The organism is Asticcacaulis sp. YBE204, from assembly GCF_000495855.1.
Lineage (GTDB): Bacteria > Pseudomonadota > Alphaproteobacteria > Caulobacterales > Caulobacteraceae > Asticcacaulis.
The window spans coordinates 337,676-394,421 of record NZ_AWGF01000002.1; the positions used below are offsets into that span (position 1 = coordinate 337,676).

A 56,746-nucleotide genomic window follows, 5' to 3' on the forward strand; every position below is an offset into this window, starting at 1 on the left:
CAGCAGCTGATCAATCGCGTCCAGCCCATCGAGCTGATCCGCTCGGTGATGCGGATGCTGCGCGACAACGGCCTGACTGCCATCGGGCTCGATCTGGTCTATGGATTGCCGGGTCAGAGCTTTGAGAGCCTGCAACGGACGCTGGCGCACGTCGCCGATCTCGATCCGGCACGCATTTCGGCCTTTTCCTACGCCCACGTGCCGTGGGTCAAGAAACACCAGAGCCTGATCGACACGGCTACCCTGCCGGACACAGACGACAAGGTGCAGATGTTCCTCGCCCTGACAGCGTTTTTCGAGGCGCACGGCTATCGCGCCATCGGCATCGACCACTTCGCCAAGCCCGACGATGAACTGTCCCGCGCCTATGAGGCCGGAACGATGCGCCGCAATTTCATGGGCTATTCGACCTTGGCTAACGACGACCTGCTGGGCTTCGGGGCGTCGTCGATCGGCGAGCTTGAGGGCGGGATTTTTCAGAACATTCCGCAATCGACCACCTATCAGAACCGTATCGCCGAAGGTCTTTTACCGATCGTGCGCGGCTGGGCCTATCAGACCGACGATAAATTGCGCAAGGCGGTGATCAACGACCTGATGTGCTATTTCCGCGCTGATATTCCGGCCATTCTGGCGCGGCACGGCTATGCCGCCGACTATCTCGACGCCGATATCGCGGGGCTGGCCGACTTCACTGAGGCCGGGATCGTCAGCGTGACCGATCGCGTCGTGAGTTTCCACTCGCCGCTGAAGATGCTGGTGCGCAATGTCGCCTGCGCGTTCGACGCCTATGCCCGGCAGTCGGACGCACAGAACCGCTATTCCAGGGTCGCTTGACGCCTCTTCAGAAGTACTGAGGGTGAGAAATTGACCACCAGCGCCGTGCCATACAGTATCAGCGCCCCGCCGATCAGGGTGGACCAGCCGACGCCTTCGTGCAGGAACAGATAGCCCCACAACGTCCCGAACACCGGCACCAGAAAGGTGACCGTCAGGGCCTGCGCCGCGCCGATATCGGCGACCAGCTTGAAATAAATCATGTAGGCGATGCCGCTGCACACGATGCCGAGCGCCAGCACCGCCGCGACCATGACCGGCGTCACGGTGGCCAGTTGCGCGGCCTGAGGCGCGAAGAACGGCATGAACGGTGCGATGAGCAGCACCGAGGCCCACATACCACCGTGCGCGTTCGATAGCGGATCGGGTGTACGCTTGGCCTGTCGTGCATAGACCGAGGCGATAGCGTAGCACAGGGCCGCCGTCATGCCAGCACCGATAGCGATCAGGCTTTGGGCATTCAGATGCGCGGCATCGAGGCCTACCAGCACCGCTACCCCACCGAGCCCTAACACCATGCCGATCATGGTCTTCACCGTCGGCAGGCTACGCGTCCACAGCGACGAGATCAGCACGCCGAACAGCGGGGCCATCGAGTTGAGGATCGACAGAAGCGACGCCGACAGGGTTTGCGCCGCAAAGGCGAACAGCAGGAATGGCACGGCGGAATTGAACAGGCCGAGGATCAGGAAATATTTGTAAAAACCTTTGATCTGCAAGGCCTTGCGAAGAACCAAGCCGACCCCCGTCAGGAACAGACCCGCCAGCAGTACGCGCAGGATAATCAGCCACACCGGTCCCAGCGCGGGGACGCTCAGCCGCATGAACAGGAACGACCCACCCCAAATGGCGGCAAGTGACAGAAGGCGAAACAGACTGGCGGCAGACATGGTTTGAATCCGTATTGAGCCACGCTTTTACCGTACGAGTGGGACAAGCGCTTGCCGTTTCTTGCGCCGATAGACCAGCGATGTCCAGCGGCGGAACAGCCATCGTGCGCATGAATCCTGCCAGCTTCCGTCAGCAGCATGAAACAAATTTTGCTTATCCAAAACCCAAGAACTATCTATTTTATTTATACGGACGCTGTCGCCATAGTCGTCTCACACCTGAGGAGAGATCAAGATGAGCGACGCCAGATGTCCTGCCATGCACGGCACCATGATGACCACCACCGCCGGAGCGCCGGTCGCAGATAATCAGAACAGCCTGTCGGCGGGACCGCGCGGCCCGCTGCTGATGCAGGACTGGCAGCTCATTGAAAAGCTGGCCCATCAGAACCGCGAGCGTATCCCCGAACGCGTCGTCCACGCCAAGGGCTGGGGCGCGTTCGGTACTCTGACCGTCACCCACGACATCTCGAAATTCACCCGCGCCAGGGTCTTCGAGCCGGGTTCGCAGACCCCGCTCCTGCTGCGGTTTTCGACCGTCGCCGGGGAGATGGGTGCTGCCGATGCCGAACGCGACGTGCGCGGTTTCGCGCTGAAATTCTATACGAGCGAGGGTAACTGGGATCTGGTCGGCAACAATACGCCGGTCTTCTTCATCCGTGACCCGCTGAAATTCCCGGACTTCATCCACACGCAGAAACGTCACCCGCGCACCAATCTGCGTTCCTCGACCGCCGCCTGGGATTTCTGGTCGCTGAGCCCCGAAGCCCTGCATCAGGTGACCATCCTTATGTCCGATCGCGGCATCCCGACCGATCCGATGCACATGAACGGCTACGGTTCGCATACCTACAGCTTCCTCAATGCCGACGGTGAGCGCTTCTGGGTCAAGTTCCACTTCAAGACCCAGCAGGGCCACAAACACCTGACCAATGCTGAGTCCTCAGCCGTGATCGGTCAAACGCGCGAATCCTATCAGGAAGCCCTGTTCGGCACGATCGAGACCGGAAACTTCCCGCGCTGGGACGTCAAGGTGCAGATTATGCCGGAAAGAGATGCCGACACGACATCCTATAATCCGTTCGACCTGACCAAGGTGTGGCCGCACGGCGATTATCCGCTGATCGACGTCGGGTTCATCGAACTGAACCGCAATGCGTCCAACTATTTCGCGGAGATCGAACAGGCCGCTTTTTCACCGTCGAACATCGTCCCCGGTATCGGTTTCTCGCCGGACAAGGTCTTGCAGGCGCGTTTGTTTGCCTATGCCGACGCCCACCGCTACCGTCTGGGGACGCATTACGAAGCCCTGCCGGTCAATGCGCCGAAATGCCCGGTGAACCACTATCACCGCGACGGATCGATGCGCTTCTTCGACAATTTCCAGTCGAACCCGGACGCCTATTACGAGCCCAACAGCTTCGGCGGGCCGACCGAAGCGCCGGAATACCGCGAACCACCGCTCCTGATTTCCGGCGACGCGGATCGCTACAATCACCGCGAGGGCAACGACGATTACGTCCAACCTCGCGCCCTCCATGCCCTGTTCACGGAAGAGCAAAAAGCGCGTCTCTACGGCAATATCGCCGCCTCGATGGCCGGGGTGCCGGACTTTATCGTCGAGCGGGCTTTGGGGCATTTCGACCGCATCGACACGGCCTATGGCAACGGCATCCGAGCGGCGCTGGAAGCGGCTAAGGGTTCAGCCGCCGAAGCCAATCGCTAAGGTTCTTTGCGGTTATAAGCCACCACTTGCCCCCTGCGCCGGAACCGCAGGGGGTCTTTTTTCAGGCACGGCGCTTTACGACGACCGTCATGACCAGCAGCAAGCCGATCCCGATAACCGCCGTAAACGCCATCAGCGGTTCGTTCTGCCGCGTGACATTGGCGGCGGCGATCCAGCCCAGCGCCCAGACCAGCGGTACGGCATAGATGGCACTGCGTGCCGTATAGACCAGAGTACCGCCCAAGGCGATCAGACCAAGCAGGAAGCCTGTCGACACCATCACCTCACGCGGATCAACGACGGCGTTGGCGGCGACCAGGGCGGAGGTGAAGTTGACGACCATCGCCGCCGTCACCCAGCCGGTGACCAGCGCCAGCGGCGCGACGATGAAGCCTTTTTCAGCTTTGGTCAGTGTCAGGCCGTTAAGCTTCACAAGGCCGGTTATGCCCGATATGACCGAGATGGCGATGATGACAAAACTGACCCAATCGATGCCACTTACGGGCACCCACACCGACCAGACCGCGTTCATCAGCCAGATCAGGGCCAGATGCCAGCCTGCGGCTTTCAGGGCGACGCTGCTGTAATGGCGCATCGCCCACACGCCGCTGACGATGCCGTAGAGGTAGATGACGCCCCAGATGGCGAAGGCCGGTCCCAGCGGCACCAGCGGATGAGAGGTCGCCGCCGATTGTTCGGCGACGTTGCGACCTATGCCGAACCATTCCGGTGCCTGAGAGGCGACGATCTGAGCGATAGACAGGAGCAGTAGTTCGGTCCCGGCAAAGGGCACGATACTGCGGGTTTCCGGGGATGAAGGATGTGCGGTCAGGGCCATAAGGGTGTCCTCTCTATCAGGACAAACCTACGCTCAGCTACCTGTAAAACGGATCGTGTTCACCGCTGGCTTTCATAAAGCGGCGGTGAAAATCAGGCTTTTTTCACGAACTCCGTCCGTAAAACCAGACCGCGCACCTTTTCATGATTGCACTCGATCTCGTCTTCGTCGTGGGTCAGGCGGATATTCTTGATCAGGGTGCCGCGCTTCAACGTCACGCCGCCCGATCCCTTGACCTTTAGATCCTTGATCAGAGTCACGCTGTCGCCGTCGGACAGGCGCGTGCCGTTTGAGTCCTTTACGATGATGTCGTCTTCGTCGGCCATGACAGCGCTCCTTGTAATCAGGAACGCTGCCTAACCGATCGGCTTAAAAACCACAATAGTCATATGGGTTTTATTCTGCGCGCATTTTATCCGAAACGGAGTTCGGCGCAGCCAATGCGCTTTAATCGCGGCAATAGCCTTCGCCGGTGGTCACGGTCACGCAGTCGCGCTTGTCGGCCAGCCACTTCATGCCGGTCTGAGCGCCATTGCTGTGCTGGATGAGGAACTTCTGCCCGTCGCGTTCGATCTGGATGCCGTTGCCGACCACGGTACCGGTAAATTCCTTCGGGCCATCGAGATTGGTGATCGACACAACATAGTCGTGTTCGCGCGCCGTGACCTCGAGCGAGGTGCCTTCCGGGCCCGTCCAGCGGCCTACATAATCGCTGGCCACATCGGCGGCCGAAGACGCGCTGGCCGATACCTCGCTCGACATCGAGGCCTCCGCCTTGGTCGGCGGTGCGGCCTCTTCTTTCGAGGAACAGGCCGCCACGGCGAGGATAGCCGCAAACGGTAGAACGGACAGGCAAGTGCGGATCATCAGACGTTCCCGGTTGATATGCAGACAAGGGTGCGTCATGCTCGACGCAGACGCCACATTAATACATATAAACTTTTAGCGTTATGCCGCTCTTATCGCCCATTTATAAAATCGCCATAGTCGGGGCCGGCACGACCGGGCTGGCTCTGGCGGGGTTTCTGAAGGCCGCCGGACACGCGGTCGATCTGTTCGAGCGCTTCGACGCGCCGCGTCCGCTGGGGGCCGGGCTCCTGCTGCAACCGACCGGGCTGGCGGTTCTGGCGCGACTGGGGCTCGACGAAAAGCTCATTGCCCTGAGCTCGCCCGTTCACCGGCTCTATGGCGAGACCCAGCGCGGCACGGTTATCTACAAACTTGATTACCGCTGGCTGGCACCGCACCTGTTCGGGCTCGGCACGCACCGCGCCAGCCTGTTTCAGGTGCTGTACAACCACGTTCAGGGTCTGAACGTGCCGATCCATACCGGCTGCGACGCCATAAAGACACGCACCCACGCCGACGGCAAGCTGTCGTTGCACATGGCAGATGGTCGGGACGCGGGCCCCTTCGACCTGATCGTCGACGCCAGTGGACGGCAGTCGAAACTGGCCCTGCGTCACGGGGCGGTGTCCCACGACACGCCCTACCCCTATGCGGCGCTGTGGGGTGTGGTCCACGACCTTGAGGGCTTCAGCACAGATCAGCTATTGCAACGCTACGACGCGGCGCGGGTCATGATCGGCACCCTGCCGCTGGGGCAGACCCCGACCGATCCGCGTCCGCACATGGCCTTTTTCTGGAGCCTGCCCGCGCGCGACCACGCCGTCGTGCGCGCCGCGGGTCTTTCCGCGTGGCAGGACGGCGTGGCGCGCTACTGGCCGCTAATGAGGCCCTTTGCCGAACAGTTTACAGCCTTTGACCAGCTGACGTTCGCCGAATACGGACACCGCGTCATGAAACGCTGGCACGCCGGACGGCTGATCTTTACCGGCGACGCCGCCCATCCGATCAGCCCGCAACTGGGGCAAGGCGCCAATCTCGGCCTGTGCGACGCCCTGATCCTCAGCGAGGCCCTGTCGCGTGAACCCGGCATCGACGAGGCCATCGCCACCTATAGTCGCGCCCGAAAGGCCCACCTCACCTTTTATCAGATCGCCAGCCGCTGGATGACGCCCTTCTTTCAGTCGGATCAAAAGCTTGCGCCGTGGGTACGCGACCGCAGCTTCGGTCTGATGTGCCGGATGCCGTGGATGCGCGAGGAGATGTTGCGGACGCTTGCCGGGGTCAAGACCGGCCTATTCCGCCACCTCGACCCCGGACACTGGCATCCGAGATACCGGCTTAAGCCGTGATGTGCTTGCGCGTTTTCATCAATGGCTGGATCTTCTGACCGAAATCGTCCATGCCCTTGAGGAAGTCGTCGAAGGTCAGCAGCACGCCGCCGGTGCCCTCGACCTCGGCCATTTCGTCGAGCATGGCGGCGATCTTGGCATAGGAGCCGACCAGCGTCCCCATGTTGATGTTCACCGCCGACACCGTGTCGGACAACTGCACGACATTGGTCGTCTTGTTGACGGCATTGGGCGCCGACTGGGCCTTGAGCCACTTGACCGCGTCTTCGTCCACGCCATCGCGATAGGACTGCCACTTGGCCTCGGCGGCGGCATCGGTCTCGTCGGCGATGACCATCATCAGGACGAAGGTCTTGACGTCGCGACCGGTCTTGTCGGTAGCGGCCTTGAGGCGGATATTGTTTTTCTCGAAGGCCTTGGGCGTGTTGACCCCGACGCCGAGACAGAAGGCGTAATCCGCATATTGCGCGGAGAAAGCCAGACCGTCGTCGGACGAGCCTGCGCAGATGATCTTGGGCGCGACCTGCGGCTTCGGGCTGACGCGGCAGTCGGTCATCTCGAAATACTGCCCCTTGAAATTCGACACGCCCGTATCGAACAGGTCGCGCAGGATCTGTGCATATTCGGTCAGCATGTCGTAGCGCTTGACGTAGTGCTCTTCGCCCGGCCACAGGCCCATCTGGTCGTATTCGGCCTTTTGCCAGCCGGTGACGAGGTTGATGCCGAAGCGCCCGTGCGAAATAGAATCGATGGTGGACGCCATGCGCGCCACGATCGCCGGGGGGATGGTCAGGGTCGCAGCCGTGGCGAAAATCTTGATCTTAGACGTCACCGCCGCCAGACCGGCCATCAGGGTGAAGCTTTCGAGATTGTGCTCCCAGAACTGCGTCTTGCCGCCGAAACCGCGCAGCTTGATCATGCTCAGGGCGAAGTCGAGGCCGTAGCCCTCGGCCTTGAGCACGATCTCCTTGTTGAGATCGAAGCTCGGCATGTATTGTGGCGAGTTCTCGGAAATCAGCCAGCCATTATTGCCGATAGGAATGAAGACGCCGATTTCCATTTTATATCCCCTTCAAAAAAGTCGTCAGTATGTCGTTGAATTCGTCCGGCACGGTGACATTGACCGCGTGGCCGCCCCAGCCGACGATCCGGCATTGCGCGTTCGGCAGACCTTCGGCGAGGAAGGCCGAGGAGCGCACCGGCACCAGCATATCGTCGAGCGTTCCGATAACCATGACCGGACAGGTGATGTCTTCCAGCCGGTCGCGGATATCGAAGTCGCGCAAGGCCTCGATGCGGGCGAGCAGATTGGCCTCACTCTGGAACCCCGGCGCGTGGTGCGCGGCCTGAGCATCCAGTTCCTCCAAATGGTCGTTGATCCATTCCGCCGGGAAGAGGAACAGCGGTTGCGCCTTCAGGTAGGCCTCCGCGCCACCGCTTTTGTAGATCGCCGTGCGGATTTCGAAGCAGCGTTTGAAATGCGGCTCAGCGACGGCCCAGCCGTTGACGCACGTCAGGCTCAGCACCTTCTGCGGGTGATCGAGCGCCAGTTGCAGGCCCGCCACCGCCCCTGCGGCATGGCCGACGATGTGCGCGGCTTCGTAGTCAAGGCCTTCGAGGATCAGCGCGATATCATCGGCCATGTGGCGCGCGTGATAGGACACCGACAGTTCGTCGCGATCACTGCCGCCCGTGCCGCGATGGTCGTAGAGGATGACGCGGAACTTCTCGCACAGGGCCTCGACCTGCGGCGACCAGTAGGCCCCGTGGCCGCCCAGCCCCGGCGACAGAATGACGGGGATACCCGCCTTGCGGCCATAGAGCTTGACGGCCAGACCGGAGATCGTGACCGTTTCGGCTTCGGGGAAAGGTTTTACCTCACTTGCCAACATGGGCAACGCTGGCAATTTCGACGACAAGACCCGGCTTGACCAGACCGCATTGGATGCAGAAACGCGCGGGCTTTTCGCCAGGGAAATATTCGGCGTAGACCGCGTTCATCGCCGCGTAATGCGCCCAGTCGGTCAGGAAGATGTGGTTGAAGGTGATGTCGTCCATCGTGCCGCCGCCGGTCTCGACGACTGTCTTGATCGTCTCAAGGATGTGCCGCGTCTGGGCCGTGGCGTCACCGGGGGCATGGATCGAACCGTCGGGATCGATGGCCAGGGTGCCCGATACATAGACCACGCCGGCGGCCTTGGTGCCCGACGAATAGGGTGCCAGCGGTTTCGGGAATCCGGGCGGGTTAATCGCTTCCTTGGGCATGGTGCTTGCCTCCTAAGCGCAATCCGAAAAGTGGGAACCGGTTTTCGGAATCAATTGCGCGACTATAAAGTTATGGATTTATGTCTTTGATCGCGTTGCAGAAATCGTCCACGCTGGCCACCCAGCCGAAGAAGGTTTCGACGTTATAGACCGTGGCCTTCTGGATAAAATCGGGGCCGAGCTGATGCGTCGCGTCCTCCAGCATCACGCCGAAATATTCGAGGTGAAAGCCGTCGCGCAGGGTCGATTCCACGCAGACATTGGTGGCGATCCCGACGAAGATCAGGTTGCGGATACCGCGCGCCCGCAGAATCGAATCGAGTTGCGAATTGAAAAAGGCCGAATAGCGCGGCTTATGCACCCGGATATCGCCGTCCTGCGGGGTCAGGGCCTCGACGATGTCGTAGTCCCACGTCCCGCGCGCCAGCAATTGCCCTTTCAGGTTAGGATTGCGGCGCATCGTCTTGAGCGCATTGGACTTATGATAGTTGGGCGACAGCGGCGTCCCGGCCTCGACATAGTCCGGGTCCCAGCCGTTTTGCAGATAGACGACCTGAATGCCGGACTGGCGCGCAGCGGTCAGGGTCTTCGCGATGTTTTCGATGGTGGACTGCGCGCCCGAAATATCGAACCCGGCCAGATCGACATAGCCGCCTAAGCTGGCATAGGCGTTCTGCATGTCGATGACGATCACCGCCGTCTCTTCAGCCTTGAAACGCATGGCCTCCGGCCGCGCGGGCAGTTCAAATTCGGTGCTGGATACGCTCATCGCCGACCCCCTCTTCCACACAAACAAGGCGGTTAAAACAAGAGGTAATCAGGCATTTATTGCATGTGCAACAAAAATATGACGACAGGTCTGAAACCTTTACCCGATCAACAATCCCGCAATTGCCGCGTTCATCAGATTGGCCAGAGTCGCTGCCGCCAGCGCCCTCGGACCGATCTTGACGATCATGTCGCGCTGATTGGGCGCCAGACCGCCGATGACGGCCAGTTGAATCGCAATCGACGACAGATTGGCAAATCCGCACAAAGCGAAGCTCATGATAGCGGTCGAACGCGGCGACAACTGCCCGCCCTCGTTCATCAGGTGGATATAGGCAACGAACTCGTTCATGATCAGCTTTTCACCGAACAGGCCGCCCGCCGTCACCGCTTCGTTCCACGGAATATTGATCAGGAACATGATCGGGGCCAGCACAAAACCCAGCATCCCTTGCAGGGTCAGGTCGGGATAGCCGAACAGGCCAGCTATGCCGCCGATGATGCCGTTGAGCAACGCGATCAGGGCGACGAAGGCCAGAATCATGCCGCCGACCGAGACGGCGATCTTCAGGCCGTCCTGCACCCCGTCGGAAATGGCCCCGAGCAGGCTTTTGGGGTGGTGATCGGCATCTTCCATGATCGGCACGGGCGAATGGACCGGAACACCCTTGGGGTCGGGGATGATCAGCTTGGCCATCAGCAAACCGCCGGGGGCCGACATGAAGCTGGCCGCCAGTAGATAGTCGATCTTGATTCCGATTTGAGCGTAGGCGGCGAGAATCGTCCCCGCCACACCGGCCATGCCTGAGGCCATGATGGCAAACAACTGCGCCTTGGTCAGCCCGGCCAGATAGGGCCGCACGACCAGCGGCGACTCCGATTGCCCGACCAGCACATTGGCCGCCGCCGCCAGCGCCTCGACGCGGCTGATGCCGATGATGAAGCCCAAGCCCCCGCCGATCACCTTGATGATCAACTGCATGATTTTAAGGTAATATAGCACCGAGGCCAGCGCCGCGAAGAAGACGATAACCGGCAACACATTGATCGCGAACCCGGCCCCGCCCGGCACATTGGTCAGCCCGCCGAACAACATGTCGATCGCGCCCTTGGAATAGCTCATCAGGGCTTCGACGCCATGAGCCATGCCCTGCACCCCGGCCTTGCCCCAGCTTGTGTGCAGGACCAGCACCCCGATCAACACCTGAAGCGCAAACGCACAGGCGACCATGCGCAGGCGGATCGATTTACGGTCGGTCGACAGCAGCAAGGCGATGGCCAGCAGGGCGACGATCCCGCCGATGCCGATGGCCCAGTTGGTGTTCATCATCGGAACAGACGACAGGGCGGGGATGACGGTAGCGGAAGCAGAAGCGGCCATAAAGGACTCGGAAACAACGGGCAAAGACGCAGCTAAACACCGATGCGCAAACCCGTCAATCGGTTGCACCTGTAACGGTGAAATGCGCTTCGACTTTGGTCGGGGATGCGTGCCGTACCGCGCGTCGATTAGTCTCAGTACCCATAAATACAACAGTGAGGACTATCATGAGCGAGACCGTCTATCCGGTACCGGCCAACTGGCGCGACACCGCCGTCATCAGCGCTGACGCCTATGAGACGATGTATGCGCGCTCAAAAACCGACTCCCACGCCTTCTGGCTTGAGCAGGCGCAGCGCCTCGACTGGATCAAGGCCCCGACGCAAACGGACAATTCGTCGTTTCACGAAGCCGATTTCGGCATCAACTGGTTCGAGGACGGCGTGCTCAACGTCGCCGCCAACTGCCTCGACCGGCATCTGGCGACGCGTGGCGATCAGCCGGCGATCCTGTGGGCCGGCGACGATCCGTCCGAACACCGCACCATCACCTACCACGAACTGCACGTCGAGGTGTGTAAATTCGCCAATGTTCTCAAAGATCAGGGCGTGCGCAAGGGCGACCGTGTCACCATCTATATGCCGATGATACCCGAAGCGGCGATGGCCCTGCTGGCCTGTGCACGCATCGGGGCGATCCACTCGGTCGTCTTCGGCGGCTTTTCACCCGAAGCGCTTGCGGGGCGTCTGACCGACTGCGATTCGAGCATCGTCATTACCGCCGATGAAGGCCTGCGTGGCGGCAAGGCCGTGCCGCTGAAAGCCAATGTCGATGCCGCGCTGGCGCTGAGCCACACGGTCACCCGCGTCATCGTCGTTCAACGCACCGGCAATACCGTCCCGATGACGGCGGGTCGGGATTTCTGGTATCACGCTCTGGCCGCCCAAGCTTCGACCGATTGCCCGGCGGAGCCGATGAGCGCCGAGGATCCGTTGTTCATCCTCTATACGTCCGGTTCGACCGGCAAGCCCAAAGGCGTGCTGCACACCTCCGGCGGCTATCTCCTGTGGGCCTCGATGACCCACGCCTATGTCTTCGATCATAAGCCCGGCGACGTCTATTGGTGTACCGCCGATGTCGGCTGGGTCACCGGCCACTCCTACGTCGTCTACGGGCCGCTAGCCAATGGCGCGACCTCGGTCATGTTCGAGGGCGTGCCGAACTATCCCGACCATTCGCGCTTCTGGCAGGTCGTCGATCAGTTCAAGGTGACCACCTTCTACACCGCGCCCACCGCCATTCGCGCCCTGATGCGCGAAGGCGAAGCGTGGGTCGATCGCTGCGACCTGTCGTCCCTGCGCCTGCTGGGCTCTGTCGGTGAACCGATCAATCCCGAAGCCTGGGAGTGGTACAACCGCGTGGTGGGTAAGGGGAAATGCCCCATCGTCGACACCTGGTGGCAGACCGAAACCGGCGGCCACCTGATCTCGCCCCTGCCCGGTGCGACGGCGCTCAAACCCGGTTCGGCCACCAAGCCCCTGTTCGGCGTATTCCCGGAAATCCTCGACAATGACGGGCGCGTTCTGACCGGTCAGGCCGAGGGGATTCTGGCCATCGCCAAAAGCTGGCCGGGGCAAATGCGCACGGTCTGGGGCGATCATGAGCGCTTCTTCCAGACCTATTTCGCCAGCTATCCGGGCAAGTATTTCACCGGCGACGGTGCCCGGCGCGACGCCGACGGCTATTACTGGATTACCGGTCGAGTCGATGACGTCATCAATGTCTCCGGTCACCGCATGGGTACCGCCGAGGTCGAAAGCGCGCTGGTCGCCCATGAGACCGTCGCCGAAGCCGCTGTGGTCGGGATGCCACACGACATCAAGGGTCAGGGCATCTACGCCTATGTGACGCTCAACGCCAACGAAGTGCCGTCCGAAGCTCTGCGCAAGGCCCTGATCCAGTGGGTGCGCCACGAAATCGGCCCTATCGCCACGCCGGACGTCATCCACTTCGCGCCGGGCCTGCCCAAGACGCGCTCAGGCAAGATCATGCGCCGCATCCTGCGCAAAATCGCCGAGGGCGAAATCCACAGTCTGGGCGACACCTCAACGCTTGCCGATCCGTCGGTGGTCGAGGCGCTGGTCCGGGATCGCGCCCTGCAACCGGCCTGACATCAGATAGTGCTTGCGAAGGGAGAGCGCTGACGGGTACAAACGCTCGTCAGCGCTTTCGTCAATAAAAAGGGCGCGACGGAGGTTTTTCTGTCCAGCCCCGCATCCATTCTGGTCGCCGACGACCACCCGCTGTTTCGTCAGGCCCTGACTCTGGCAACGCGCAAGGTGCGTCCGGACGCCGACATATTAGAAGCCGGAACGCTGGCGACAGCGCTTGAAGCGGTCAAATCGGCGTCAAATCTCGAACTGATCCTGCTCGACCTGAAAATGCCGGGTGCCGAAGGCTTTTCCGGCGTCGCCCTGATTCACGCCGAAGCCCCCGACGTGCCGATACTGGTCGTCTCCGCCGCCGAGGCCGAACAGGCGGCGCATCAGGCCCGGCGCTTCGGCGCGGTGGGCTTTATCGGCAAGGACCAGCCCCTGCCCTTCATGCAGACGGCGATCAACGACGCGCTGGAGGGCCGCCGGGTCGAGACCGCACCCGACGATCAGGAAGTCGATGCCGTTGCGGCCAAGGTCGCCGACCTGACACCGACGCAGTTGCGCGTTCTGCTGGGGGTGCTGGCCGGGCGATTGAACAAGCAGATCGCCTTCGACCTCAATATTTCCGAAGCCACCGTCAAGGCGCATATGACCGCCATCATGCGCAAGCTGGATGTGCAGAATCGAACCCAGGCCGTGCTGGCGGCGCGGGCGCTGGGTATCGGCGGGGCAATTTAAACGCCCAGCCAGTCTTTCAGCACCTTCGGATCGAGCGGCTTATAGAACAGCGGCACGCCCGCCGCGGCGCAGGCGCTTGCTGTTTCAGGCCCATGATCGGCGGTGACCAGCGCGACCCGCAGGTCCGGGCACGCGGCCCTCAACCGGGCGATCAGCGACAGGCCGTCGGCCCCTTCGCTCAGATTATAGTCGATCAGCGCCCCGTCTATACCCTGCGCCTCAGCTATCGCCGCATCGGGATCACCGGCCATACGGACAGCGCAACGCCAGCGCACCAACAATGCCGCCATAGCCTCACGCACCGCCGGTTCGTCATCGACGATCAGAATCGTCCGCGCCATTTCGGCCTTGCGCATCGTCTGTACAGGGACGGCGGGTTCAAATACAGCCATCGGCAAGGTCACTGCGAACCGGCTGCCCCGGCCCAGATGCGAGCGCACATCGACCGGCAAGTCGAGCACGCGCGCCGTGCGCTCGACGATGGCCAACCCCAGACCTATCCCCGCCTCGCCGCTGGTGCCCAGCCGCTCGAATTCGCGGAAAATGCGTTCGTAATCTTCGTCCGCAATGCCGCAACCTGTGTCGTAAACCTCGATCCGTACAGCATTCCCACGCGGTCGCACCGCCACCAGCACGCCGCCGCGCGCCGTATAGCGCACGGCGTTGGAGACGAAGTTTTGCAGGATCGAGCGCAGCAGGTTGCGGTCGGATTCCACCCACACCGCCGGGCCGGTCAGACGCAGGGCAATACCTTTTTCCGCCGCCAAAGGCCGAAAGATCACCTCAAGGTCCTGTAACAGCGTCGTTAGATCGAATCGTGTCGGTTTGGGCGTAATCCCACCGGCGTCCAGCTTCGATATATCGAGCAAAGACCGCAACAATGCATCCGCCGCATCGATGGCGCGCTCGACATTGCCAAGCAGAGCCAGCCCTTCGCCTTTGACGTCTTCCGACAAAGCTGCCGTAAACAGTCGCGCCGCGTGCAACGGTTGCAACAGGTCATGGCTGGCGGCGGCGAGAAAGCGCGTCTTTTCCTCGGTCGCTCGCGCCAGGGCGGCATTCACGGATCGAAGCTCCGCCGTGCGTTGTTCGACGCGGCTTTCCAGTTCCAGCCGCGCATTTTCGAGCCCCGTCAGTGCCGCCGCTTCGGTGGTAATGTCGGTGAAACACATGACATAGCCACCACCCGGCATGGGTCCGCCCACCGTCTTGATGACCTTGCCGTCGGCGCGGCGGCGCTCGAAACTGTGACGCGCGCCCCTTCGCATGTGTTCCAGACGTCGCGCCACGTGGTTTTCGACCTCGCCCGGTCCGCATTCGCCGCGCTCGGCATTGTAGCGGATCAAATCCGAGACCGGCGCGCCGACGCGGATCATCTGCGGCGGATATTGAAACAGATCCAGATAGCGGCTGTTCCACGCCACCAGCCGCAGGTTCTGATCGATCACACTGACGCCGGGGTCGATGTTTTCCAACGTCGCCGCCAGAAGTCCTTTTGAAAATTGCAGGCTCTGGCCGGACTGGTCGAGCAGACGCGCCACGTCCTCGACGCTGATCGTCGTCCCGGACAGGGCCGACGAGACGATGGCGTGCGCCGAGGGGGCGCCGACCACACCTGCAATCAGGCGTTCTGCCCGCCGTGCCGACGATCGGTCCACGCTTGCACTGGTATTGATCGCCCCGAAAGCTTCGCTTACCGCGTCCTGCCCGGCAAACCGCGCTGTCAGGGTGGTCAGTTGCCCCAGATTTTGCACCGTCCCTTCGCGTACCACGGGCATAAGACGGAACCCCGGCAACGGCCCCTTGCGCCCGATCGCCAGCGCGACGAACCACGCCAGCCCATTGGCCCCCAGCGACACGATCACGCCGTGGGTCAAGGGATCGATACCCTTGAAACCGAACAAACCCAAAGGATCCAAAGGACCGTTCCCCAGCGCCGATAGCCAGGGTTCCGGCGCAATGGTGGGGAAAAACAGGGTGTAGAACCAGACGACAAGACCGGCGAGCAAACCCGCCTGAATGGCGGTGGCGTCGCGCACCTTGCCGCGCACCGCCAGCAGCAAAGCGGGCGTGAACTGCGCGATGGCGGCAAAGGCGATCAGGCCTATAAAGGCCAGTTGTCGCGTCGGCGGCACCCACAGGGCGTAGGTCAGGGCCGCCCCCATCACCCCGCCGATGGAAATCCGCCTGACCCACAGCATCAGACGACCGAAGTCGGCGGCGCTCGACATGGTCCGGTGACGCAACAGAAACGGTGCGATCAGGTCGTTGGAAATCATGGTCGACAGGGCGATGGTTTCGACCAGCGCCATGCCGGTCGCCGCCGAAAACCCGCCGATGAACACCAGAAGCGTCAGCCAGTGGACCCCGGCGCCATAGGGCAGGTTCAGGACGAACAGATCATGCGACACCTGCGACGGCAAAAGCGTCAACCCGGCCAGCGTAATCGGCGGTATGACGAGCAGGGTCGCCAGCAAATAACCGACGAACGGACCCCGCGCCCGCTTCGCGTCTTCGGGACGATCGGCGCCGATGACGCCCGTATAGAACTGACGCGGCAGGCAGACGATGGCGGCCATCGACACCAGCGTGATGATGACGAAGTCGAGATCGATCTGAACGGGATCGAAGCGCGCCGAAAAACGCGCCAAACCCAGATTGCGCACCTCCGGCGGCGCGGCATTGAAGGCGAGGACGGCGAATCCGGCCACTGCGACCAGCGCCAGAATCTTAACCAGCGATTCCGCCGCGACGACATAGAGCACACCGGCGTTACGGCTCGACGCCACATAATGCCGCGTCCCAAACAATATGGCGAATAGCCCCAGCGCCCCGGCGGTAAGGGTCATGGGCCAGACCGTATCTCCACCCGCGACCTGTGCGAAACTGGTGCCGACCGACCTTAGTTGCAGCGCCAAGTAGGGGATGGTGCCGAACAGGGCCAGCAGCGTCACCAGCGCCGCCACGCCCCGGCTCTTGCCAAAACGCGCCCCAATAAAATCGGAAATGGACGTGGCGCCTTCGGCCTGAACCGCGGCGATCAGCTTCGACAGGAATTTCGAGGCAAACAGCCAGACCAGAATCGGCCCCAGATAGATGGGGGCGAAGCTCCAGCCCTGCCCGGCAGCCGAGCCCACCGCGCCGTAAAAGGTCCAACTGGTGCAATAGACGCCCAAGGCCAGCGCATAGGCGGGCAAGCGAAACGGCAAAGGCGTTCCGCGTGTGGTGCGGCGTTCGGCCCAGGTGCCGACGGCGAACAGGCTTGCGACATAGATCGCCGCCGCCAGCAACAGAATAAAGCCGTTCAAGCGCCCATTTTCCTTTTTATGCTTGCGCCCACCTTACAAGCAAAAACCCCCGGCTGAAAAGCCGGGGGTTTCCGTTCGAACTATCCGTGAGGATCGTTCGGGTAGCGATTACCAGGAGCGCGAAACGTTCAGGGTGAACGTACGGCCCAGGAAGTCGTACTGGCTGGTCAGAGCCGCGTTACCAACGCGCGTGGCGGTGCCCGACGTGATGGACGGAGCCGACTCGTTGGTGATGTTACGGATGGTACCCGTAACCGACCACTTGTCGAAGCGCTTACGCAGGCTGATCGTGTGGTTGGCGTAGAACTCGGTGTGCATATCGTAGCAGTAGTTCGCTGCGGTATAGCCGAGCAGAGCGCCCGTGTAGCAGTCCGTACCGTACCATTCACGCATCGAGGACGCGCCCACCATGCTGGTGTTCCAGTTGAGGGTGTAGTCCTTGTAGTCGAAGCGGATGTTGTTGTTCGACACGACTTCCGGCGAACCGACCCCGAAGGTCAGGTTGTCCTGAGGCGCGGCGCCCGGCAGAAGGATCTGCGTCCACTTGCGGATGAACGACGACTGGTTTTCGATACGCATCTTCACCGGACCGAAGGTGTGGTCGTAGTAGATCTTCAGATCGAAGCCACGCATGAACTGCTCGGCAATGTTGACGTAGTTGTTGTCAACTTGCTGGATCATGTAGATCGTCGAGCTGCCCGGCGTCAGGTCACGCTTGAACAGCGTACAGAACGGCGAAGACAGGTTCGGCGAGGTATAGCAGGCGTTCAGGATGTTGGCGACGCCGAACTGAGCGACCTGGTTGTTGATCTTCGTTTCGAAGAAGTCGACCGCGACCTGGACCTTGACCGACGACGGCGTGAAGATCAGGCCGACCGTACGGTTGTCCGAGGTTTCGGCTTGCAGGATGCCCGCACCACCGCCGGCGTAAACCGAGGCGGACGAGTAACCCGTACCGGTCGTCGGGTTGGACGAGGTGTAGGTGTCAGGGATGCCCTGAGCGGCGCAGTTGGCGCGCAGAGCCGCGTCGGTCTTCGTACCCCACTGGTAGCAGGGATCGATGGCCGTCTGAGCCGAGAAGCTGAGCAGGTCGCCGAGGAACAGTTCGTACAGGGCCGGAGCGCGGAACGAGTTGCCTTGCGAGGCGCGCAGACGCCAGGCGCTGTTGATGACCCAGTTGGCCGAGACCTTGTAGGTGTCGCTGGCGCCGTAGGAGTCGTAGTCCGAGTAACGGCCCGAAACACCGACGGTCAGGCTGTCGACGAACGGCAGACCCTTCAGGACCGGGATACCCAGTTCGTAGAAGGCTTCCTTGATCGTGTCTTCACCCTTGGTGATGACGGCGGTCGACAGACCCCAGTAGTTGCCGCGCTGAGCTTCGGTACCCGGGGTGTCGTTGATCGACTCCTTGCGGTACATGAAACCGACGGTCGCGCCGACGGTGCCGGCGGGCAGTTCGAACAGGTCACCCGAGAAGTCAGCTTCGACATACTGTTGACGGTAGGTCGTCTTGCCGTATTCGGTGAAGAACAGGAAGTCCTTCTGCGCCTGCGTGAAGTTGCCGGCCAGAACGTCCTTCGAGGTCCAGGCGATGCCGCCGGTCGGGCAGGACGTGGCCGAGATCAGAACGGCCGTGTTACAGGCCGTGGCATAGGCCGAGGTGGCCAGAACGCGGTCGTTATAGACCGTGTCGATGCCGTAGGTGCCGACCGAGTGCGACGATTGACCGTAGACGTCCCAGGTCCAGTTCTTCAGCGTACCGAAGTCCGGGAAGATACCCTTGATACCGACGACGGCGCGACGGTAGTTGATGTCCTGAGTCGAGTTGTACGGGATGATGATGACGGGCTGCACGGCCGAGGCCGGATAGCCGTTCGGGTTGCCCGTGCGGAAGACGTTGTTCGGGTTACCGATCGCGACCGTCGGGAACAGCTGACGCCAGCTGTCCTGACGCGAGGTACGGTTGTTGAACTGGTACTCGAAGTAAACTTCGGTGTTACCCGTCAGGTCGTAGCCGCCGAAGAAGCTGATCGACTTGCGCTCGACCGGCGAAATCAGGGTCTTGGACAGCCAACGCGGATCTTCGGTCGGGTTTTCAGCGCGCGACGCACGGGTCAGGGCCAGCCAGTTGGCGCTCTGAGCCGAGGTGTAGGTCGCGTTGACGCGGTGCAGACCGGCCAGGTCGTCGGCCAGGTAGCCGCCGCCGGCGACAGCGCCGTCCTTATAGACGTAACGACGGCCCGTACCGGTCGCGGTCATGGCGCCCGAGAAGAAGCCCAGCGTACACTTGTAGCTACCGTCCGGGTAGGTCAGGTCGAGGCGAGCGCCGGTGTTGGCGTCGGTGAAGCGGTCCTGCGGGCAGGCGAAGCTTTCGCGATCGCTGTAGCGCAGGGCGCTTTGCTTGTAGTAGTCAGCCGCGATGGCGCCGTAGAAACGGTCCGTCGTGAAGCCCTGCGAAATGTTGAAGCTGCGGGTTTCACCGCCGCTTTCTTCCGGAAGGCTGACGAACGCCGTGGCGTTGCCGCCCGAATAGTTCTTCTTGGTGATGATGTTGACGACGCCGGCGATGGCGTCCGAACCGTAGATCGACGAAGCGCCGTCGGTCAGGATTTCGGTACGGTCGATCACCGAGTTCGGGATCGAGTTCAGGTCCGTCGGCCCGATGCGGCCACCGACGCCCGCCGGACCGACGCGACGGCCGTTCAGCAGGACGAGGGTGCGGTTGGAACCCAGACCGCGCAGCGAGATGGTGTTCGAGCCCGGACCGCCGGTGACGAGGAAGCCGGTGTAGGAGTTGTCGATCTGCGACGCCGTGGCGGCGATCGTCGAACCCTGGAGCACCTTGGTGGTGTCGGAGAGGCCGACCAGGGTGCTGCGTTCCGACGTGATGATCTGAACCGGAGAGGCCGAGGTGAATTCGGCGCGACGCAGGCGCGAACCCGTGACGACGACTTCTTCGATCTTCTCTTCTTTTTTGGCCTCAGTCGCTTCCTTTTCCGTGGTCGTGGCCTGTTGTGCCGACGCGGAAACCGCGAAGGCCGCCAGGCTCATGAACATCGTAGAAGCGAGCAATAGATTTTGTCGTTTCAAGGTACCCTCCGGTAATGAACTAAAGCACGTCAGACCTTTTATATCCCCTGCCGGCGGAGAGCCGGCGATATCTGAACGGGCCGAAATGGGAGCAAACGGTTTCCAGAAAAACCATTTGGCTGAAAGTTTTATATTCAACTAATTAAAAACCACAAACCCAATTACGGCCAAATTACGATAAGACTTTCCACATGTCACAAATTTAACACGCGTTCGCTAAGAAAGCGTCAAAAATAACGCAGGTATTGGTATCTCGATACCTGAAAATTGCAAAATTTATAAAGTAATAACAAGTAATTAAATTATATTGTCCGCCTTTTTCGCACTGCGGCATTCCCCCTTATGAATGATTGATTTCGTCATATATCGCTAAAATCGACGCCTTGTTTTCACCCGATTCACGCAACCGAATGCCCGGATTTCGCCATCTTATGATCGCATTTGACTAACGGCTGAAACGATGAATATGATGATTGCCAATGCAACCAGCAGGGCGTCGGGGGACAAGGATGCATTTTACATCGCTCCCCGCCTTTTGTTGCACGAAGTAACTCATTTTTTCGGAAGCGTAATATGGCCCTTTTCACTACCTTGTCGCCTTCCTACCGGGCGCTGGCCGTTGCCATTACCCTGGCAGCCGGCCCTCTGGCACCGGCGGTTCTCCTGCCGGCCATAGCCCATGCCCAGGCCACCGCGCCGACGGCCGAAGACTTCGGGCGTCTGCCCGCGATGGACAGCCTGACCCTTTCGCCCGACGGCAAGCACATGGCGGCCCTGACGTCGCAGGACGGCAAGGCCGCGGTGATCACCGTATGGTCCACCGACGACCTGACCAAGCCCACCGGTATCGGCATCGATCCGCGTATGCGCTTCATGCGCGTGTCGTTCGTCAAGAACGAGCGTATGGCCGTCACCATGCGTCAGCTGCTCGATTACGGCTCGATGCGCAGCTACGTCTTCAAGACGGAATTCACCGACCTGAAAGGCTCCAAGTGGCTGAAGGGTGCGCCTGAGCGCCGCGCCAAGAGCGAGCAGGAAGAACTGAGCCGCGCCCTGTCGAGCGCCCGCGTCATCGACTCGCTGCCGAACGATCCTGAAAACGTTCTGGTTCAGGGCGACGACGGCGAAATCTACAAGTCGAACCTGATGACCGGCAAATACGTCGTTCAGGAACGTATCGGCGACAAGGACGGCAGCCTGATCTATAACCTCAAGGGGGAACTGGTCGCCAAGAACGGCGTCGAGTTCGAAACCGGCAAGGCCTATATCTCGCAGAAGTTCAAGAACCCCGAAACCGGCGCCTGGGAAGAAATCTACCGCGCCTATTTCAAGGACCGCGAACTGCCGTCGATCGTCGGCCTGACCAAGGATCCGGCCATCATCCTCGTCTCGGCGCGCCGCGGCAAGGATCATACGGGCATCTACAATTTCGACGTCCGCACCAAGCAGTTCGGTGAAGTCGCCTTCGAACATCCGACCTTCGACGCCGGCGGCGTGCAGATCGATCCGCGCAGCGGCGACGTCGTGGCCTTCGCCTATCAGGCCGACCGTCCGATGTACTACTATGTCGACGAAAAACTCGACAACACGATGAAGACCATCGAGCAGGCGCTGGGCATCAAGACCAAGAGCGTCGACTGGAAGGATCTGGCCACGTTCAAGCCGGTCAAGATCCGCCTCTATGACGGCCCCGGCCTGTCGCTCGTCGACTGGAGCCAGGACTACAAGACCCTGATCGTCAAGAAGTCCGGCCCGGCGACCCCGCCGGAATACTATCTCTACATCGAAGGCGTCGGTATTCGTGCGATCGGCGCGGAACGCCCGTGGCTCGACACGAAGCTTCTGGGGCATGGCGATCTGGAGCAGTTCACCGCCCGTGATGGCCGTCCGATTCCGGCGCTGGTCTATAAGCCCAATGTCGAAAAGTACGGCAAGGGCCCCTACCCGACCCTGATCGTGCCGCACGGCGGCCCGTGGGCACGCGACTATCTCGACTGGAACGTCATTTCGCCCTGGGCGCAGTACTTCGTCGCCCGCGGTTATGCCGTCGCCATGCCGCAGTATCGCGGCTCGGACGGCTGGGGCATGGCGCAGTGGAGCGCCGGCGACAGCAAGTGGGGTCAGGCCATGTCGGACGACATGGATGACGTTGCGCTGGGTATGGTCGCGCAGGGCGTGGCGGACAAGAACCGTCTGGCCATGCACGGCTATTCGTTCGGCGGTTACTCGGCCATGGCCGCCGTCGTGCGCCCGACCCCGATCTATCAGTGTGCGATTTCCGGCGCCGGTCCCTCGTCGCCCAAGTCGATGCAGAACCGTAACGGCGACAACCGCTTCCAGCGCGAGTTCCAGCGCCCGTTCGTCGGCGGTCTGGATGCCAAGGCCAATGTCGATAAGGCCAGCATTCCGATCCTGATCTATCACGGCGACCGCGACACGAACGTCATTCCGTCGGAGTCGAAAGACTTCTACGATGCGCTGATCGCGGCCAAGAAGAAGGCCGAATACGTCTCCTTCAAGGACATGGGCCACGAATCGAATCTGTGGAACCCGGAGCATGCCGCCAAGCTGCTCACCATGGTCGACGACTTCCTCAAGAAGGATTGCAAGCCCGGCGGGCTGTAATCCTTACCAGACAAAGGAAAAGCGGGCCGCGCAAACGGCCCGCTTTTTTTGTGCGTGGTGTCCGGTGGCTCACTCAGTCCGCCGCGTGAACCTGACCGTTGGCCATGGTCTTGCGGCACAGCCAGATCGTCGGCACCAGACAGACGATGATGATCGACGACACCCGGAAGATATCGACGGTGGCCAGCAGATAGGACTGTTGCATCACCTGACGGGTGACGACCCCAACGGCCTGCGCCTGAGACATGCCCATCGCCATCGCCTGATCGATAGCGCGGTGAAGGGTATCCAGAGGCACGATATTGGCGATATTGCCCTGAGCCTCGGTCTCGTAGCGATCCCACACCGTCGTCGCCAGAGATGCGGCGAACGAACCGGCGGTAATGCGCGCGAAGTTCGACAGGCCCGACGCTGCCGGCATCTGATGCGGCTTCACGTCGCGGAACGACAGGGTGATCATCGAGGTAAAGAACATGCTCATCGCCGCCCCCATGACGAACATCGGCACGATCAGGTTGCCGAAATCGACATCCGGCGAATAGAGCGAGCGCATATAGAACGACAGGGCGAACAGCAGCAGCGAAATCGTCGCCAGAATGCGGGCGTCCAGACGGTTCGACAGTTGGGCGATGAAAGGCGTCAGGAACACCGCCACCACGCCCGACGGTGCGGCGGCCAGCCCGGCCCAGGTCGCCACATAGCCCATATTGGTTTGCAGCCATAGCGGCATCAGCAGGTTGTTACCGAAGAAGACCGCATAGGCGAGACAGAGCGCAATGACCCCGAACATGAAGTTGCGGCTCTTGAACAGCGACAGATCGACGACGGGGTTCTTCTCATTGAGTTCCCAGATCAGCCAGGCGATGAAGCCGATCCCCGCCATAATCGACAGGATGACGATCTGCGGTGAGGCAAACCAGTCGGCGTCTTTACCCGTATCGAGCACCAGTTGCAGCGTGCCGACCCAGAAAACCAGCAGCGAGAACGAGATCATGTTCAGCTTGCGCGCCACGGTGGGCGTCTCGCGGTTGCGCATGAAGCTCCAGCAGATCCACGTACAGGCGATCCCGATCGGCACATTGATCAGGAAAATCCATTCCCAGGCGAAATTATCGGAGATGTAGCCGCCGAGAATGGGCCCCAGCACCGGCGCGACCAGCGTGGTCATCGACCACACCCCCAGGGCCGTAGAGCGTTTATTAGGGGGGAAGATCATGATCAGCAGGGCCTGCGAGCCGGGGATCATCGGGCCGGACACCGCCCCTTGCAGAACGCGGAACAGGATCAGCGACGGCAGGTTCCACGCGATGCCGCACAGGAACGAGGCCAGGGTGAACAGGGCGACCGAGACGACGAAGGTCCGGACGACGCCGAAGCGCATCATCAGCCAGCCGGTCAGCGGCACGGAAATGCCGTTGGCGACCGCAAACGAGGTGATGACCCACGTCCCCTGATCGGAGGCGACGCCGAGGTTCCCGGCGATGGTCGGCAGGGCGACATTGGCGATGGTCGAATCGAGCACCTGCATGAAGGTGCCGAGCGCCAGCGCCACGGCGGCCAGCGCCAGAGCGCCTCCGGTCAGCGGCGCGGGCATGGTATTGGGAGGTGCTGAGGCCATGAGGGCGCTCCATAAGTTCAGCCTCCCCCCTGATATCAGGGGGGATACCGCCGGAACGGCGGAGGGGGGTTACAGGACAGGGGTTAACCCCACCGTCTTTTTGCCGTTCGGCAAAAATCCACCTCCCCTGAGATCAGGGGAGGTGCTGAAGATTACTTCGATACGTCGATCTTGGCCTTCATCGACAGGCCGACGCGCAGCGGATGCGCCTGAAGCTCTTTCGGATCGAGCTGGATACGCACCGGCAAACGCTGAACGACCTTGATCCAGTTACCCGACGCGTTCTGGGCCGGGATCAGCGAGAAGGCCGAACCCGTGCCGCCGGAAACGCCGACGACCTTGCCCTTGAACTTGACGCCTTCGCCGTAGAGGTCAGACGTCAGCTCGACCTCCTGACCAGCGACGACCTTTTTGAGCTGCACTTCCTTGAAGTTGGCGTCGACATAGGCGTTGGCGACCGGAACCACCGCCATCAGCGGCGTGCCGACCTGAACCTGCTGACCGATCTGAACGGCCTTCTTGGTGACGACCCCGGCCATCGGCGCGCGGACGATGGTGCGGTCGAGCGCCAGCTTGGCCCCGGCCAGCTTGGCGCGGGCGGCCATGACTTCGGGGTTTTCACCCGGCTGCACCCCGGCGAACAGGGTAGCGTTCGACTGGCGATTGCCTTCCGAGGTCAGCAACGCGGCCTGAGCCTGAGCGCGGGCGGCGCGGGCGGCGCTGACATTGGCCACGGCGGCGGCATAACCGCTTTCGGTGGCGGTCAGCTCTTCCTGCGACACCGCGCCCGTCGAGGCGAGGTTCTTGCGGCGGTCGTATTCGAACTTGGCGCGGGCGGCTTCGGCTTCGGCGGCCTTGATCCCGGCGTCGGCCTTGGCGATATCGGCGGCGCGCGCGCCCATCGCTCCGGCCAGCGCCTTGTCGTTGCTGTAATAGCCCATGACGCGGCGTTCGGCCGAGGCCAGAGCGGCTTCGGCAGCAGCGTAGTTGATCTTCGCGTCGGCGTCGTCGATGACCATCAGCACGTCGCCGGCCTTAACGACCTGGGTTTCCTGCGCCATGATGCGCAGGACCGGGCCGGAGACCAGCGCGTTGACCTGCGCGGTTTCGGCCCCGACATAGGCGTTGTCGGTGGAAACATAGTGCGAGGCGACGAGGACATAGTAAGCGCCGTAAGCGACGGCACCGATGGCGACGACGGCAGCAAGCCCGGTCATCAGGGTGCGGCGGTTGTTATTGGCGGTGCGTGCGGGGGCGACCGGAGCGGTGGGAGTTTCGGGTGCGTTGTCGGACATGGGACTGACTTTTTTCAGAAAAACAGGATGAGGTGCGAGGTTTTAAATTAGTAGGGACCGCCGAGCGCCTTGACCATGGCGACTTCGAGCGTCAGGGCGCGGCTTTGCAGGGCGTTGTTGGTGCTGCGTTGGGTGAGCAGGTTCTGTTCGGCCAGCACCAGCGTGGCGTAGTCGCTCAGACCGCCTTCGTAGCGCAGACGCGCCAGACGATAGGCTTCCTCGCTCGACGCCAGCGCTGCATTGGAATGTTGCAGACGTTCGCTCAGGGCGCGCTGGCTGGCGCCGGTGTCGGCGACCTCCTGCATGGCGGTGACGACCGTCTGGTTATAGCTGGCCAGCGCCACCGACTGATCGGCTTCGGCGCCGCGCAGATTGGCCTTCAGCTTGCCGCCTTCAAACAAAGGCAGGCTGAGGACCGGACCGGCATTGATCGCATCCATGCCCGACCCGCTCAGGTCGTTGAGGAAGACCTTGCCGGCGAAGGCCATCAGGTTGATGTTCGGGTAAAAGGACGCCTTGGCGCGCTGCGTCGACGACGAGGCCGATTCGACGCGCAACCGGGCGGCGGCGACGTCGGGACGGCGGCTGATCAGCTCCAGATCGAGGCGTTCGGGGGCCTTGAAATTGCGGGCGTCGGGCAGGTTCGGGCGCTCCAGTTGTTCACCGAAGGCCGGGGCCTGACCGGCAAGCGCCGCGATCAGGTGGCGCTGGATCAGGATGCGCTCCTCGATCGCCGCCAGTTCGCCGCGGGCGTTCGACACGGCGGCGCGGGCCAGTTCGAGCTCGGCCTTCGAGGTCAGGCCGCTGGTGGCCTTCTGCGAGACCAGCGATTCCGAATCCTGCCGCAGCACCAGGGCGCGTTTGGCGAGGTCGTAGTCCTTATAGAGGTGCGCCAGCTCGAAATAGGCGTTGACCGTCGCCGTGGTCAGGACCAGCACCGCCTGATGGGCGTCGGCGCGGGTAGCGTCGGCGGCGGAGGTCGCGGCCTTCACCCCGGCGCGGTTCTTGCCCCAGAAGTCGAGCTCCCAGCCGAAATTGATGCCACCCAGCGTTATCGAATCGATTGCAGGATTATTACCGCCCATTTGCAGCGTCGCGCCCAAAGCCGTCGCCGTCGGATAGAGCGAGGCGCGCTGGCTGTCTTCGAGCGCCCGCGCCTTGAGCAGACGCGCGGCGGCGGCCGACAGGTTCGGCGCGTCCTTGATGGCGGTGTCGAGCAAGGCGTTCAACTGCGGATCGTTATATTGCGTCCACCAGCGGTTATGCACCATGTCGGACGGTATCTGTACGGCCTGAGGCACGGCGGCATTGGTCTGGTCCTTCGGCAGGGCCGCACAGGCGGTCATACTCAGGGCGCTGACGCCAAGCAATAGAAGGGAAATGGGGCGCTTATTTACGAACATCGCGGGACCTTGGAAACGCAAACCGTACGGTACGGTCATTTATCACTTGTGCCTATAGGCCTGTGACGCTATATTGTCAACAGAACCGTACGGTACGGTCAGAAAAAATTTCCGCAGTGCGAAAATCTGAACCTTCCGTCCACAATATAAGCGCGCACCCCAAAGAAAGTGTGAAATTTTTTAGGGGCACGACGCCAGCATGAGGCTAATCAAGTATGAGTACGCAGGAGCTTAAATCCCGCGGAGACAAGGACGCCCGTCGCGAAGCCATTCTCGATGTGGCCAGCGATATCTTCCTCGAAGGCGGCTTCGATGCCGCCTCGATGTCGGCCATCGCCGCGCGCGTCGGGGGCTCGAAAGGGACGCTTTATAACTACTTCAAGAGCAAGGAAGAGCTGTTCGAGGCCTTCGTGCAGCGGCACTGCGCCCTGCACGCCAATCTGATCGACATCCTGATCGAAGCGGAACAGGGCAGCTATCGCGAAACTCTGACGCACTGGGGGCAGCGATATCTCAAGGTCGTGACCTCGGATGAGACCCAGCGCAATTTCCGCGTTATCATGGCGGTCGCCGAACGCTGGCCTGAAAGCGGGCGCAGCTTTTACGAAAATGGTCCTTTGCGCGGCATCAAAAACGTCGCCGCCTTCCTGCAAAAGGGCGTCGAGGCGGGTGAATACCGCATCGACGACACCATGCGCGCCGCCAGCCAGTTCATCGCCCTGTGTCAGAACCGCTATCAGAAGGCACGCTTCCTGAACTATCTGCCCGAACCGACCGACGACGAGATCGAGCGCGAAGTCGAGGCAGCGTTGCGGACCTTCTACGCGGCGTTCGGCGCAAAGTGACCTTACGTCATTCTTACAAATGGGACGTGGAAGCGGCGCAAAATAATTACGCCTGATAGAGTAGAAGTGAGCTGCCGAACTCTTCGGCAGCACCCCTTTCTTTGCCCCCCTTCCCTGCCTCGACCGCGTTCGCCGCGTGCCTTTTCGCGCGCCGGTCAGGGCTCTATTCAAGGAATTATCTCATGGCCGACACCCTGAACCCCTCCGACGCCATCGCCAAAACCGAAGACACGATGAATACCCTTGGGAACACCGCCGCCGACGCTGCCAAATCCACGACTGAAAAAGGCATGGCCTATGGCCGCGACGCCATGAACACGGTGCGCGAAAACACCGAGCGCATGAGCCAGCGCAGCAAGGAAATCGGCGAGCGCACGATGAGCGCCTATGCCCAGGCTGGCAAGCAGACCTCGGACATGCTGGGCGAAGTCAACAAGGCCATGACGGACGCCTATGGCCGCTCGCTGGCCAATTACGAGGACCTGTCGAAACAGGCGATGAGCGTCCGCACGATGGAAGACGTTCTGGCCCTGCAAAACGCTGCCGTCGAAAAGATGCAGGACAATATGGCCGCCATGACCGGCGTCTATAGCCTGTTCGTGTCGCGCCTGACCGCCGTCATGCAGCCCGTCGCCAAACAGGCCGCCGACGAGACGCGCACCTTCGCGGCGTAAGACTCTCTGTTTGTGTTATACTGACAGGCGGCCTTTGCGGGCCGTCTGTTTCCGTTTGAGGCCCCCATGCCGATTAATCCGAACTCGCCCCTCGCCGCCCTGATGAACGCGTCCATGCGTCCCGGCACGATCGAGTGGATCGGCCTGCGTCCCGTGCGGCGCGGCGAGATCGACAGCGTGGCCGAAGCCGTGCTGGATAGTAAAGCTGGCCTGATCGGCGACCATTACAAAAGCGCGACACGTGGGACGCGGCACCTGACCCTGATCGGCCACGAAGACCTGCACGCTATCGGCAGCTATCTGGGCACGGTGGTGCTGCCGGAACAATTACGGCGCAATGTCCTGACGTCAGGGATCAACTTGCTGGCGCTAAAGGACAAACGCTTTCGTCTGGGCGAAGCGGTGCTGGAAATGACCGGCGAATGCCACCCCTGTTCGCGCATGGAAGAGATACTGGGTATCGGCGGCTACAATGCGGTGCGCGGCCACGGCGGCATCACCGCACAAGTGCTGGAAGGCGGTACGATTCGGTTGGGAGATGCGTTGACTGTGGTGACTTGACACTTTCCCCATATAGAACAAAATAAGAACTTATGCAATTTTGTGCGTTTTGTTCATGACCCAATATGCCCTCGACTTCGGTGCCACGACCGAACTGGATAGGTTGCGTGACGCCCTGCTATTTCTGTTCGGCCCATATACGCAGGCGCCTGAACGCACACCTATGGAGCAACTGGTCAGGTCAATGATCAGTGGCCGGACGCGTGACGAGGTATCGCTGCCGGCCTATGATCGATTGCGCGTCGCCTATCTGGACTGGAATATTCTAGCCGACGCCCCAATACGAGACGTCTTGGCCGTTATTGGCGATGTTACCTTTCCGGAAGACAAGATTGCCTTTTCTGCAAGCGACGCTCCATCGCATTCGCGTCAAGCACCCGGATTTCGATCTCGACTTTCTGGCCGACTATCCGCCTCTGACAGCCGAGGCCTGGTTGCAAAACCTTATGGGTGTCGGACCGAAGGTGGCGGCTTCGGCGCTGAACGCCAGTACTTTGCGTATGCGCAGCTTTATCGCGGATACGCACGTTGTTCGTGTGCTGAAACGACTGGGGCATATCGCACCCAAAGCTACCTCGCGGCAGGCGCACGATTTCGTCATGGATGCCGCGCCGCATTATTCCGCGGTGGACCTGACGGAATTACATGTATTAATCAAGACGTTGGGTCAGCAAATATGTCGTCACAGCCACCCGGCCTGCCGAAATTGTCCGGTTCGCGGCGGTTGCCAATCAAACGGCCGCTGGTGACCCCTGAGGGACTCGAACCCCCGACCTCTGCTTTAGGAAAGCCTTGCTCTATCCGGCTGAGCTAAGGGGCCACTTAAGTCGGTCCTAGCACAGGCGGCGCGGGCTTGAGAAGTCTTTGAACGTTCGGCGCGTAAATTTCCGGGGACATCTGCGCGCCGGATTCCCGACTCGACTCCCCGTGCGACTCATCGCATAAAGTCTGCACAGCTATATGGTTAAGGCCGTAGCGACATACCATATATGGTATAGAACGAATCAGGCATCTGACGATGTCACTGATTCGGTCATGATTCGTTTCCCTGCTGTTCAGGGTGAACACGGCCTTGCGTTAACCCTCATAAATCCTCACCTAACGGCCTCATTTCCACCTTCCCAAAGCCGCTATGCGTGGGTTTTTTTCTGATCGCCTATTTGAATCCGAAAACCGTTGCGCACTTTTCGGAATAGGCTCTAAAACAGTGCCGTGCCCGATCTCTCGCATCCCCCTTCCGATCTGTTCGCCCGCGAAGAACGCGACCACCGCCTCGTTGCGGTGCTGGGGCCTACCAATACCGGCAAGACCCACTACGCGCTTGAACGGATGATGGCACACGGCACGGGCATGATCGGCCTGCCACTGCGCTTGCTGGCGCGCGAAATCTACGACCGGGTGGTCAAGGAAAAGGGCGTCAATGCCGTCGCTCTGATCACCGGCGAAGAAAAGATCATTCCGCGCCTGCCCGCCTATTTCATCTGTACGGTCGAAGCCATGCCGCTGGAGCGCCGCGTCGACTTTCTCGCCGTCGACGAGATCCAGCTCTGCGCCGATACCGAGCGCGGCCATGTGTTCACAGACCGGCTTTTGCACGCGCGTGGCTATCAGGAAACCCTGTTCATGGGGGCGCGGACCTTCGCGCCGCTGTTCAAGTCCCTGTTTCCGCACGCCGAAATCCTGTTCCGCGAACGCCTGTCGCAGCTTAAATATGCCGGGCCCAAGAAGCTGACGCGCCTGCCGCCGCGCACGGCCATCGTCGCCTTTTCGACCGAGCAGGTCTATGCCATCGCCGAACTGATCCGCCGTCAGCGCGGCGGCGCGGCGGTGGTTATGGGCTCGCTCAGCCCCAAGACGCGCAACGCGCAGGTCGACCTGTTCCAGCGCGGCGAGGTCGATTTCCTCGTCGCGACCGACGCCATCGGCATGGGGTTGAACATGGATATCGACCATGTCGCCTTCGCGGGCCTTAGCAAGTTCGACGGCAAACGCACCCGCCCCCTCACCGCGCAGGAAGCCGCGCAGATCGCCGGTCGTGCCGGGCGTTTCAAGAAGGAAGGCACGTTTGGGGCGACTGGCGACGCGCCCGAGATGGACGAAGACCTGGTCGAGGCCATCGAGAACCACCGCTTCCTCAGCCTGACCGCCGCGCAGTGGCGCAACCACAAACTCGATTTTACCTCGCTCGATCACCTGCTGAAAAGCCTGACCGCGCCCTCGCCCCTGCCCGCCCTGCATCTGGCCAAGGAGGCGCTCGACGAAAAAGCGCTGCGCCATCTGGCGCAGGACGAGGACATCGCGCTCAAGGCCCGCAATCCGGTTAGTTTACGCATTTTGTGGGAGGTCTGTCAGTTGCCGGACTTCCGCAAGGTGTCGCTGGACGAACACCTGAAAATGGTCAGCTTCCTGTTCTGGTCGCGGATGCGGCCGGATGGCTTCGTGCCGGCGGACTGGTTCGACGAACAACTGAGCCACCTCGACCGGTTGGAAGGCGATATCGACACCCTGTCCGGGCGGCTGTCGGGCGTGCGCACCCTGTCCTATATCGCCAACCGCACCAACTGGCTGAAAAACGCCGACCACTGGCGCGGGGCGACGCGCGACCTTGAGGCGCGCCTGTCGGACAAGCTGCATGAAGCCCTGATGAAGCGTTTCGTCGATCAGCGGACCAGCGCCCTGCTCAAAGCGCTCAATGCCTTCGAGACACCAAAACCCGAAGTCACGGCCACCGGCGAGGTCATCCTCGAAGGCCACACGGTCGGACAGTTACGCGGCCTCAATTTTGTCCAGTCATCCGGCGAAACCCTGGTCGAAGACAAGGCCTTGCGTCAGGCCGCCTATCGCGCGGTGACGCCGATCCTCAAGGACCGTCTGAATGAACTCAGTCAGGCACCCACCAAGACTCTAAGACTGCGCGGGCCCGATATCCTGTGGCACGGCGCCGTGATCGGGCATATCGAACCGTCGGACTATTTCAACCCAAAGGTCCGCCTCGATTGTCAGGTCGATCACCCGGCCCTGCAACAACGCGCGGGCAAGCGGCTGGCCGATTTCGTGCAGCAGTTGGCCTTGCAACAATTGAAGCCCCTGCACCGCGTCTATCAGGCGTCCCGCGACGAAAACCTGCCCGCCGCCGTGCGTGCCGTGGCCTATCAGCTTTATGAGAACGGCGGCATCGTCCTGCGCAAGGACGACCGGCTGACGCCGGAGGAGCGCAAGGCCCTGCGCGATATGGGGGTGCAGGCCAATCGCTTCGTATGGACCCTGCCGCGCCTGCCGCATAACGTGATGCAAGCCTTTGGCGGCGCGCGCGACCATCCGCAGCGGGCGCTGAGCCTCAAAGGCTTGGTGGCGGTCGCCGACCATAAGCCGGTCAAGCTGAAAACGCTGGCGGCCATCGACAAGGCCCTGTCCGAAGGCCAGTTCCACAAGGGCGCGGTCTATCTCAAACCCGACGCCTTGAAAGACATCGCCAACGACCGGTTGATGCTGGCTCTGGGTTTCGCCAAGGCAGGGACGCACAGCTTCGGCGAGGGTGACGCGCGCACCGGATGGCGCACCAAATCCGCTGCTACGCCGAAAAAGGCGAGGCCGGAACCGGAATATATCAATCCCTATTCACCGTTCGCCGTGCTGCGCGCAAAGTGATTTGACAAAGTTTGCCATGAATTGTACCCTTCGCTGAAACGAAGGAGCGCGTCATGGCCACGATGAACATTTCCCTGCCCGAACAGATGAAGGCCTGGGCCGAAGCACAGGCGGAAACGGGTCGCTACAGCAATACCAGCGATTACGTGCGCGACCTGATCCGCCGGGATCAGACACGGGCTGAAAAGATCACCGCCATGCAGGCGAAAATCGACGAGGGTATGGCTAGCGGGATTAGCCCTCACTCCGTGTCTGAGATACTTGAAATGGCTCGTAAACGCGCCGCTGAACTGGGATACAATAAGCCGTGACTTTCCGACTAAGCGCAGCAGCCGAAAACGACCTCACAGACATATACCTGTTCGGGCGTAAGGTTTTCGGCTTACGTCAGACCGAAGCCTATTATGACTCACTGATCAGGACTTTCGATCTTCTATCGGAGTTTCCCACACTGGGTCGTATAAGGTATGAAGTCGAATCTCCGGCCTATATGCATCCGTTCAAATCACACCTGATCTTTTACCTGCGAGACGACAACGGCATAACCATCCTTCGCATTCGCCACGCTTCGGAAAACTGGAGCGAGGCGGAGAGCGACTCATAACCCCAGAAACGACAGCATGAGGAACGCACAAAACAGTACGAAATGCGTCGTGCCTTCGATGGCGTTGGTCTGACCGTCGTTCAGGTTGATGGCTGCGACCAGAAGCGTCAGCGCCGTCATGATACTTTGCGCGGGCGTCAGGGCCATGTGGATCTGCTGATTGTTGAACAGGGCCAGAAGCTCGATCACCGGCACGGTCAGGACCACGGTCGACAGCGACGCCCCCAGCGCGATGTTAATTACCGGCTGCATCCGGTTGGCCAGCGCCGCGCGCAGGGCGGTCAGGATTTCCGGGCTGGCCGAAATGGTCGCCACGGTCAGGGCCGAGAAGATCGGCGGGATGCCGGCGCCTTCAAGCCCCACATCCAGCGTCTTCGACATCACCTCGGCCAGCAGGCCGATCAGGATCAGCCCCGCCACGAGAATGATCGCCGAATGCGCGGTCTTGCCGCCGTGGACGTGGTGTTCCTCGCCCGACGCCGCATAGGTATAGGCAAAGAAATAGCTGTGCTTCGTCGTCTGAAGGCGCAGAAACATGGCATAGAGGAAGATCATGATTCCGATGGAGAACATCGAATAGACCTTCCAGTGGGCGACCGGCACAAACTCCGGCACCAGCATCGACACGCCCATCCCCGTCATGATCATCACGATATAGGTCTTGCCCGACGCGTCGTTATAGGGCTGCTCGCCGTGTTTCAGGCCGCCCATGATCGCCGCGATGCCGATAATGCCGTTCATGTCGAGCATCACCGCCGAATAGATGGTGTCGCGCGCCAGAGTCGGATTGTGCGCGTTCGACAGCATGATGGCCAGGATCACCACCTCGACCAGCACCGCCGACAGGGTCAGGATCATGGTGCCGTAGGGCTCGCCCACCTTCTCGGCGAGGATTTCCGCATGGTGCGCTACCCGCAGTGAGGCCATGATGATCACCGCGATCAGGGCCAGCGCCGCGATCAGCGACACGGTCTGACCGGCGTGAATGATCGAATGCTCCAGCGGCATGGCCACGAACGCGACGATCAGCGCGATCAGCAGGAAAGTTTCTTTCTTAAGCGCGGCCCACATGGCGAATCCCCAGCACCTTACTCTTTGCAATCGGTTTCCACGACTGCGGCACGGATCGCAAAGAATCAACCTTTTTTGGCAAACGGAGCCTGATATATTGCTGCAAACGTAAGGATACGCATGACCGAAGCCCTGGAAACCTGTCGCATCGATGTCTGGTTGTGGCGCGCCCGCTTTTTCAAGACCCGCGCCCTGTCGGCGAAATTCATCGAAGGCGGCACGATCCGGCAGGAGCGTTTCGCTCAGACGACGCGCCTGTCGAAACCCGGCCATACGATCCGCCCCGGCGACCGCCTCATCTTCGTCATCGGGCAGCGGATGATCGACGTCCGCGTCCTCGATACGGGCGAACGGCGCGGCCCGGCCAGCGAGGCGCAAACCCTTTACGAACGACTTGATAAGGCACCGGAGTAGCCGCGCTCAATATCGAGAATGTTTTGCAGTCGCAAAATCGATCCGCAACTTAGTAAAATCCTTTGCGCGGTTTAGTAAAAATCGAGACGCGCCGGGGCCTTAAGCCTTGACACTCAGCCGCGCAAAAGTCATGACGCCACAGTCCGGCGCATCAACTTTGCGACGGCGCCGCACCATCTTTGTCCGGCCCCACGGCTGGCTCCTAATCAGGTTTCAAGAGTTCCGATGACCTATATCGTCACTGACCCCTGCGTGAAATGCAAGTTCATGGATTGCGTTGAAGTCTGTCCGGTGGACTGCTTCTACGAAGGCGAGAACTTCCTCGTCATCAATCCGGACGAGTGCATCGACTGCGGCGTGTGCGAGCCGGAATGCCCTGTGGATGCCATCAAGCCGGACACCGAGGACGAGCCCGACGGCAAGTGGCTTGAGGTCAATTCGCAATATTCGCGCGTCTGGCCAAACATTTCGGTCAAGGGCACCCCGCCCGCCGACCGTGAAGACTTCGAGCGCGAAACCGGCAAGTTCGAGAAGTACTTCTCGGAAAAGCCCGGCGACGGCAAGTAAGACGCCGGGAACTTCATGCCGGTTCCCGCCCCTATCGAAGCCCTGAGCACGGCCCTCTACTGGCTCGACTACGCCGCCGTGGCCGTTTTCGGCGCATCCGGCGCCATTGCGGCGGCGCGCGCCCGGCAGGACATCATCACCTTCGGCTTTTTCGCCGCCATCACCGGCGTTGGTGGCGGCACGCTGCGCGACGTGCTGATCGGCGCGCCGGTCTTCTGGGTGCAACGCCCCAGCTATATCATCGTCTGCCTGCTGGCGGCGCTCGCCGTGTGGTGTCTGGCGCCGAAAAGCGCCTCGCCTCACCCCGACGGCAAACCCGGCAAGCGCCTGATGGCAATGATGTGGCTCGATGCGCTCGGCATGGCCGCCTACGCGGTGGTCGGTAGCGCCAAGGCGCTCAATCTGGGGGTCGCGCCGTTTTCGGCGGTCGTGATGGGCGTCCTGACCGCCGCCTTCGGGGGCGTGATCCGCGACGTGCTCGCCGGAGAGCCCAACCTGCTGCTGCGCCGGGACATCTATATTACCGCCGCACTGCTGGGGGCCTGCGTCTTCGTCGGCCTAAGCCTGCTCGGTCTAAGCTTCTGGCCAGCGGGTTTGAGCGGGTTCGCCGCCGCCTTCGCGTTGAGAGCCGCCGCGATTCACTGGACGTGGTGCCTGCCTGCCTTCGGTGCGCCGCCTAAATAACCATTCCATATGAAAAATTTATTTCGCTGCCGGAATGCCTGAGCGCCCCGACGCCCTTATTGCCGCCTTATGTCTATACTTTCATCCACAGAGTTTTTTATCCCCGTCGCAGCGACTCTCAGGGTTAAAAGGCGTGCTCCGGACAGCTATACGCCCCACCCCTCATATTAACCCTATTTTTACGATCCGCTTAACTCACCCGAAGGCCGGACATGCCGCATATCCATGTCTTCGCAGGACTCTATGCTTTCTCACCTGAGTTTACGATTGAATATTCTTGCGCCAAACCTTGGATCGAAGGGCGGACTCATCGGTAACAGGGTAAACGACCCCGCCTCGGTTACACGAAGCCCTGGCCCTTTATTTTTGCGTATTTTTGTGATACACAGGTGAAGTTCGATACGAGGACGCACAGATGTGACGTACCCCGCATCATCTTTCTTCACCTAAACGCCATGCAGGCACCCCTGCGGCATGGCGTCTTCGACAAAGGTCGGATGACAGGCTTGTCTTAGCAGTATTCAATCCCGAAACAGACGGTGCGCTTCGCTTACGCGGGACATCGTTTTTTTGTGTGCGTGTGTACCTCCCGGCTCTCCCCCAGCCGCCGGGCCTGAGGTTTCGACACGCTGAATGCGCACGGACAAACTGCTGTTCGCCCTCCTTACCAAGCGAGAGGACCGCAATGTCGACTTTAGCAGCAGAACTCGATTTCAACGTGGGCGACAAGGTCGTTTACCCGGCGCACGGCGTAGGCCAGGTGGCTGCCGTCGAAAGCCAGGAAGTGGCCGGTTACACCCTCGAAGTGTACGTCGTGACCTTCGACCACGAAAAAATGACCCTGCGCGTCCCGACCAAGAAGGCCAAGACCGCCGGCCTGCGCCATCTGGCCGCCGAAGCCGTGATGTCTCAGGCGCTGGTGACCCTCAAGGGTCGCGCGCGCATCAAGCGCACCATGTGGTCGCGCCGCGCTCAGGAGTACGAAGCGAAGATCAACTCCGGCGACCTCGTCTCGATCGCCGAAGTGGTTCGCGACCTGCACCGTGCCGAAAACCAGCCGGAACAGTCCTATTCGGAGCGTCAGCTCTATGAATCGGCGCTGGACCGCATGGCCCGCGAAGTCGCCGCGATCGAAAAGATCGACCGCGATGCCGCCGTCGCCATCCTGAACAAGTCGCTGCAAAAAGCCGCCGCTTAATTTCAGAACAAGTTATAGAAAAAGCCCCCGGAGAAATCCGGGGGCTTTTTTACATTTAAGCGAGCGTTCGTACATTGGGCTCGCGCGCCCAGTAGCGCTTTTTCGCCGCCTCGATAAAGTCGTCGATCAGCACCACGCCGTCGTCGTGCACCACCCCGGCTTTTTCGAGCAATGGATGGCTTTCCGGCGTGTGGCCAATGGCCTTGAGGTGCCCGAAGGCGTTCATCACCCATTCGATCGATGCCGCCTCTTTCACGTGGCGCTGCGTGCCCGCTTCCGACAGCAGGACAAAGATCGCGTCGAACAGTTGCGACGGCATGCCCTGTAACTGGCCGTCGGCGTCGGCCATCGATCCGTCCGACAGCGGGATATTGTGCAGCCGTGCACCGACGACGACCGGTTTGCCGCCCGCCGCCACGATATCGGCCTTGAGCTTGTCCAGCAGCCCCGCATCGGTGTCCTTGCAGATCAGGATACCGACCGCGCGGCATTCCAGCGTGTCCTTCATATTGCCGTGGATGCTGAGTGCCGGGGACGGTTCAAGCTCGACCACCGCCCGCGCCGCCTCGGCCTTGGCGGGCAGGTCGATCCCCAGTCCCTCGGCAACGCGTTGGGCCAGACCTTCATCGACATTGCGCAGATTGGCCACCATCCGGCCCGGTACCTGGCTAAGACCGACCTTCGACAGTTCAAACACGAAGGACGAGGCGATATGGGCCTGCTCCTCCGGTTGTTGCGAGACCCAGAACAGCCGCGCCTGCGAATAATGGTCGGCGAACAGGTCCGGCCGCACGCGCAACTTGTCGCCCTGCTCTTCGCGGTCGTCGCGTCCGGCAGCGGTCTTGAAGCCCGTCATCGGGCATTCGCGCGGTCCGCCCTCTTCGCCATGCGCGGCCAGGCTGTTGGGCTCGTAATTGGCGCGGCCCTTGGGGACGTTCATCTGCATCATCCCGTCGCGCTGAAAGTTCATCACCGGGCATTTCGGCGCATTGATCGGGATCTGGTGGAAATTGGCCGTCCCCAGCCGCGACTTTTGCGTATCGAGATAGGAGAACAACCGCCCTTGCAGCAACGGGTCATTCGAGAAGTCGATGCCGTCGACGATATTGGCCGGGCAGTAGGCCACCTGCTCGGTCTCGGCGAAGAAATTGTCCGGGTTGCGGTCGAGCACCATACGCCCCACCAGCTTCACCGGCACCAGTTCTTCGGGGATGATCTTGGTTGGGTCTAGCACATCGTAGGGCAGGCTGTCGGCCAGCTCCTGATCGAACAGTTGCAGGCCTAACTCCCATTCCGGGAAGGCCCCCGTGTCGATGGCCTCATAAAGGTCGCGGCGGTGATAGTCGTTGTCGGCGGCCTGAAGCTTCACGGCCTCGTCCCACACGGTCGATTGCAGGCCCAGCTTCGGCTTCCAGTGAAACTTGACGAAGGTCGATTTCCCCTCGGCATTGATCAGCCGGAAGGTATGGACGCCGAAGCCTTCGATGGTGCGCAAGGAGCGCGGGATCGTCCGGTCGGACATGGCCCACATCAGCATATGCGTCGTTTCCGGCATCAGAGACACCCAGTCCCAGAAGGTATCGTGCGCCGATCCCGCCTGCGGATAGCCCGAATTGGCCTCCATCTTCACCGCGTGGACCAGGTCGGGGAACTTCATGGCGTCCTGAATGAAGAAGACCGGGATATTATTGCCGACGAGGTCCCAGTTGCCTTCCTTGGTATAGAACTTCACCGCGAAGCCGCGCACGTCACGGGGTGTATCGACGCTGCCCGCACCGCCGGCGACGGTCGAAAAGCGCACGAAGACCGGCGTGCGCTCGCCCTTGCGCTGGAACAGGTCGGCGCGGGTGATGTCCGACAGCGAGTCGTAAAGCTCGAAATAGCCGTGCGCCGCCGAACCGCGGGCGTGGACGATTCGTTCGGGGATGCGTTCATGGTCGAAATGGAAGATTTTTTCGCGCAGGACGAAGTCTTCGAGCAGGGTCGGACCGCGCGCCCCAGCCTTGAGGCTGTTCTGGTTATCCGAAACGCGGATGCCCTGATTGGTGGTCAGGTGTCCGTCCGGCGTATGCGGGCCGGAATGATGGATCTGCTGATGGGTTTCGCCGCCATTGCCTTTGGTAGTATCGAATTTTGCCTTATCGTCCATGGTCTGTCGCCTCGGTGAAGATGATTATGGCCCGCCGCCGGGCGCAGCTTTCCGTCAGCCGCAATAAAGAATCACTGCGGTTTGCCGTGTGGCACAATATCCACAGCTAAAAGTTTCATTTTCAACCAGCTTGCGCCCGGTCTGTAACGCCGGTACAGGAACGGCTCCTGTGTCTCACTATCGGAGATTTCCGCATGTGCCTGTTTAATCGGCCATCCGAACGCAATCTCCCTCCGGGCCTGAAATAGCGCCCCGAGGGGCCGTTTTCCATCAGCCGAAATCCAAATAATATAAGGGACTCCGTGTGTTTTTCGCGCGGAGCATGAGACCATGTACGTGCGCTATGTCACGGCGCATATCGACCCCTATACCGGGGCCGAATGCGGCTTCTTTCAATCGAGCTATCTGCTCGACCGGCGCGGTTGCGCCCAATGGATCAAGGACGAATTGCGCGCGCAGTTCGACTGGTTCAACCACCACCTCGACGTGCCTCACCGACTGGGGCGGCACTTCAAGCGGCGGGAGTCCATCTGGGGCATCTGCTGGTTTACGCCCGAAGCGCTTGAGGCGATCGAGCGGGCGCGATACTGTGCCTGGCTGATCGGTGAAGGCGGGCTGCCGGTGCGTCAGATCAAGGCGCGCATCGGTCGGGAAATCATCTGGCGCGACCCTCAGCAGATCGTCGTCAAGGCGACTCCCGACCTGCCGAAGGCCTTTGCGCGTTAACCGGCACCGTCAGGCGGGAAAGCGGCGTTTTCCCCTTGACGGCCCGGCACGCTTTGCCTATAGAACGCCCCTCTTAAAGGCCGCAGTCCGCTGTGAGCCGTTGTCATTTTTGTTTCTAGCCAAGGTGGATCCTATGTCGCGTCGTTGCGAACTCACCGGTGTCGGCCCGATGGTCGGCCACTCCGTGAGCCACTCAAACATCAAGACGAAGCGTCGCTTCCTGCCTTCGCTTCGTGAAACCGCGCTTCAATCCGAAGCCCTGAACCAGTCCTTCCGCCTGAAGATCACCAACGCTGCCCTGCGCACGCTGGACTTCCGCGGTGGCCTCGACGCCTTCCTCGTCAAGGCTGACGACACCGAGCTGTCGCTCCGTGCGCGTCGCCTGAAGAAGCAGATCAAGGCGAAGCTGGCTGAGAAGGCCGCTGCTTAAGCGCATCCCGAAAAGTGCATAGCGGTTTTCGGACCAAGATGCGCGACAAAGGATTGCTACGGTGAAAACCGAACACATGAAAAACCCCGAAGGTTCGCCTTCGGGGTTTTTTGTTATTTGTAATCGAAGACCAGCAACCGGGTAGGATCATTATCGCCGATCGGATCGCTTATCAGATACAGGCGATAGCCGTCAGAGATTTTGACCGCCGAAACGCCTTCGTAATTGTCGTTGGCCATGGGCGGCTTGACCTCAAGGATCGTCTCGACCAGCGTCAGGCGCTTGCCGTCGAGCTTCAAAAGCCGAAGCACCGTCCTCGCCCCGCTCCATGGCGTATAGAAGCGGTACAGCGCCAGAATCTGATCCGGCTTATCCACGTCCAGCGGCGCAAGCGAGACCAACGAATAGCCGAACCCCGGCGTCGTCGGCCCGATCAGGGTGCTGCACTTATAATCTTCCAGCCGACAGCGCCAGAAGCCGCCCGCCTCTGCCCCGAGAATCAGCGAGGTCTCGCCGGGAAATTCGCGCACGAAGGTCGCCGCCTCAAGCCCCTGATTGTCCGGCAGCAACGGCAAACCGCTCAACGGCAGCCGCTCGCCCTTGCCGCTCAGACCGCCGGTTTCGGCGCTGTAGAGCAGGACGCGGGCATCGCCTTCGAACGAGACATAATGATCGCCGGTCATCGGATCGAGCGCCATGTCTTCCGAATCGGACAGGGTCTTGTTGCCGAAGGGTTTGCCGTCCGCGCCTTTCAGGGCGTCGACGCTCAGGCTCCCGGCCCGTCCATTGGCGGACATGATCATCCGCACGTGGTCGCCATAGTCGCTCACGGCGTCGATCATCAGCCCGTCCTTGCCGGGTGTGACGATCAGGTCTGACAGGCCCATCAGGCGCGACGTGCCCTGCCCCTTGACCTCATAGCCGCCGACATAGCGCGCCTTCATGGCGGGCGCGGCGACCTTCGGCAGCGGCGTGAAGGTGACGCTCGCCCCGCCTTGATAGGGGACGGGATTGGCGAGAGCAGCACTGGACGTCAAAGCCAATAGCACCAACAAACGACGCATAGGAGCGGCTCCATAACCCCCTCTCCCCTGCGGGGAGAGGGTTGGGGTGAGGGGGCTTTGTGAGGTAGGGCAGGCCCCCTCACCCGTCAGCTTCGCTGACTCCCTCTCCCCAAGGGGCGAGGGGAAATATACTTACCGCCGTCCCGGTCCTGCCGTCTTCTCGTCAAACAGTTCGGCCAGCTTCTCGATCAGCGCCCCGCCCAGGTGCTCGGCATCGATCAGCGTCAGGGCCCGGCGATACCAGCGCGTCACGTCGTGACCGATGCCGATAGCGGCCAGTTCGACGCGGCCAGAGCCTTCGATCTCGGCGATCACCTTGCGCAGGTGATTTTCCAGATAATGCCCCGTATTGACGCTCAGGGTTGAGTCGTCGACCGGCGCGCCGTCGGAAATGACCATCAGGATCTTGCGCGACTCGGTCCGCGCCAACAGCCGCCCATAGGCCCATTGCAGGGCCTCGCCGTCGATATTTTCCTTGAGCAGGCCTTCGCGCATCATCAGGCCGAGGTTCTTGTTGGCCCGGCGCCACGGGTTGTCGGCGGCCTTGTAGATGATGTGGCGCAGGTCGTTGAGCCGTCCCGGCCCCGCCGGCTTGCCTTCGCGCACCCACTGTTCGCGCGACTGCCCACCCTTCCACGCCTTGGTGGTGAAGCCCAGAATCTCGACCTTGACGCCGCAGCGCTCCAGCGTCCGCGCCAGCACGTCGGCGCAGATCGCCGCGACCATGATCGGCCGCCCGCGCATCGATCCCGAATTATCGAGCAGCAGCGTCACCACGGTGTCGCGGAACTCGGTATCCTTTTCCTGCTTGAACGACAAAGGCGCCGAGGGGTCGATGATCACCCGCGTCAGCTTCGAGGCATCGAGCACACCCTCTTCGAGGTCGAAACTCCACGACCGCGACTGCTGCGCCATCAGACGACGCTGCAAGCGGTTGGCCAAACGCGACACGACGTTGGACAGATTGGCCAGTTGTTGGTTGAGGAACCCGCGCAGGCGCTCCAGTTCCTCTGGATCGCACAGGTCCTCGGCGGCGATCACCTCGTCGAAGGCGCGCGTATAGACGTCGTAGTCCTTGCGCTCGCCCTTTTGCGGCGGCATCTGTTGCTGGCTGGCCTCGGCGGCCTCGCCGTCCACGACCTCGTCGGCGGACCCGTCGGCCAGAGACTGAGGATCACCGGACATCTGGGTGTAGTCGTCCTCGCCCTGCTGGGACTGGTCGTCGCCGCCGGTCGGCTGCTCCTCGGTTTCCGGTTGCGATTCGCCCTCGTCGTCCGAGTCGTCTTCGGCGTCGGGTTCCGGCTCGCTGCCCTCGGCCTGCTCGTCCTCGCCCTGATCGTTCTTTTCTTCCTCGGCAGCGTCCTGCGAATCGTCGGTCAGGTCGAGCGCACGCAACACCTCGCGCGCCTTCTGCGTAAAGGCCTTCTGGTCGTGGATCAGCGCGCCCAGTTCGCTCAGGCTCTGGCCCGTTTTGTCCTCGATTTCCGTACGCAGCAGATTGACGACACGTTGCACGGGCTCCGGCACCGGGTCGCCGATCAGCACTTCGCGCGCGATCAGGCCCAGTATGTCGCCCAGATTGAGGTCGTTGCGGTCTTCCTTACGCGCGATGCCGCTGCGGTCGAGATCGGCCTCCAGCGCCGCGCGCAAGTTCTTGCGCACCCCGCCCATGGCGCGCGAGCCGACAGCTTCGAGACGCACTTCTTCGAGGATATCGAAGGCTTCGGCGCTGACCGTCTCGATGGGACGCGCGCGCGAATGGACGGCATTGTCGTGGTGGGCAACCTTGAGCGCAAGACGGTCGGCCTGACCGCGCACGGTGGCCGATTGCCGCGCATTGAGGTCGCGCGGCGGATTGGGCAGGACCAGCTTCTGACCATCATAGCGCGGCCCGTCCGGCCCGAAGACGACTTCGAGTTCGGGATTTTCCGCCAGAGCGCGCGTCGAATGGATCAGCGCCTTGCGGAAGGGATCGGACAGAACGGTAACGGGTTTGGCCATAGAACCTTAGCTTCCTAGCACTCCCCCTGATTTCAGGGGGAGGTGGCCCGAAGGGCCGGAGGGGGTTAAGCCGTCGGTTTTAACCCCACCGTCATTCTCGCTTACGCTCAAATGCCACCTCCCCTGATATCAGGGGAGGACCTGATTATATAACCTTCACCTTCAGGGCGCTTTCCTTCACATCCGCCCCGAAGCTGCGCTGATAGAACTCCGCCAGGGTCGGGCGCTCCAGCTCATCGCACTTGTTGAGGAAGGTCAAACGGAAGGCCAGTTCGGTGTCGTTGCCGAAGATCAGCGTGTTCTGCGCCCAGGTGATGACCGTCCGCGGCGACATGACCGTCGAGATATCGCCATTGGCAAAGGCCGAGCGCGTCAGGTCGGCGACGCGCACCATGGCGTCGATCAGGGCGCGACGTTCCGGCGTGTCGAATTCCGGCAGCTTGGCCAGCACGATGCCGACCTCGGCCTCGTGGCTGAGATAGTTGAGCGTCGTGACGATCGACCAGCGGTCCATCTGGCCCTGATTGATCTGCTGCGTGCCGTGATAAAGCCCGGTCGTGTCCCCCAGACCGATGGTATTGGTCGTCGAAAACAGACGGAAAAACTTGTTCGGGCGGATGACCTTGTTCTGATCCAGAAGCGTCAGACGCCCCTGCGCTTCCAGCACGCGCTGGATGACGAACATCACATCCGGACGCCCGGCGTCATATTCGTCGAAGACCAGCGCCACGGGCCGTTGCAGCGCCCACGGCAGGATGCCCTCCTTGAACTCGGTGACCTGCTGACCGTCCTTGAGGACGATGGCGTCCTTGCCGATCAGGTCGATCCGCGACACGTGGCTGTCGAGGTTGACGCGGACCAGCGGCCAGTTGAGGCGCGCGGCGATCTGCTCGATGTGCGTGGATTTGCCGGTGCCGTGGAAGCCCTGCACCATGACGCGGCGGTCATAGGCAAAACCGGCGCAGATGGCGATGGTCGTCTGCGGGTCGAAACGATAGCTGTCGTCGATTTCCGGTACGTGTTCGTCGCGCGTCGAGAACGCCGGGACCTGCATGTCCGAATCGACGCCGAAGACGTCGCGGAGCGAGACCATCTTGTCCGGCGCAAAGCCCAACAGAGGATCGTTCAGGGTTTCAGGCGTGATAAGAGACATGGTCGGCGGTCTTCCGGAAACAAACAATATAGTCGATTTTCAGCTAAGACCTCAGGCCTCAAGACACAACACCTAATGTCGGATTTGCGGCATATTTTTAGATCAATCCCGGTCCGGGTGCTGATAGCTGATCAGCTTATCGAGGAACGGCGCGGCGTCGATATCGTCCAGCGTCGTGCGTTCCGGCAAGGTGTGCAGATTGTCGACCCACGGCAGCTTGCCCTCGGTGCCGAACTGAATGACCGGCGCTATGTCGCCCGGATCGTCGAAGGCGGCGATCGACAGCGCCACACCGTCGGGTGCTTCGTAAGTCAGGGGCGTGCCGCAGTCCGGGCAGAACCCGCGTCGGACGAGATTGGAGCTCTGAAAGCGTTTCGGCTCGGTTTTGGGCCAGACAAGCATCGCTTCGCGGACGCTGACCAGCGGCGCGAAGACATTGCCATAGGCCTTCTGGCACATGCGGCAATGGCAGATCGAGGCGTGGCCAAGCTCGCCTTCGACGCGGAAACGCACCGCGCCGCACTGGCATCCACCGGTTCTTGTGGTTGGCATGAGAGGCCCCCTCACCCTAACCCTCTCCCCACAGGGAGAGGGGACTTAACAGTATCCCTTCGCCCCTTTGGGGAGAAGGTGGCGCGAAGCGCCGGATGAGGGGGCTACTCGAATGCCAAAAGCGAGATCAGGCCAAGCCCATTTTTTTGAGAACTTTGTAAGCCTTAATCACCCGTTGAAGCTTCTCTTCCGCCGAGCGGTCGCCGCCGTTATTGTCCGGGTGGCAACGCTTGAGCAGCTCCGTGTAGGCGGCACGCACCACTTCCGGAGCGGCACCGGCTTCAAGGTCGAGGTCGGCATAGGCGCCGCGTTCGATCTTGCCGTACTGACGCTGGACCGGTTCACTGCCCGGTTTTTGCGGGGCAGCCCCGGCGCCGAAGACGCTGTGCGGATCGTACATGCCCGCACCCTTGGTGCGACCCGCCGTAAAGGCCGCGGCTTCGCGGCTGGCGGCCGAGGCGCGGAAGGCCCAGGTCGGACGTCCGCCGGTCATGGTCGCTTCGCGGTGCGACTTGGCCTCGCCTTCGCTCATCCCGGCGAAGAAGTTCCAGCTCTTATTGTACTCGCCCGCGTGAAGCTGGCAGAAGTTATAGTATTCGTTCATCATTTCGCGCGATTTCGGCGCCTTGGCCGTCGCAGCCTTATGGCACTCCGGCCATTCGCAGCGAATCTGGCCCGGCTTGAGCGACAGGACATCGTCTTCCGGACGCTTGCCATCCACTTCGCCTTCCTTCGGCGGGCGGATGCGCATATCCAGACCAAATTTCGGTTTGTACTTGTAACCTTCGCTCATGATTACGAACGCAGCCCTTTAATTTTGTGTAGCCTGCCCATATAGGTCTTGGGAAGAGAACTATAAAGCCCCTTCGAGGTTAAATTATGGGTAAAACCAGCGACCGCATGGCGGTCAAACTCACCGAGGCTCTATCGCCTGTACGCCTTGAAATACAGGACGACAGCGACAAGCATAAAGGTCATTCGGGTGCGCGTGAAGGGGGGGAGAGCCATTTTTCCGTCACGGTCGTGTCACACGCCTTCGAGGGTCTGAGCCGCGTGGCCCGTCAGCGGCTGGTCAATGCCGCCCTGCGCGAAGAGCTGATCGAGCAGATCCACGCCCTGAGCATGACCACCCTCACCCCCGCCGAGGCCGAAAAAGCATAAAAAAACCTCCGGTTAAACACCGGAGGTTTTCATCATGATCGACACCTGAAGCTCAGGTCATCTTCTGAGTCTGCTCCAGGCAGTAGCCGATATAGAAGATGCGGACGTCTTCCGGCATGGCCTGGATCGAGTTGATATCGTCGGTCAGCGGCTTGGTGATATAGGCGTCCGAGGTGACGCCGTTCTTTTCCGCCGCCTTGGCGATCCATACGACCGCGATGCTTTTCAGCAGCTCGACCTTCTTGGCCTTGTCCGGGCTTTCGGCCAGATTGCTGGAATTGATGAAGGCCATGCCCATGACGCCGGCGCAGACCTCGTACATTTCCTTGCTGTTTTCGACCGGCTTGGTCTTGGACTGGATCTTGGTGAGATCGAGCGCCGAGGTCTGACCGGCGGCCAGCAGCGCGGCGGTGGCGACAACGCCCGTGATGATTTTCCTGAACATAATGATAAAGCCCTTGTAAACCCTTGATGTTCAGAGGTTAACCGATCCCCGGACGGCGCACAAGCGCTTCACGTAACATGACTATATTTGTAACGGAGCGCCGAATTTCCGACTGAGAAAATCCCGCCCCAGCCGCACCCCGACGGCATTGATCGAATGGCCCAGACCGTCGAGACTATGCGCCTCAACGGCGACACCTGCCGCTGACAACCGCTGCGCGGCCGCCTCCGTTTCGCCGAACGGGATCACGTCATCGTCGCGTCCGTGGATCAGCAAGACCGGCGTGCCCGATGACGCCAAAGGATCGGTCGTCGACAACCGCCCTGAAAACGCCACCGCCGCCGCGACCGGCCAGCGACCCGCCGCCACCGCATCCAGCGCCATGATCGCGCCTTGCGAAAAGCCGACCAGCGCGACCTGCGCCGGATCGTCGACGCCGTGCTTCGTCATCAGGGTCCTGATCGTGGCATCGAAGGCGGGCCGCGCCGCGGCGACGCGTTCGGCGCGGTTATCCGCCGTCACGCCCCTGACCGAAAACCATTGATGACCCGACACGTGCGGCGACATATCGAACGGCTCCGGCCCATCGGGCGCTTCAAATGCCGTATCCGGCAGTGCGGCTTGCCAATGCTTCGCCAAGCCGATCAGCGCCGCCCCTTCCGATCCCACGCCATGCAGAAAAATAACCAGCTTTTTCACAATATCCTCACCCATCCGTGGTGTTCGATGCCCAAACCTTAGATTTGTTTTGTCGCGATATTGTGGTCGAAAACCGCTCACACTTTTCGACATATCGCTCTATAGACCGTCCCAAAGCCTGCGCCAAACCCTGATTATCGAGCAAAACCCGTGAATTTCAGCACGTTAGACGTCAAATCGTTCTTTCAGGACCGAAAAACCGTTTTCCTGACGGCGATCTTGTGCTGCTTCCTTTGGGGCAGCGCCTTTCCGGCGATCAAGGCAGGGTATCATCTGCTGTCGATCACCCGCGATCAGGTGCCGTCGCAACTGCTGTTCGCAGGCTGGCGCTTTTTTCTGGCCGGACTTTTGCTGCTGGGATTTGCGCGCCTGACCGGGCGGCCCATTTTCAATTTCACGCCCCGCCAAGGCGGCCAGCTGATCGCGCTGGGGCTGGTCCAGACCAGCATTCAATATGTGTTTTTCTATATCGGGCTCGCCCACGCCACCGGCGTCAAGTCGTCGATCATGAACGCCACCGGCGCCTTTTTCAGCGTCGTTCTGGCACATTTTATCTATCGCAACGACCGCCTGACGCCGTTGAAAGCGTTGGGCTGCCTGATCGGTTTCGCAGGCGTGATGGTCGTCAATTTCAAGCCCGGCGCGCTCGATATGGAGTTTTCCCTGCTCGGCGAAGGCTTCGTCGTCATCGCCGCCTTCATCCTGTCGGCGGCGTCGATCTACGGCAAACGCCTGTCGCAAAGCATGGACGCCGTGGTCATGACCGGCTGGCAGCTTGGCATCGGCGGCGCGGTCCTGATCGGTGCCGGTTTCGGCTTCGGCGGGCATCTGGAGGGCATGGGGCTACCGGCGCTGGGCCTGCTGCTCTATATGGCGCTGCTGTCGGCGGCGGCCTTTGCCCTGTGGGGTATATTGCTCAAATATAACCCCGTCGGCCTGTTCGCGGCGTTTCAGTTCCTGATCCCGGTGTTCGGCGTCCTGCTGTCGGCGCTCTTCCTCGGCGAAAACATGCTCGAATGGAAGAACGCCCTGTCGCTGGTGCTGGTCTGTGCCGGGATCTGGCTGGTCACGCGGGCGAAAGCGGCCTAGGTCACCGACTCATAAAGCGCATCCAGATTTTGGCTGAGGCGAGTTTGACGAGAGCCATGTAGTTTTGGTCGTGTTTTTCGAAGCGCGTTGCGATGGCCCTGAAGTGCTTGAGTTTGTTGAAGAAGCGTTCAACGAGATTTCTGTATTTGTACAGAAAAGCGCTAAAGGCCGGGACGTTTACTCGATTGGGCATGGGCTTGATATTAGCCCATGCGCCTTTCTCAGCCAGTTGGTTGCGCAGTCCGTCACTGTCGTAGGCACGATCTGCGAGAAGTATCTGTCCCCGGCCCATCGCCTCGAACATGTCAGCGGCACTACGTCCGTCATGTGCCTGGCCTTCGGTCAGTTTCAACTGGATAGGCAGGCCATTGGCATCGACCAGAGCATGAATTTTGGTGGTTAATCCGCCTCGTGAGCGCCCCATGCATCGGCTTGCAGAGAGGTTCCCAGCGGAGGTTGGCGCTTTACAGGCCCCCCTTTTTTACCGTTCGCCGCATGTTGATGCACACGAACGGAGGTGGAATCAACCATCTGAATATCGCCGTCATAGGCTTGGGAAACAGCCGCAAAAATCTGATCCCAGATGCCTAATTTTCGCCAACGTACGAACCGGTTGTAGCACGTCGTTGATGGCCCGTACCGCTCGGGTATATCCGCCCACGGCGATCCTGTGCGAAGTCGCCAATAAATCCCATTGATCACCTTGCGGTCATCAACGCGAGCAACGCCTCGCGGCTTGTTGGGTAATAAGGGCTCAATTATCGACCATTCAAAGTCGCTCAGTTCATAACGGCGGGGCGTGCTCATCAAGGTTCCTCCCAGAACCTTGAATCACAGCACACACCTTATGACTACCGATTTATGAGTTTATGACCTAGAGCGATATGCTGAAATGAAGTTCGGCGAAGCCAAAAGTGTGAAGCGGTTTTGACTGCGTCGAACTTCGTTTCAGCACCAATATCGCGACCAATAAAAACTATTTGCTGAAGCGCTGAACCATGCCTTCGGTGCGTTCCAGACACTGCTGGACGTAGAAGGTCCGCGTGTCGCTGTCGAGCGCGCCGAAATCGGCGACGTCCTTCACGAGATAGGTTTGCATATAGTCCTTCATCTCGATGCCCTTGTTCTTGCCGGCCATATAGGACCACAGGGCGCCGATCTTGATGACGCCTTCGGCGCGCTCGGTGTCTTCGGCGGTCTGGGCGGAGGACTTGGCCAGTTGCCCCAGCCACAGGGTCGTGGCGCTGCACACGGCGTATTCCTCCGTCGAATTGACCGGAGGCATGACCTTGTTCTTGAGCGCGGCGGTATCGAGCGCCAGAACGGGACCACTGAGGGCGGTCAGAGCGGCGGCAAGCAGAATGAGGCGCATGGGAAACTCCTGAAGGGATATAATCTTACCAGTAGTTAGCACGAATGGCCTGTCGCTTTCATTACAAACCTTGAGACCAGAAACGAAACTGGGTCATGGCCTCGTCAAGATCGGTCTCATTGACCCCTGCGCCCACCATGATCAGATGAGTCAACGGCGCAAAGACGGCAATGGCAAGCAGCACCACGACGATCAGCACCAGCGTGGACACCAGAGGTTTTTGCGATAGCCGCCGAATTCGATGATGCCAACGCCCGGTCAGATAAGGCTCTATGGCCATATAACCGTCCAACCCCGGTATAGGCGTTATATTGATAAAGAAGGCAATCAGATTGAAAAAGCCCAGCAAACCCACGGCCTGACGAAGGGGAGCCACGAAGGGGCCGCCGACACTCAGCAGGGCATAGAGGGTAAACAGCGCGATCGATAAGGCCAGAGTCGTCACCGGGCCGGCCAAGGCGACAATCGTCTGGGAGCGCGAACCTTTCAGAGCATCGAGATCGATCCTGACCGCCGCGCCCGGCAAGGGAATGCCGCCGAGGACCAGAATCACCAGAGGCAGCAAGAAGCTCATCCGCTTTGATATGTAGCGCAGCGGATCGAGCGTCAGATACCCCCTGATCCGGGTCATATAGTCGCCTTCGCGGAAGGCCGACACAGCGTGTGCATATTCATGCAGACAAACCCCGACGATCCAGCCCACAACCACGAATCCGAAGGTCAGCGGGCCGGCGGCTATAAAGGCTGGTGACGCCGGATCTGTCAGATACAGCAAAGGTAAGACCGCTAGTCCGCAGGCAAAAAAGACCCACAGGCCGAGCAGCCACCAAAAACGAAAATGTATTTTCACCTTCCCCCCAATTGAAAAGGCGGACAGTCGCCTGCCCGCCTTTTCGGTTTACCGTCTCAAATCAACCGCTTCAAGCCGCCTTGGCTTCCTTTTTACCGAACCGGCCATAGAAGGTTTCGCCCTTGGCGGCCATATCGCGCAGCAATTGCGGCGGCGCGAAGCGGTCGCCGTGTTTGGCCGCCAGGGCGTCCAGTTCCTCGACGAACTTCGCCGCGCCGATCGAGTCGATCAGCGAGACGATCCCGCCCGACCACGGCGCGAAACCCCAGCCCAAGATCGAGCCGACATCGGCTTCGCGCGGATCAGTGATGACGCCTTCCTCGAAACAACGCGCCGCCGTCACCGCCTGAATATAGAGCAGACGTTTCTTGATCTCCTCGACCAGTTCAGGCTCGGCCTCGTCGGTCGTCACGACGAACTTGTCGCTCAGACCCGACCACAGGCTCTTATTACCGCCCGCTTCGGGGTAATCGTAGAAGCCCTTGCCGTTCTTGCGCCCCAGACGGCCGTCGGCGACCATAGCGGCGACCTCCTTTTCGCCGGGGATCGGCACATAGGCGTCGCCCATGGCTTTCGCGGTTTCCGACGTGATCTTGACCAGCAGGTCGAGCGCCACGTCGTCCATCATCTCCAGCGGCCCGCGTGGCATGCCGGTCATGCGTCCAACATTGTCGATGATCGACGGCGCGATACCTTCGGACCACATGGTCATGCCTTCGGCGGTGAACGGGATGAAGCAGCGGTTGGCGAAGAAGAAGCGCGAGTCGTTGACGACGATCGGCGTCTTCTTGATCTTCAGCACGTAGTCCATCGCCTTGGCGAGCGTCGCGTCCGACGTCGTGTCGGTGGTAATGATCTCGACCAGCAGCATCTTGTCGACCGGCGAAAAGAAGTGGATGCCGATGAAATTTTCCGGCTTGCCCGACGCCTTGGCCAGTTGCGAAATGGGGATGGTCGAGGTGTTGGAACCGAAGATCGCCGTGTCGGCCTTATCGCCCGCATAGAGTTTGGCCTCGGCGTCCTTGGTGACGGTCGCTTTCAGTTCGGCGTTTTCGAACACGGCTTCGATGATGAGGTCGGAACCCGTGATCTGACCATAATCCGGCGTCGGCACGATCAGGTCGAGGACAGATTGCGCTTTCTCCTGAGTCATCTTGCCACGCGACACCGCTTTTTTAAGCAGGGACTCGCAATGAGATTTTCCCTTCGACGCGGCTGCGTCGTCGCGGTCGATGAGGATGACCTTGATACCGGCCAGAGCCGAGACATAGGCGATGCCCGCGCCCATCATCCCGGCGCCCAGCACCGCGACCTGCTGCGGGTCGGTCTTCGGCTGACCCGCCGGACGACCGCCGCCCTTGCCCAGGGCCTGCATGTTGAAGAAGAAGGTGCGGATCATCGCCTTGGCCTGCGGGGTTTGCAGGGTGTTGACGAAGTAGCGGCTCTCGACGCGGATGGCCGTGTCGAACGGCAGTTGCAGGCCTTCATAGACCGCACGCATCAGGTTCACCACCGCCGGATAGTTGCCGTAGGATTGCTTACGTAACAAGGCATTGCCCATGATGAAGACCTGCGCACCCGCCGGATGGTAGGGGCCGCCGCCGGGGATCTTATAGTCTTTCTTGTCCCACAGGGCGACGGCGTCGCCTTTCGTCTTGATCCAGTTTTTGGCGGCCTCGACTTCCTGACCTACCGGCACGACTTCGTGGACGATCCCCGCTTGCAGGGCCTCCTTCGGCTTGAAGCTCTTGCCTTCCGACATGGCCATCAGGGCGGCTTGTGCGCCGATCAGACGCGGCAGGCGCTGCGAGCCGCCACCGCCGGGGAACAGGCCGATCTTGATTTCCGGCAGGCCGACCTGCGTTTTCGGACCGTCGTTCAGTACGCGGTAATGGCACGCGAGCGACAGTTCCAGACCGCCGCCGAGCGCCAGACCGTTGATGGCGACCGCCACCGGCTTGCCGCAGGTCTCCAACTGACGATAGACACGGTTCATCTCGAAGGCTGCCGTAAACCCGGCCTTCAGCGCACCTTCCGGATCGTTGGGGTCGGACTTCGCTTCCCACGCGCCGCCCAGCATTTCTTCGAGGTCGGCCCCGGCGCAGAAGCCCGTCGTCTTGCCCGACGTGATGACCACGCCCTTGACCTCGGCGTCGGTCTTGGCGCGTTCGGCAATGGCCGAGAGGTCAGCCAAGGCGGATTTCGTGAAGGTGTTCATCGACTTGCCCGGCACATCGAAGGTGGCCAGCAGGATGCCGTCGGCATCGAGTTCGGTTTTGAAGTTTTCCATTATATTCTCTCCCCTTATACGCGCTCGATAACCGTGGCCGTGGCCATGCCGCCACCGACGCAAAGCGTCACCAGCGCCGTCTGTTTGCCGGTGCGCTCCAGCTCATCGAGCACCGTGCCGAGGATCATCGCCCCCGTCGCGCCCAGCGGGTGACCCATGGCGATCGCGCCGCCGCAGACATTGATCTTGTCGTGCGGGATATCGAGGGTCTGCATGTAGCGCAGGACCACCGAGGCGAAGGCTTCGTTCAGTTCATAGAGGTCGATATCCGACACCGCCATGCCGAGGCGCTTCAACAGCTTTTCGGTGACGTAAGACGGGCCGGTCAGCATGATCGAGGGTTCCGAGCCGATCGAGGCCATGCCCTTGATGCGCGCGCGCGGTTTCAGGCCGGTCTTGACTGCCGACTCCGCCGAACCGATCAACACCGCCGCCGAACCGTCGACGATGGCCGAGGAATTGCCGGGGGTATGGACGTGGTTGATACGCTCCAGCTCCGGATAGCGTTGATTGATCACCGCGTCGAAAGCCATTTCGCCCATCATGGCGAACGACGGATTGAGCCCGCCCAGGGTCTGCATGTCGGTATTCGGGCGGATGGTTTCGTCGCGATCCAGAAGCGTCACGCCCATCTGGTCCTTCACGGCCAGAACTGATTTCGCAAAGCGCTTTTCGGCCCAGCTTTGCGCCGAACGCTTGTGCGATTCCACCGCATAGGCATCGACGTCGTCGCGCGAAAAGCCCCACTTGGTGGCGATGGTGTCCGCCGAGACGCCCTGCGGGACGAAATAGGACGGAAAGGCCGCATTGACGTCGATGGCCCAGGCCCCGCCGTCCGAGCCCATCGGGATGCGGCTCATCGATTCGACGCCGCCCCCGATGGCCATCTCGGCCTCGCCGGAAATGACCTTGGCCGCCGCCATATTGATGGCCTCGAGACCGGACGCGCAAAAGCGGTTGATCTGCACACCGCCGGTCGTCTGGTTATAACCCGCCGCCAGCACCGCCGCGCGGGCGATATCGCCACCCTGTTCGCCGACCGGCGTCACGCATCCGAACACCACGTCGTCGACCAGCGCCGTATCGAGATTGTTGCGGTCTTTCAAACCTTTCAGCACCTGCCGCGACAGCTCCAGCGCGGTCACTTCGTGCAGCTTGCCGTCCTTCTTGCCCTTGCCGCGCGGCGTGCGCACCGCGTCATAAATGTAAGCTCCCGGCGCCAGATCTGGCATGGACATCCTCCTGCAAATTTTGGTTGCTGCTTACTTGCGCCCGCTTTACGCGAACGTCAAGATAGACGTAAGGTAACATTCCCGATACTTTCTGATAATTCATTGAAATAAATGAGAATTATTTCCATTCAATACCATTGATGCTGCGTCGACGCGTCACAGGCGCAATTATCATACAAACTTGACCCCTTGCGGGCTTTCCTATAGTCGGACAAAAAGACAGAATAACAAAACGGGGAACGCTTCCATGTCCAGTCCGCTTGATTCCATCCTCCGCCGCACACCGCCTGGCGCGGCTCTGGGCGAAGGCCTTCTGTGGTCGCGCCGCGATGCCTGCGTTTATTGGGTCGATATCCTCGGCAACAAGCTGCACGCGCTTTATATGGCCGATCTCAGCACGAAGACCTGGTATTTCCCCGAACATATCGGCTGGGTCATCGAGCGCCAGCAAGGCGGTTTCATTGCGGGCCTGATGAGCGGCTTCTACGAACTGCGCCTCGACCCGTTCATCCTGAAACACATCGCCAACCCCTTCCCGCACGAGCCCGGCAATCGCCTCAACGACGCCAAGGCCGACGATCAGGGCCGCATCTGGGCGGGGTCGATGCACAAGCCTCAGACGCAGAAGTCCGGCGCGCTGTACCGCCTCGATACCGACCTGACGCACCGTGAAATCGATGGTCCCTATCAGGTCGCCAACGGCCCGACCTTCGCGCCGGATCACTCGAAAATCTATCACACGGACTCGGGTGAAAACGATGTCTTCGTCTTCGATATCGAGGATGGCGAAGCGGTCAACAAGCGCCTGTTCGTCCATTTCCCGGACGACTGGGGCTCGCCCGACGGTATGACCACCGACGCGCAGGGCGGTATCTGGATCGCCCACTGGGGCGGCGGCAAGGTCAGCCGCTTCAATCCCGACGCTTCGCTCAACTTCTCCATCGATCTTCCTGCCCAGCAGATCACCAATGTCTGTTTCGCGGGCGACAAGCTCGACCGTGTCTTTGTGACCTCGGCGGCCGTGGATCAGCCCGGCGATCGTGAAGCGGGGACTTTGTTTGAAATCCCAAGTGAACTCCTGCGCGGCCATACCGGCCTTGAACCGCAGAAGTTTGGGGGGTAGGAACTCCCATGCCTTCTCCCCGTTTGCGGGGAGAAGGTGGCGCAAAGACGAAAGTCTTTGGGCCGGATGAGGGGCTTTCCCTCTGACTGTTGCCCCTCACCCCTACCCTCTCCCCGCAAGCAGGGAGAGGGGGTTAAGGAACGCCCGACCATGACCACACCTTCGCTGATCGCCGCCGACTGGGGCACCACCAATTTTCGCCTGTTCCTCTATGACGAAGCGGGCAAGGTCATCGCGCGCCACGCCGCCAATATCGGCCTGAAGAACCTCGGCGTCCTGACCTTCGAGCAGGCGCTCCTCAGCGTCCTGAAAGACGACTTCGCCGGTCTGGAACACCTGCCCTTTCTGCTGTCGGGCATGGTTGGTTCGCGTCAGGGCTGGGTGGAAGCGCCCTATGCCGCCTGCCCCGCCGATCTGCAAACGCTCGTTGATGGCATCGTCCGCGCCCCGTCGGAAAAGCTCGACGTGTCCATCGTCCCCGGCCTGTTCGCCGAAAGCCCCGGCACGGGCCTGCTCAACGTTATGCGCGGCGAAGAAACCCAGATTTTCGGCCTGCTGAAAAGCGACCCGACCGACGGTTTCATGGTCCTGCCCGGCACGCACTCGAAATGGGCGCTGATCCGTGATGGTCAGGTGCAGTCCTTTTCGACGCACATGACCGGTGAAATGTTCCAGGTCCTCAAGGCGCATTCGATCCTCGGCGTGCTGATGGAAAACACCACCGACAACGAAGAGGCCTTCCTGAAAGGCGTCGAGCGCGGCATGTATAACCGCGCCTTCCTGTCGGTCATCTTCTCCGTCCGCACCGAAGCCCTGTTCAACAATATCGCGCCTGCGCACCTGTCGGCCTATCTGTCGGGCATCCTGATCGGCTCGGAAATCATCGCCGAGCTGGAGCGCCACGGCCCGTCGCCCGTGCGCCTCGTCGGCGACGGCGCGCTGGTCGATCTCTACGAAAAAGCCCTCGCCTTCGCCGGTTTCAAGGACGTGACGCGCTTCGACGGAAACGCCGCCTCCGAAGCCGGCCTGTGGGCCATCCATCGCCTCCGGTCTTCGACCTGAGTCGAT

The 56,746-nt window shown here is 61.0% G+C and carries 51 protein-coding genes and 1 tRNA gene (1 of these 52 only partly in view); 23 read left to right on the top strand and 29 right to left on the bottom strand.

Translation table 11 applies throughout. From position 1 onward, the window contains the following. Positions 1-837, top strand: partial view of an oxygen-independent coproporphyrinogen III oxidase gene (gene hemN, locus AEYBE204_RS25690; protein WP_023461295.1) — the 3' portion only. 561 nt of this gene lie to the left of the window's left edge; 837 of the gene's 1,398 nt are visible here — the last part of the coding sequence; its start codon lies beyond the left edge, outside the window; the stop codon is at positions 835-837. Here hemN and AEYBE204_RS25695 read toward each other — a convergent pair. Then, a complete protein-coding gene (locus tag AEYBE204_RS25695) occupies positions 819-1,727 on the bottom strand; it encodes a DMT family transporter (protein ID WP_023461296.1) in 909 nt (302 codons plus the stop codon). The two genes, hemN and AEYBE204_RS25695, sit on opposite strands and share 19 nt — an antisense overlap. A gap of 235 nt (positions 1,728-1,962) precedes the next feature. On the opposite strand from AEYBE204_RS25695, the gene AEYBE204_RS25700 reads away from it, so the two are divergent. Then, the gene (locus AEYBE204_RS25700) at positions 1,963-3,453 is read left to right on the top strand and encodes a catalase (protein ID WP_031229955.1); all 1,491 of its coding nucleotides are present in this window, start codon (positions 1,963-1,965) and stop codon (positions 3,451-3,453) included. Between the two features lie 61 nt (positions 3,454-3,514). Here AEYBE204_RS25700 and AEYBE204_RS25705 read toward each other — a convergent pair whose 3' ends face one another. The 3 genes from AEYBE204_RS25705 to AEYBE204_RS25715 all read right to left on the bottom strand — a co-directional run bounded on the left by AEYBE204_RS25705 (position 3,515) and on the right by AEYBE204_RS25715 (position 5,158). Continuing rightward, a complete protein-coding gene (locus AEYBE204_RS25705) occupies positions 3,515-4,291 on the bottom strand; it encodes a hypothetical protein (RefSeq protein ID WP_023461298.1) in 777 nt (258 codons plus the stop codon). Between the two features lie 92 nt (positions 4,292-4,383). Further along, positions 4,384-4,617 (bottom strand): alkylphosphonate utilization protein, encoded by a 234-nt coding sequence (locus AEYBE204_RS25710; RefSeq protein WP_023461299.1) that lies wholly within the window; start codon positions 4,615-4,617, stop codon positions 4,384-4,386. A 121-nt stretch (positions 4,618-4,738) separates the two neighbouring features. Continuing rightward, positions 4,739-5,158, bottom strand: a complete 420-nt coding sequence (locus tag AEYBE204_RS25715) for a hypothetical protein (protein WP_023461300.1) — start codon at positions 5,156-5,158, stop codon at positions 4,739-4,741. Positions 5,159-5,241: 83 nt separating this feature from the next. On the opposite strand from AEYBE204_RS25715, the gene AEYBE204_RS25720 reads away from it, so the two are divergent. Beyond that, a complete protein-coding gene (locus AEYBE204_RS25720) occupies positions 5,242-6,489 on the top strand; it encodes an NAD(P)/FAD-dependent oxidoreductase (RefSeq protein ID WP_023461301.1) in 1,248 nt (415 codons plus the stop codon). On the opposite strand, the gene rutA is transcribed toward AEYBE204_RS25720, so the two are convergent. The 5 genes from rutA to AEYBE204_RS25745 all read right to left on the bottom strand — a co-directional run bounded on the left by rutA (position 6,479) and on the right by AEYBE204_RS25745 (position 10,903). Further along, on the bottom strand, positions 6,479-7,549 hold the full coding sequence (rutA, locus tag AEYBE204_RS25725; protein ID WP_023461302.1) for a pyrimidine utilization protein A: 1,071 nt from the start codon (positions 7,547-7,549) through the stop codon (positions 6,479-6,481). The genes AEYBE204_RS25720 and rutA overlap by 11 nt on opposite strands. A 1-nt stretch (position 7,550) precedes the next feature. Beyond that, positions 7,551-8,381, bottom strand: coding sequence for a pyrimidine utilization protein D (gene rutD, locus AEYBE204_RS25730; RefSeq protein WP_023461303.1), 831 nt, complete (start codon positions 8,379-8,381; stop codon positions 7,551-7,553). Further along, complete coding sequence (gene rutC / locus AEYBE204_RS25735) at positions 8,368-8,754, bottom strand: pyrimidine utilization protein C (RefSeq protein ID WP_023461304.1); 387 nt, start codon at positions 8,752-8,754, stop codon at positions 8,368-8,370. Before rutC ends, rutD begins: the two co-directional genes overlap by 14 nt. Positions 8,755-8,824: 70 nt before the next feature. Continuing rightward, entirely contained in the window at positions 8,825-9,523 is a 699-nt protein-coding gene (rutB, locus tag AEYBE204_RS25740) for a pyrimidine utilization protein B (protein ID WP_023461305.1), read from the bottom strand. A gap of 99 nt (positions 9,524-9,622) precedes the next feature. Continuing rightward, positions 9,623-10,903 (bottom strand): NupC/NupG family nucleoside CNT transporter, encoded by a 1,281-nt coding sequence (locus AEYBE204_RS25745; protein ID WP_023461306.1) that lies wholly within the window; start codon positions 10,901-10,903, stop codon positions 9,623-9,625. Between the two features lie 167 nt (positions 10,904-11,070). On the opposite strand from AEYBE204_RS25745, the gene acs reads away from it, so the two are divergent. Together acs and AEYBE204_RS25755 are read left to right on the top strand one after the other, a co-directional pair. After that, entirely contained in the window at positions 11,071-13,014 is a 1,944-nt protein-coding gene (acs, locus tag AEYBE204_RS25750) for an acetate--CoA ligase (protein ID WP_023461307.1), read from the top strand. A gap of 111 nt (positions 13,015-13,125) precedes the next feature. After that, entirely contained in the window at positions 13,126-13,737 is a 612-nt protein-coding gene (locus AEYBE204_RS25755; RefSeq protein WP_031229963.1) for a response regulator transcription factor, read from the top strand. Here AEYBE204_RS25755 and AEYBE204_RS25760 read toward each other — a convergent pair. Beyond that, entirely contained in the window at positions 13,734-17,045 is a 3,312-nt protein-coding gene (locus tag AEYBE204_RS25760) for a PAS-domain containing protein (protein ID WP_023461309.1), read from the bottom strand. The two genes, AEYBE204_RS25755 and AEYBE204_RS25760, sit on opposite strands and share 4 nt — an antisense overlap. Positions 17,046-17,153: 108 nt before the next feature. After that, positions 17,154-20,135 (bottom strand): TonB-dependent receptor domain-containing protein, encoded by a 2,982-nt coding sequence (locus AEYBE204_RS25765; protein ID WP_155908264.1) that lies wholly within the window; start codon positions 20,133-20,135, stop codon positions 17,154-17,156. Between the two features lie 573 nt (positions 20,136-20,708). On the opposite strand from AEYBE204_RS25765, the gene AEYBE204_RS25770 reads away from it, so the two are divergent. Continuing rightward, positions 20,709-22,760, top strand: a complete 2,052-nt coding sequence (locus tag AEYBE204_RS25770; RefSeq protein WP_023461311.1) for a S9 family peptidase — start codon at positions 20,709-20,711, stop codon at positions 22,758-22,760. Positions 22,761-22,833: 73 nt separating this feature from the next. Here the strand turns inward: AEYBE204_RS25770 and AEYBE204_RS25775 are convergent, their stop codons facing one another. From AEYBE204_RS25775 to AEYBE204_RS25785, 3 genes are all read right to left on the bottom strand, one after another. Further along, positions 22,834-24,378, bottom strand: coding sequence for a DHA2 family efflux MFS transporter permease subunit (locus tag AEYBE204_RS25775; RefSeq protein ID WP_031229965.1), 1,545 nt, complete (start codon positions 24,376-24,378; stop codon positions 22,834-22,836). Positions 24,379-24,530: 152 nt separating this feature from the next. Next, positions 24,531-25,673, bottom strand: coding sequence for an HlyD family efflux transporter periplasmic adaptor subunit (locus tag AEYBE204_RS25780; RefSeq protein ID WP_023461313.1), 1,143 nt, complete (start codon positions 25,671-25,673; stop codon positions 24,531-24,533). Between the two features lie 47 nt (positions 25,674-25,720). Beyond that, positions 25,721-27,076, bottom strand: coding sequence for an efflux transporter outer membrane subunit (locus tag AEYBE204_RS25785; protein ID WP_023461314.1), 1,356 nt, complete (start codon positions 27,074-27,076; stop codon positions 25,721-25,723). Between the two features lie 215 nt (positions 27,077-27,291). On the opposite strand from AEYBE204_RS25785, the gene AEYBE204_RS25790 reads away from it, so the two are divergent. The 4 genes from AEYBE204_RS25790 to nth all read left to right on the top strand — a co-directional run bounded on the left by AEYBE204_RS25790 (position 27,292) and on the right by nth (position 29,905). Next, a complete protein-coding gene (locus AEYBE204_RS25790) occupies positions 27,292-27,921 on the top strand; it encodes a TetR/AcrR family transcriptional regulator (RefSeq protein ID WP_023461315.1) in 630 nt (209 codons plus the stop codon). A gap of 182 nt (positions 27,922-28,103) precedes the next feature. Further along, positions 28,104-28,595, top strand: coding sequence for a hypothetical protein (locus AEYBE204_RS25795; RefSeq protein ID WP_023461316.1), 492 nt, complete (start codon positions 28,104-28,106; stop codon positions 28,593-28,595). Positions 28,596-28,661: 66 nt separating this feature from the next. Then, on the top strand, positions 28,662-29,156 hold the full coding sequence (locus AEYBE204_RS25800; protein WP_023461317.1) for an MOSC domain-containing protein: 495 nt from the start codon (positions 28,662-28,664) through the stop codon (positions 29,154-29,156). 332 nt (positions 29,157-29,488) lie between these two features. Continuing rightward, positions 29,489-29,905, top strand: a complete 417-nt coding sequence (gene nth / locus AEYBE204_RS39850) for an endonuclease III (RefSeq protein ID WP_081724583.1) — start codon at positions 29,489-29,491, stop codon at positions 29,903-29,905. Here the strand turns inward: nth and AEYBE204_RS25810 are convergent. Then, positions 29,900-29,976: transfer RNA gene (locus AEYBE204_RS25810), tRNA-Arg, on the bottom strand. The genes nth and AEYBE204_RS25810 overlap by 6 nt on opposite strands. A 392-nt stretch (positions 29,977-30,368) precedes the next feature. On the opposite strand from AEYBE204_RS25810, the gene AEYBE204_RS25815 reads away from it, so the two are divergent. From AEYBE204_RS25815 to AEYBE204_RS41060, 3 genes are read left to right on the top strand one after another with little or no spacing between them, the layout of a single operon-like run. Next, the gene (locus AEYBE204_RS25815) at positions 30,369-32,804 is read left to right on the top strand and encodes a helicase-related protein (RefSeq protein ID WP_023461318.1); all 2,436 of its coding nucleotides are present in this window, start codon (positions 30,369-30,371) and stop codon (positions 32,802-32,804) included. 53 nt (positions 32,805-32,857) lie between these two features. Further along, on the top strand, positions 32,858-33,115 hold the full coding sequence (locus AEYBE204_RS25820; protein WP_023461319.1) for a type II toxin-antitoxin system ParD family antitoxin: 258 nt from the start codon (positions 32,858-32,860) through the stop codon (positions 33,113-33,115). Then, a complete protein-coding gene (locus tag AEYBE204_RS41060) occupies positions 33,112-33,408 on the top strand; it encodes a type II toxin-antitoxin system RelE/ParE family toxin (RefSeq protein ID WP_023461320.1) in 297 nt (98 codons plus the stop codon). The genes AEYBE204_RS25820 and AEYBE204_RS41060 overlap by 4 nt, the downstream gene beginning before the upstream one ends. Here the strand turns inward: AEYBE204_RS41060 and AEYBE204_RS25830 are convergent. Next, entirely contained in the window at positions 33,403-34,479 is a 1,077-nt protein-coding gene (locus AEYBE204_RS25830) for a calcium:proton antiporter (RefSeq protein WP_023461321.1), read from the bottom strand. The genes AEYBE204_RS41060 and AEYBE204_RS25830 overlap by 6 nt on opposite strands. A 120-nt stretch (positions 34,480-34,599) precedes the next feature. Between AEYBE204_RS25830 and AEYBE204_RS25835 the strand changes: the two genes are divergently transcribed. From AEYBE204_RS25835 to AEYBE204_RS25850, 4 genes are all read left to right on the top strand, one after another. After that, positions 34,600-34,893: an RNA-binding S4 domain-containing protein gene (locus AEYBE204_RS25835; RefSeq protein WP_023461322.1), complete on the top strand. Its 294-nt coding sequence runs from the start codon at positions 34,600-34,602 to the stop codon at positions 34,891-34,893. 225 nt (positions 34,894-35,118) lie between these two features. Next, complete coding sequence (gene fdxA / locus AEYBE204_RS25840; protein ID WP_023461323.1) at positions 35,119-35,460, top strand: ferredoxin FdxA; 342 nt, start codon at positions 35,119-35,121, stop codon at positions 35,458-35,460. Positions 35,461-35,475: 15 nt separating this feature from the next. Next, a complete protein-coding gene (locus tag AEYBE204_RS25845; RefSeq protein ID WP_023461324.1) occupies positions 35,476-36,144 on the top strand; it encodes a trimeric intracellular cation channel family protein in 669 nt (222 codons plus the stop codon). Between the two features lie 685 nt (positions 36,145-36,829). Beyond that, a complete protein-coding gene (locus AEYBE204_RS25850) occupies positions 36,830-37,342 on the top strand; it encodes a CarD family transcriptional regulator (RefSeq protein ID WP_023461325.1) in 513 nt (170 codons plus the stop codon). 55 nt (positions 37,343-37,397) lie between these two features. Here AEYBE204_RS25850 and AEYBE204_RS25855 read toward each other — a convergent pair whose 3' ends face one another. Continuing rightward, complete coding sequence (locus tag AEYBE204_RS25855) at positions 37,398-39,491, bottom strand: catalase (protein WP_023461326.1); 2,094 nt, start codon at positions 39,489-39,491, stop codon at positions 37,398-37,400. A 330-nt stretch (positions 39,492-39,821) separates the two neighbouring features. Between AEYBE204_RS25855 and AEYBE204_RS25860 the strand changes: the two genes are divergently transcribed. Continuing rightward, positions 39,822-40,217 (top strand): hypothetical protein, encoded by a 396-nt coding sequence (locus AEYBE204_RS25860; RefSeq protein WP_023461327.1) that lies wholly within the window; start codon positions 39,822-39,824, stop codon positions 40,215-40,217. A 133-nt stretch (positions 40,218-40,350) separates the two neighbouring features. Continuing rightward, positions 40,351-40,647: a 50S ribosomal protein L28 gene (rpmB, locus tag AEYBE204_RS25865; protein WP_023461328.1), complete on the top strand. Its 297-nt coding sequence runs from the start codon at positions 40,351-40,353 to the stop codon at positions 40,645-40,647. Positions 40,648-40,760: 113 nt separating this feature from the next. Here rpmB and AEYBE204_RS25870 read toward each other — a convergent pair whose 3' ends face one another. The 5 genes from AEYBE204_RS25870 to AEYBE204_RS25885 all read right to left on the bottom strand — a co-directional run bounded on the left by AEYBE204_RS25870 (position 40,761) and on the right by AEYBE204_RS25885 (position 46,210). Next, the gene (locus tag AEYBE204_RS25870) at positions 40,761-41,711 is read right to left on the bottom strand and encodes an esterase-like activity of phytase family protein (protein ID WP_023461329.1); all 951 of its coding nucleotides are present in this window, start codon (positions 41,709-41,711) and stop codon (positions 40,761-40,763) included. Positions 41,712-41,843: 132 nt separating this feature from the next. Then, on the bottom strand, positions 41,844-43,712 hold the full coding sequence (cobT, locus tag AEYBE204_RS25875; protein WP_023461330.1) for a cobaltochelatase subunit CobT: 1,869 nt from the start codon (positions 43,710-43,712) through the stop codon (positions 41,844-41,846). A 145-nt stretch (positions 43,713-43,857) separates the two neighbouring features. Then, entirely contained in the window at positions 43,858-44,865 is a 1,008-nt protein-coding gene (gene cobS / locus AEYBE204_RS25880) for a cobaltochelatase subunit CobS (RefSeq protein WP_023461331.1), read from the bottom strand. Positions 44,866-44,967: 102 nt separating this feature from the next. After that, positions 44,968-45,417: a GFA family protein gene (locus AEYBE204_RS0119975; protein ID WP_031229970.1), complete on the bottom strand. Its 450-nt coding sequence runs from the start codon at positions 45,415-45,417 to the stop codon at positions 44,968-44,970. Between the two features lie 127 nt (positions 45,418-45,544). After that, a complete protein-coding gene (locus AEYBE204_RS25885; RefSeq protein ID WP_023461333.1) occupies positions 45,545-46,210 on the bottom strand; it encodes a J domain-containing protein in 666 nt (221 codons plus the stop codon). 86 nt (positions 46,211-46,296) lie between these two features. On the opposite strand from AEYBE204_RS25885, the gene AEYBE204_RS25890 reads away from it, so the two are divergent. Beyond that, positions 46,297-46,578 (top strand): BolA family transcriptional regulator, encoded by a 282-nt coding sequence (locus AEYBE204_RS25890; protein WP_023461334.1) that lies wholly within the window; start codon positions 46,297-46,299, stop codon positions 46,576-46,578. Between the two features lie 52 nt (positions 46,579-46,630). Here the strand turns inward: AEYBE204_RS25890 and AEYBE204_RS25895 are convergent, their stop codons facing one another. After that, positions 46,631-47,023: a hypothetical protein gene (locus AEYBE204_RS25895; RefSeq protein WP_023461335.1), complete on the bottom strand. Its 393-nt coding sequence runs from the start codon at positions 47,021-47,023 to the stop codon at positions 46,631-46,633. Between the two features lie 81 nt (positions 47,024-47,104). Continuing rightward, positions 47,105-47,722, bottom strand: a complete 618-nt coding sequence (locus AEYBE204_RS25900; RefSeq protein ID WP_200862161.1) for an alpha/beta hydrolase — start codon at positions 47,720-47,722, stop codon at positions 47,105-47,107. Positions 47,723-47,872: 150 nt separating this feature from the next. Between AEYBE204_RS25900 and AEYBE204_RS25905 the strand changes: the two genes are divergently transcribed. Further along, entirely contained in the window at positions 47,873-48,811 is a 939-nt protein-coding gene (locus AEYBE204_RS25905) for a DMT family transporter (protein WP_023461337.1), read from the top strand. A 1-nt stretch (position 48,812) separates the two neighbouring features. Here the strand turns inward: AEYBE204_RS25905 and AEYBE204_RS39855 are convergent. From AEYBE204_RS39855 to AEYBE204_RS25930, 5 genes are all read right to left on the bottom strand, one after another. After that, positions 48,813-49,618 (bottom strand): IS5 family transposase gene (locus tag AEYBE204_RS39855; protein WP_155908266.1). Its coding sequence is split into 2 segments (ribosomal slippage): positions 48,813-49,237 and positions 49,237-49,618, totalling 807 coding nucleotides; the frame shifts between segments, so codons are not numbered across the junction. 169 nt (positions 49,619-49,787) lie between these two features. Next, positions 49,788-50,183, bottom strand: a complete 396-nt coding sequence (locus AEYBE204_RS25915) for a hypothetical protein (protein WP_023461339.1) — start codon at positions 50,181-50,183, stop codon at positions 49,788-49,790. Positions 50,184-50,244: 61 nt separating this feature from the next. Next, positions 50,245-50,958, bottom strand: a complete 714-nt coding sequence (locus tag AEYBE204_RS39370) for a site-2 protease family protein (RefSeq protein WP_023461340.1) — start codon at positions 50,956-50,958, stop codon at positions 50,245-50,247. A 145-nt stretch (positions 50,959-51,103) separates the two neighbouring features. After that, positions 51,104-53,323 carry a 3-hydroxyacyl-CoA dehydrogenase NAD-binding domain-containing protein gene (locus AEYBE204_RS25925; RefSeq protein ID WP_023461341.1) on the bottom strand — a complete coding sequence of 740 codons (2,220 nt, stop codon included), beginning with the start codon at positions 53,321-53,323 and terminating at the stop codon, positions 51,104-51,106. Positions 53,324-53,337: 14 nt separating this feature from the next. Next, the gene (locus AEYBE204_RS25930) at positions 53,338-54,555 is read right to left on the bottom strand and encodes an acetyl-CoA C-acetyltransferase (protein ID WP_023461342.1); all 1,218 of its coding nucleotides are present in this window, start codon (positions 54,553-54,555) and stop codon (positions 53,338-53,340) included. Positions 54,556-54,802: 247 nt separating this feature from the next. On the opposite strand from AEYBE204_RS25930, the gene AEYBE204_RS25935 reads away from it, so the two are divergent. Beyond that, positions 54,803-55,678: an SMP-30/gluconolactonase/LRE family protein gene (locus tag AEYBE204_RS25935; protein ID WP_023461343.1), complete on the top strand. Its 876-nt coding sequence runs from the start codon at positions 54,803-54,805 to the stop codon at positions 55,676-55,678. A gap of 150 nt (positions 55,679-55,828) precedes the next feature. Next, positions 55,829-56,740: a 2-dehydro-3-deoxygalactonokinase gene (locus tag AEYBE204_RS25940; RefSeq protein WP_023461344.1), complete on the top strand. Its 912-nt coding sequence runs from the start codon at positions 55,829-55,831 to the stop codon at positions 56,738-56,740. Positions 56,741-56,746 lie beyond the last annotated feature (6 nt).

What these genes read in the sequence shown, in the direction of transcription:
- AEYBE204_RS25870 (WP_023461329.1), bottom strand. Translation starts at nt 41,711, where the DNA reads ATGCGTCGTTTGTTGGTGCTATTGGCTTTGACGTCCAGTGCTGCTCTC.
- rpmB (WP_023461328.1), top strand. Translation starts at nt 40,351, where the DNA reads ATGTCGCGTCGTTGCGAACTCACCGGTGTCGGCCCGATGGTCGGCCAC.
- AEYBE204_RS25705 (WP_023461298.1), bottom strand. Translation starts at nt 4,291, where the DNA reads ATGGCCCTGACCGCACATCCTTCATCCCCGGAAACCCGCAGTATCGTG.
- rutD (WP_023461303.1), bottom strand. Translation starts at nt 8,381, where the DNA reads ATGTTGGCAAGTGAGGTAAAACCTTTCCCCGAAGCCGAAACGGTCACG.
- AEYBE204_RS0119975 (WP_031229970.1), bottom strand. Translation starts at nt 45,417, where the DNA reads ATGCCAACCACAAGAACCGGTGGATGCCAGTGCGGCGCGGTGCGTTTC.
- AEYBE204_RS25790 (WP_023461315.1), top strand. Translation starts at nt 27,292, where the DNA reads ATGAGTACGCAGGAGCTTAAATCCCGCGGAGACAAGGACGCCCGTCGC.
- AEYBE204_RS25780 (WP_023461313.1), bottom strand. Translation starts at nt 25,673, where the DNA reads ATGTCCGACAACGCACCCGAAACTCCCACCGCTCCGGTCGCCCCCGCA.
- AEYBE204_RS25700 (WP_031229955.1), top strand. Translation starts at nt 1,963, where the DNA reads ATGAGCGACGCCAGATGTCCTGCCATGCACGGCACCATGATGACCACC.
- AEYBE204_RS25860 (WP_023461327.1), top strand. Translation starts at nt 39,822, where the DNA reads ATGTACGTGCGCTATGTCACGGCGCATATCGACCCCTATACCGGGGCC.
- AEYBE204_RS25710 (WP_023461299.1), bottom strand. Translation starts at nt 4,617, where the DNA reads ATGGCCGACGAAGACGACATCATCGTAAAGGACTCAAACGGCACGCGC.
- AEYBE204_RS25775 (WP_031229965.1), bottom strand. Translation starts at nt 24,378, where the DNA reads ATGGCCTCAGCACCTCCCAATACCATGCCCGCGCCGCTGACCGGAGGC.
- AEYBE204_RS25745 (WP_023461306.1), bottom strand. Translation starts at nt 10,903, where the DNA reads ATGGCCGCTTCTGCTTCCGCTACCGTCATCCCCGCCCTGTCGTCTGTT.
- cobS (WP_023461331.1), bottom strand. Translation starts at nt 44,865, where the DNA reads ATGTCTCTTATCACGCCTGAAACCCTGAACGATCCTCTGTTGGGCTTT.
- rutC (WP_023461304.1), bottom strand. Translation starts at nt 8,754, where the DNA reads ATGCCCAAGGAAGCGATTAACCCGCCCGGATTCCCGAAACCGCTGGCA.
- AEYBE204_RS25940 (WP_023461344.1), top strand. Translation starts at nt 55,829, where the DNA reads ATGACCACACCTTCGCTGATCGCCGCCGACTGGGGCACCACCAATTTT.
- AEYBE204_RS25855 (WP_023461326.1), bottom strand. Translation starts at nt 39,491, where the DNA reads ATGGACGATAAGGCAAAATTCGATACTACCAAAGGCAATGGCGGCGAA.
- AEYBE204_RS25820 (WP_023461319.1), top strand. Translation starts at nt 32,858, where the DNA reads ATGGCCACGATGAACATTTCCCTGCCCGAACAGATGAAGGCCTGGGCC.
- AEYBE204_RS25715 (WP_023461300.1), bottom strand. Translation starts at nt 5,158, where the DNA reads ATGATCCGCACTTGCCTGTCCGTTCTACCGTTTGCGGCTATCCTCGCC.
- rutB (WP_023461305.1), bottom strand. Translation starts at nt 9,523, where the DNA reads ATGAGCGTATCCAGCACCGAATTTGAACTGCCCGCGCGGCCGGAGGCC.
- rutA (WP_023461302.1), bottom strand. Translation starts at nt 7,549, where the DNA reads ATGGAAATCGGCGTCTTCATTCCTATCGGCAATAATGGCTGGCTGATT.
- AEYBE204_RS25695 (WP_023461296.1), bottom strand. Translation starts at nt 1,727, where the DNA reads ATGTCTGCCGCCAGTCTGTTTCGCCTTCTGTCACTTGCCGCCATTTGG.
- AEYBE204_RS25845 (WP_023461324.1), top strand. Translation starts at nt 35,476, where the DNA reads ATGCCGGTTCCCGCCCCTATCGAAGCCCTGAGCACGGCCCTCTACTGG.
- AEYBE204_RS25925 (WP_023461341.1), bottom strand. Translation starts at nt 53,323, where the DNA reads ATGGAAAACTTCAAAACCGAACTCGATGCCGACGGCATCCTGCTGGCC.
- cobT (WP_023461330.1), bottom strand. Translation starts at nt 43,712, where the DNA reads ATGGCCAAACCCGTTACCGTTCTGTCCGATCCCTTCCGCAAGGCGCTG.
- AEYBE204_RS25895 (WP_023461335.1), bottom strand. Translation starts at nt 47,023, where the DNA reads ATGTTCAGGAAAATCATCACGGGCGTTGTCGCCACCGCCGCGCTGCTG.
- AEYBE204_RS25770 (WP_023461311.1), top strand. Translation starts at nt 20,709, where the DNA reads ATGGCCCTTTTCACTACCTTGTCGCCTTCCTACCGGGCGCTGGCCGTT.
- AEYBE204_RS25785 (WP_023461314.1), bottom strand. Translation starts at nt 27,076, where the DNA reads ATGTTCGTAAATAAGCGCCCCATTTCCCTTCTATTGCTTGGCGTCAGC.
- AEYBE204_RS25885 (WP_023461333.1), bottom strand. Translation starts at nt 46,210, where the DNA reads ATGAGCGAAGGTTACAAGTACAAACCGAAATTTGGTCTGGATATGCGC.
- AEYBE204_RS25935 (WP_023461343.1), top strand. Translation starts at nt 54,803, where the DNA reads ATGTCCAGTCCGCTTGATTCCATCCTCCGCCGCACACCGCCTGGCGCG.
- AEYBE204_RS25835 (WP_023461322.1), top strand. Translation starts at nt 34,600, where the DNA reads ATGACCGAAGCCCTGGAAACCTGTCGCATCGATGTCTGGTTGTGGCGC.
- AEYBE204_RS25830 (WP_023461321.1), bottom strand. Translation starts at nt 34,479, where the DNA reads ATGTGGGCCGCGCTTAAGAAAGAAACTTTCCTGCTGATCGCGCTGATC.
- AEYBE204_RS25720 (WP_023461301.1), top strand. Translation starts at nt 5,242, where the DNA reads ATGCCGCTCTTATCGCCCATTTATAAAATCGCCATAGTCGGGGCCGGC.
- AEYBE204_RS25930 (WP_023461342.1), bottom strand. Translation starts at nt 54,555, where the DNA reads ATGCCAGATCTGGCGCCGGGAGCTTACATTTATGACGCGGTGCGCACG.
- AEYBE204_RS25800 (WP_023461317.1), top strand. Translation starts at nt 28,662, where the DNA reads ATGCCGATTAATCCGAACTCGCCCCTCGCCGCCCTGATGAACGCGTCC.
- AEYBE204_RS25850 (WP_023461325.1), top strand. Translation starts at nt 36,830, where the DNA reads ATGTCGACTTTAGCAGCAGAACTCGATTTCAACGTGGGCGACAAGGTC.
- fdxA (WP_023461323.1), top strand. Translation starts at nt 35,119, where the DNA reads ATGACCTATATCGTCACTGACCCCTGCGTGAAATGCAAGTTCATGGAT.
- AEYBE204_RS25890 (WP_023461334.1), top strand. Translation starts at nt 46,297, where the DNA reads ATGGGTAAAACCAGCGACCGCATGGCGGTCAAACTCACCGAGGCTCTA.
- AEYBE204_RS25915 (WP_023461339.1), bottom strand. Translation starts at nt 50,183, where the DNA reads ATGCGCCTCATTCTGCTTGCCGCCGCTCTGACCGCCCTCAGTGGTCCC.
- AEYBE204_RS25795 (WP_023461316.1), top strand. Translation starts at nt 28,104, where the DNA reads ATGGCCGACACCCTGAACCCCTCCGACGCCATCGCCAAAACCGAAGAC.
- acs (WP_023461307.1), top strand. Translation starts at nt 11,071, where the DNA reads ATGAGCGAGACCGTCTATCCGGTACCGGCCAACTGGCGCGACACCGCC.